Annotated in this window: 54 protein-coding genes, 1 tRNA gene and 1 pseudogene (1 of these 56 cut by a window edge); 25 read left to right on the top strand and 31 right to left on the bottom strand. The window is 62.8% G+C overall.

Going from position 1 to position 57213, the window contains the following annotated elements:
- Positions 1-24: 24 nt before the first annotated feature.
- The 10 genes and pseudogenes from SH412_RS27280 to SH412_RS27235 all read left to right on the top strand — a co-directional run bounded on the left by SH412_RS27280 (position 25) and on the right by SH412_RS27235 (position 11374).
- The gene (locus SH412_RS27280; RefSeq protein WP_336521199.1) at positions 25-1128 is read left to right on the top strand and encodes a TerC family protein; all 1104 of its coding nucleotides are present in this window, start codon (positions 25-27) and stop codon (positions 1126-1128) included.
- A 32-nt stretch (positions 1129-1160) separates the two neighbouring features.
- A complete protein-coding gene (locus SH412_RS27275; RefSeq protein WP_336521198.1) occupies positions 1161-1562 on the top strand; it encodes a hypothetical protein in 402 nt (133 codons plus the stop codon).
- Between the two features lie 50 nt (positions 1563-1612).
- A tRNA-Glu gene (locus SH412_RS27270) sits at positions 1613-1685 on the top strand.
- Positions 1686-1972: 287 nt separating this feature from the next.
- The gene (locus tag SH412_RS27265) at positions 1973-3715 is read left to right on the top strand and encodes a type I restriction-modification system subunit M (RefSeq protein ID WP_336521197.1); all 1743 of its coding nucleotides are present in this window, start codon (positions 1973-1975) and stop codon (positions 3713-3715) included.
- Positions 3712-5052 (top strand): restriction endonuclease subunit S, encoded by a 1341-nt coding sequence (locus tag SH412_RS27260; RefSeq protein ID WP_336521196.1) that lies wholly within the window; start codon positions 3712-3714, stop codon positions 5050-5052. The genes SH412_RS27265 and SH412_RS27260 overlap by 4 nt, the downstream gene beginning before the upstream one ends.
- Positions 5049-5177 (top strand): annotated as a pseudogene (locus SH412_RS27255) (GIY-YIG nuclease family protein); the annotation flags it as partial. The gene SH412_RS27260 and the pseudogene SH412_RS27255, both read left to right, overlap by 4 nt.
- 31 nt (positions 5178-5208) lie before the next feature.
- The gene (locus SH412_RS27250) at positions 5209-6312 is read left to right on the top strand and encodes a Fic family protein (protein ID WP_336521194.1); all 1104 of its coding nucleotides are present in this window, start codon (positions 5209-5211) and stop codon (positions 6310-6312) included.
- A 231-nt stretch (positions 6313-6543) separates the two neighbouring features.
- A complete protein-coding gene (locus tag SH412_RS27245; RefSeq protein ID WP_336521193.1) occupies positions 6544-9675 on the top strand; it encodes a type I restriction endonuclease subunit R in 3132 nt (1043 codons plus the stop codon).
- Positions 9676-9760: 85 nt separating this feature from the next.
- A complete protein-coding gene (locus SH412_RS27240) occupies positions 9761-10309 on the top strand; it encodes a VOC family protein (RefSeq protein ID WP_336521192.1) in 549 nt (182 codons plus the stop codon).
- 156 nt (positions 10310-10465) lie between these two features.
- Positions 10466-11374: a hypothetical protein gene (locus SH412_RS27235; protein ID WP_336521191.1), complete on the top strand. Its 909-nt coding sequence runs from the start codon at positions 10466-10468 to the stop codon at positions 11372-11374.
- Positions 11375-11422: 48 nt separating this feature from the next.
- Here SH412_RS27235 and SH412_RS27230 read toward each other — a convergent pair whose 3' ends face one another.
- Positions 11423-12091 (bottom strand): GYF domain-containing protein, encoded by a 669-nt coding sequence (locus SH412_RS27230; RefSeq protein ID WP_336521190.1) that lies wholly within the window; start codon positions 12089-12091, stop codon positions 11423-11425.
- Between the two features lie 845 nt (positions 12092-12936).
- On the opposite strand from SH412_RS27230, the gene SH412_RS27225 reads away from it, so the two are divergent.
- From SH412_RS27225 to SH412_RS27210, 4 genes are read left to right on the top strand one after another with little or no spacing between them, the layout of a single operon-like run.
- On the top strand, positions 12937-14337 hold the full coding sequence (locus SH412_RS27225) for a sulfatase-like hydrolase/transferase (protein WP_419555832.1): 1401 nt from the start codon (positions 12937-12939) through the stop codon (positions 14335-14337).
- A gap of 8 nt (positions 14338-14345) precedes the next feature.
- Entirely contained in the window at positions 14346-15728 is a 1383-nt protein-coding gene (locus tag SH412_RS27220) for a sulfatase-like hydrolase/transferase (protein ID WP_336521189.1), read from the top strand.
- A gap of 57 nt (positions 15729-15785) precedes the next feature.
- Positions 15786-17237 carry a sulfatase family protein gene (locus SH412_RS27215; RefSeq protein WP_336521188.1) on the top strand — a complete coding sequence of 484 codons (1452 nt, stop codon included), beginning with the start codon at positions 15786-15788 and terminating at the stop codon, positions 17235-17237.
- A gap of 54 nt (positions 17238-17291) precedes the next feature.
- Positions 17292-18653: a sulfatase family protein gene (locus SH412_RS27210; protein ID WP_336521187.1), complete on the top strand. Its 1362-nt coding sequence runs from the start codon at positions 17292-17294 to the stop codon at positions 18651-18653.
- Between the two features lie 28 nt (positions 18654-18681).
- Here the strand turns inward: SH412_RS27210 and SH412_RS27205 are convergent, their stop codons facing one another.
- A complete protein-coding gene (locus SH412_RS27205; protein WP_336521186.1) occupies positions 18682-20658 on the bottom strand; it encodes an ATP-dependent DNA helicase in 1977 nt (658 codons plus the stop codon).
- A 286-nt stretch (positions 20659-20944) separates the two neighbouring features.
- Between SH412_RS27205 and SH412_RS27200 the strand changes: the two genes are divergently transcribed.
- From SH412_RS27200 to SH412_RS27185, 4 genes are all read left to right on the top strand, one after another.
- Complete coding sequence (locus SH412_RS27200; protein ID WP_336521185.1) at positions 20945-22369, top strand: bifunctional folylpolyglutamate synthase/dihydrofolate synthase; 1425 nt, start codon at positions 20945-20947, stop codon at positions 22367-22369.
- Positions 22366-24186 (top strand): gamma-glutamyltransferase, encoded by a 1821-nt coding sequence (gene ggt / locus SH412_RS27195; RefSeq protein ID WP_336521184.1) that lies wholly within the window; start codon positions 22366-22368, stop codon positions 24184-24186. Before SH412_RS27200 ends, ggt begins: the two co-directional genes overlap by 4 nt.
- A 93-nt stretch (positions 24187-24279) precedes the next feature.
- Positions 24280-25302, top strand: a complete 1023-nt coding sequence (locus SH412_RS27190; RefSeq protein WP_336521183.1) for a DNA-methyltransferase — start codon at positions 24280-24282, stop codon at positions 25300-25302.
- Positions 25303-25682: 380 nt separating this feature from the next.
- Complete coding sequence (locus SH412_RS27185; protein ID WP_336521182.1) at positions 25683-26546, top strand: hypothetical protein; 864 nt, start codon at positions 25683-25685, stop codon at positions 26544-26546.
- A 36-nt stretch (positions 26547-26582) separates the two neighbouring features.
- Here the strand turns inward: SH412_RS27185 and SH412_RS27180 are convergent, their stop codons facing one another.
- The 26 genes from SH412_RS27180 to SH412_RS27055 form a co-directional block, all read right to left on the bottom strand.
- Entirely contained in the window at positions 26583-27140 is a 558-nt protein-coding gene (locus SH412_RS27180; protein WP_336521181.1) for a hypothetical protein, read from the bottom strand.
- 170 nt (positions 27141-27310) lie between these two features.
- On the bottom strand, positions 27311-28543 hold the full coding sequence (locus tag SH412_RS27175; protein WP_336521180.1) for a hypothetical protein: 1233 nt from the start codon (positions 28541-28543) through the stop codon (positions 27311-27313).
- 232 nt (positions 28544-28775) lie between these two features.
- On the bottom strand, positions 28776-29177 hold the full coding sequence (locus tag SH412_RS27170) for a type II toxin-antitoxin system death-on-curing family toxin (RefSeq protein WP_336521179.1): 402 nt from the start codon (positions 29175-29177) through the stop codon (positions 28776-28778).
- Between the two features lie 5 nt (positions 29178-29182).
- A complete protein-coding gene (locus SH412_RS27165) occupies positions 29183-29407 on the bottom strand; it encodes a hypothetical protein (protein ID WP_336521178.1) in 225 nt (74 codons plus the stop codon).
- Between the two features lie 61 nt (positions 29408-29468).
- Entirely contained in the window at positions 29469-30392 is a 924-nt protein-coding gene (locus tag SH412_RS27160; protein WP_336521177.1) for a malate dehydrogenase, read from the bottom strand.
- A gap of 76 nt (positions 30393-30468) precedes the next feature.
- Positions 30469-31359: a class II aldolase/adducin family protein gene (locus SH412_RS27155; RefSeq protein WP_336521176.1), complete on the bottom strand. Its 891-nt coding sequence runs from the start codon at positions 31357-31359 to the stop codon at positions 30469-30471.
- Between the two features lie 49 nt (positions 31360-31408).
- A complete protein-coding gene (locus tag SH412_RS27150) occupies positions 31409-31690 on the bottom strand; it encodes a EutN/CcmL family microcompartment protein (RefSeq protein WP_336521175.1) in 282 nt (93 codons plus the stop codon).
- 34 nt (positions 31691-31724) lie between these two features.
- A complete protein-coding gene (locus tag SH412_RS27145; RefSeq protein WP_336521174.1) occupies positions 31725-32450 on the bottom strand; it encodes a hypothetical protein in 726 nt (241 codons plus the stop codon).
- A 100-nt stretch (positions 32451-32550) separates the two neighbouring features.
- The gene (locus tag SH412_RS27140; protein WP_336521173.1) at positions 32551-32805 is read right to left on the bottom strand and encodes a EutN/CcmL family microcompartment protein; all 255 of its coding nucleotides are present in this window, start codon (positions 32803-32805) and stop codon (positions 32551-32553) included.
- Between the two features lie 39 nt (positions 32806-32844).
- Positions 32845-33210 (bottom strand): four helix bundle protein, encoded by a 366-nt coding sequence (locus tag SH412_RS27135; RefSeq protein ID WP_336521172.1) that lies wholly within the window; start codon positions 33208-33210, stop codon positions 32845-32847.
- Positions 33211-33263: 53 nt separating this feature from the next.
- Positions 33264-34691, bottom strand: coding sequence for an aldehyde dehydrogenase family protein (locus tag SH412_RS27130; protein ID WP_336521171.1), 1428 nt, complete (start codon positions 34689-34691; stop codon positions 33264-33266).
- 88 nt (positions 34692-34779) lie between these two features.
- Positions 34780-35268, bottom strand: a complete 489-nt coding sequence (locus SH412_RS27125; RefSeq protein WP_336521170.1) for a hypothetical protein — start codon at positions 35266-35268, stop codon at positions 34780-34782.
- Positions 35265-35600: a EutN/CcmL family microcompartment protein gene (locus tag SH412_RS27120; RefSeq protein WP_336521169.1), complete on the bottom strand. Its 336-nt coding sequence runs from the start codon at positions 35598-35600 to the stop codon at positions 35265-35267. The genes SH412_RS27125 and SH412_RS27120 overlap by 4 nt, the downstream gene beginning before the upstream one ends.
- A 53-nt stretch (positions 35601-35653) precedes the next feature.
- Positions 35654-36025: a four helix bundle protein gene (locus SH412_RS27115; RefSeq protein WP_336521168.1), complete on the bottom strand. Its 372-nt coding sequence runs from the start codon at positions 36023-36025 to the stop codon at positions 35654-35656.
- 86 nt (positions 36026-36111) lie between these two features.
- Positions 36112-37299, bottom strand: a complete 1188-nt coding sequence (locus tag SH412_RS27110; RefSeq protein WP_336521167.1) for an acetate/propionate family kinase — start codon at positions 37297-37299, stop codon at positions 36112-36114.
- A 44-nt stretch (positions 37300-37343) separates the two neighbouring features.
- Positions 37344-37613: a BMC domain-containing protein gene (locus tag SH412_RS27105; RefSeq protein ID WP_336521166.1), complete on the bottom strand. Its 270-nt coding sequence runs from the start codon at positions 37611-37613 to the stop codon at positions 37344-37346.
- A gap of 104 nt (positions 37614-37717) precedes the next feature.
- Positions 37718-38023: a BMC domain-containing protein gene (locus SH412_RS27100; RefSeq protein WP_336521165.1), complete on the bottom strand. Its 306-nt coding sequence runs from the start codon at positions 38021-38023 to the stop codon at positions 37718-37720.
- Between the two features lie 146 nt (positions 38024-38169).
- The gene (gene pduL, locus SH412_RS27095; protein ID WP_336521164.1) at positions 38170-38880 is read right to left on the bottom strand and encodes a phosphate propanoyltransferase; all 711 of its coding nucleotides are present in this window, start codon (positions 38878-38880) and stop codon (positions 38170-38172) included.
- 34 nt (positions 38881-38914) lie between these two features.
- Positions 38915-39706, bottom strand: a complete 792-nt coding sequence (locus tag SH412_RS27090; RefSeq protein ID WP_336521163.1) for a DeoR/GlpR family DNA-binding transcription regulator — start codon at positions 39704-39706, stop codon at positions 38915-38917.
- A 340-nt stretch (positions 39707-40046) separates the two neighbouring features.
- A complete protein-coding gene (locus tag SH412_RS27085) occupies positions 40047-40760 on the bottom strand; it encodes an HAD-IA family hydrolase (protein WP_336521162.1) in 714 nt (237 codons plus the stop codon).
- A gap of 208 nt (positions 40761-40968) precedes the next feature.
- Complete coding sequence (locus tag SH412_RS27080; protein ID WP_336521161.1) at positions 40969-42156, bottom strand: enolase C-terminal domain-like protein; 1188 nt, start codon at positions 42154-42156, stop codon at positions 40969-40971.
- Positions 42157-42242: 86 nt separating this feature from the next.
- Positions 42243-42800: a hypothetical protein gene (locus SH412_RS27075; protein ID WP_336521160.1), complete on the bottom strand. Its 558-nt coding sequence runs from the start codon at positions 42798-42800 to the stop codon at positions 42243-42245.
- 68 nt (positions 42801-42868) lie between these two features.
- Positions 42869-44179 carry a coproporphyrinogen-III oxidase family protein gene (locus SH412_RS27070; protein WP_336521159.1) on the bottom strand — a complete coding sequence of 437 codons (1311 nt, stop codon included), beginning with the start codon at positions 44177-44179 and terminating at the stop codon, positions 42869-42871.
- Positions 44180-44315: 136 nt separating this feature from the next.
- Positions 44316-44801: a cyclic pyranopterin monophosphate synthase MoaC gene (moaC, locus tag SH412_RS27065; protein WP_336521158.1), complete on the bottom strand. Its 486-nt coding sequence runs from the start codon at positions 44799-44801 to the stop codon at positions 44316-44318.
- 88 nt (positions 44802-44889) lie between these two features.
- Positions 44890-45408, bottom strand: a complete 519-nt coding sequence (locus tag SH412_RS27060) for an anti-sigma factor family protein (RefSeq protein WP_336521157.1) — start codon at positions 45406-45408, stop codon at positions 44890-44892.
- Between the two features lie 78 nt (positions 45409-45486).
- Positions 45487-46095, bottom strand: a complete 609-nt coding sequence (locus SH412_RS27055; protein WP_336521156.1) for an RNA polymerase sigma factor — start codon at positions 46093-46095, stop codon at positions 45487-45489.
- A gap of 346 nt (positions 46096-46441) precedes the next feature.
- Between SH412_RS27055 and SH412_RS27050 the strand changes: the two genes are divergently transcribed.
- Positions 46442-48043, top strand: coding sequence for a serine/threonine protein kinase (locus SH412_RS27050; protein WP_336521155.1), 1602 nt, complete (start codon positions 46442-46444; stop codon positions 48041-48043).
- 21 nt (positions 48044-48064) lie between these two features.
- Here SH412_RS27050 and SH412_RS27045 read toward each other — a convergent pair whose 3' ends face one another.
- Positions 48065-49315 carry a tetratricopeptide repeat protein gene (locus SH412_RS27045; RefSeq protein WP_336521154.1) on the bottom strand — a complete coding sequence of 417 codons (1251 nt, stop codon included), beginning with the start codon at positions 49313-49315 and terminating at the stop codon, positions 48065-48067.
- Between the two features lie 356 nt (positions 49316-49671).
- Between SH412_RS27045 and SH412_RS27040 the strand changes: the two genes are divergently transcribed.
- Positions 49672-50844, top strand: coding sequence for a class I SAM-dependent methyltransferase (locus SH412_RS27040; RefSeq protein ID WP_336521153.1), 1173 nt, complete (start codon positions 49672-49674; stop codon positions 50842-50844).
- A gap of 141 nt (positions 50845-50985) precedes the next feature.
- Complete coding sequence (locus SH412_RS27035) at positions 50986-51288, top strand: hypothetical protein (RefSeq protein WP_336521152.1); 303 nt, start codon at positions 50986-50988, stop codon at positions 51286-51288.
- Between the two features lie 92 nt (positions 51289-51380).
- On the opposite strand, the gene SH412_RS27030 is transcribed toward SH412_RS27035, so the two are convergent.
- On the bottom strand, positions 51381-52994 hold the full coding sequence (locus SH412_RS27030) for a glucose-6-phosphate isomerase (protein ID WP_419555831.1): 1614 nt from the start codon (positions 52992-52994) through the stop codon (positions 51381-51383).
- A gap of 221 nt (positions 52995-53215) precedes the next feature.
- On the opposite strand from SH412_RS27030, the gene SH412_RS27025 reads away from it, so the two are divergent.
- The 4 genes from SH412_RS27025 (at position 53216) to SH412_RS27010 (ending at position 56806) form a co-directional block, all read left to right on the top strand.
- Entirely contained in the window at positions 53216-53458 is a 243-nt protein-coding gene (locus SH412_RS27025; RefSeq protein WP_336521150.1) for a hypothetical protein, read from the top strand.
- Positions 53459-53621: 163 nt separating this feature from the next.
- Complete coding sequence (locus SH412_RS27020; protein ID WP_336521149.1) at positions 53622-53867, top strand: hypothetical protein; 246 nt, start codon at positions 53622-53624, stop codon at positions 53865-53867.
- Positions 53868-54015: 148 nt separating this feature from the next.
- Complete coding sequence (locus SH412_RS27015) at positions 54016-56307, top strand: cyanophycin metabolism-associated ABC transporter (protein ID WP_336521148.1); 2292 nt, start codon at positions 54016-54018, stop codon at positions 56305-56307.
- A gap of 118 nt (positions 56308-56425) precedes the next feature.
- Positions 56426-56806: a hypothetical protein gene (locus SH412_RS27010; RefSeq protein ID WP_336521147.1), complete on the top strand. Its 381-nt coding sequence runs from the start codon at positions 56426-56428 to the stop codon at positions 56804-56806.
- Positions 56807-57044: 238 nt separating this feature from the next.
- Here SH412_RS27010 and SH412_RS27005 read toward each other — a convergent pair whose 3' ends face one another.
- On the bottom strand, positions 57045-57213 hold the final stretch of the coding sequence (locus tag SH412_RS27005; protein ID WP_336521146.1) for a hypothetical protein. It continues 302 nt past the right edge of the window; only the last 169 of its 471 coding nucleotides appear in the window; its start codon lies beyond the right edge, outside the window; its stop codon occupies positions 57045-57047.

Genomic DNA, 57213 nt, shown 5'->3' with positions numbered 1-57213 from the left:
TCAACATTTTCAAGGATCCTGCGGGTGGCCACAGTTCTCGTGTGGGCGGCGTTTGTCGTCCTGGTTCTGATCATCCTCGCGTTCGACCTGGGCTTCTTCAATCGCGAGGAAAAGGCCATCACTGCGCGGCAGGCGCTGCTGCGGACTCTGGCGTATTTCCTGCTGGCGTGTGGATTTACGGTTTTCGTCTACTACTCCTACGAGCACCACTGGTTCGATCTGGGGAGAGAGGGGAAAGCCGCTGCCGAAGCCAGCGCCAACGAGCACGCCGCCGTCCACCACGAACCCTGGTTCCGGCTGGCCTACCCGTTCGAAGCTCCCCGCAAAGGAGGGGCCGGCAAATCGCTCCCCCACAACGGTACGGACGCGGCGACGATGTTCTTCACGGGCTATCTCGTGGAACAGTCCCTCAGCATGGACAACATCTTTGTCATCGCGCTGATCCTCACCTATTTCCAGGTCCCCGCCATCCTGCAGCATCGGGTGCTGTTCTGGGGGATCATGGGCGCACTGATCATGCGCGGCGTGATGATCGGCCTCGGGGCCGTCGTCATCGAGAGCTTCCACTGGGTGATTTACATCTTCGGCCTGCTGCTGATCTACACGGCCTTCAAGATGCTGGTCTCGGGCGACGAAGAAGTGGACTTCGAAGAAGGCAAGATGGTCCGGCTGTTCCGTCGGTTCCTCCCCTATCACTCCGGTTTCGTCGGCGACCATTTCCTCACGCGCGTTCACGGCAAACTGCATCTGACCCCGCTGGCGCTGGCGCTGGTCGTCGTGGAAACCAGCGATCTGCTGTTCGCTGTCGACTCGATTCCCGCGGTCTTCGGCATCACTCACGACCCGTTCCTGGTCTTCACGTCCAACGTGTTCGCCATTCTCGGACTCCGATCGCTCTACTTCGCACTCGCCGACCTGCTCGACAAGTTCCGTTATCTCAAATACAGCCTGGTCGTCGTACTGGCGTTCGTCGGCGTCAAGATGCTGGCGCACTCCTACTTCGAGATTTCCCCTCTGTCGTCGCTGACGCTGATCGTCGTCGCCCTGGCCGCGGGGATCGGCGCGTCGTTTGTCTTCCCGGCTCCCGAACACGCGCCGCACGAGGATCACGTCGATCACGTGGCCTGAAGCGACGCCCCCTTGCAACGGGGGACCCGTTGATGCTGGTGCTCATCCGGTACGTCTGGGCCAGCCCCGGTACGCTGATCGGCCTGTCGCTGACCGCAGTGGCGCTGGCGACCGGCGGACGGGCTCGGGTCGTGTCCGGCGTTCTGGAGGCTCACGGCGGCTGGATTTCCCGTTTCTTGAACCGGGGAGTCTGGTTCGTCGGACCGGTCGCGGCAATCACATTTGGGCACGTTGTGCTGGGGGGCTCTCCGGCGTGGCTGGAAGCCTCGCGCACCCACGAGCGCGTCCACGTCCGCCAGTACGAACGCTGGGGCCCGGCATTTCTCCCAGCCTATCTGCTGTGCAGCGTCTGGCTCTGGACGCGGGGGAGAGACCCGTATCGGGAGAATCCGTTCGAGATTGAGGCGTATGCGAGCGAAGACGCCGACAGGTGAAACGCGAACCTTGACACGCGCCCGCGTGTCGCCATACTGGAAGCTCAGACGCCCCCATCGTCTAGAGGCCCAGGATAGCAGATTCTCAGTCTGCGGACAGGGGTTCGAATCCCCTTGGGGGTACTGGTCACACGGAGCCGCGAAGCCCATTGGACTTCGCGGCTCTGTTCGTTTTCCGGCTGCGCCTTTGACGGCGCGACGCCTTTGCCAGCCGCCCCCGCTGATCGCCGTCGCCTCAACATTCCGGCGGTCGAACGCCGTCGCGGCGGATTCCCCGACAGATCCGCCCCAGAAGGCTTTCGGATGCCCCGTTCCCCGTTTACCTTGGCTTCACTCGGGAACGGGCGGACAGACGACGGCGTTCCGACATCCCAACAAGACAGACCATCTGGAACCCGACTGAAAGCAGCATGGCCGACACCAACCTTTCGTCCTTTATCTGGTCCATCGCCGAACTGCTGCGGGGCGATTACAAGCAGTCCGAATACGGCAAGGTCATTCTGCCGTTCACGGTGCTCAGACGGCTCGACTGCGTTCTGGAACCGACCAAGGCCGCCGTGCTGAAGGAGCTGGAGAAGCGGACGAAGGCGGGGTTGAATCCCGATCAGTTCCTGCTGCAGAAGTCCGGGCAGCTCTTCTACAACACGTGGCCGAATACCCTGAAGGAACTGATGGGGGATCAGGACCACGTGCGGGAAAACCTGCTCGGCTACGTCCAGGCGTTCCCCCCCGCCGTGCGGGATATCTTTGTCTGCTTCGACTTTCCGACGCAAGTCGAACGGCTGGCCAAGGCCGGGCTGCTGTATCAGGTGGCCGAAAAGTTCGCCAACGTCGACCTGCATCCCGAGAAGGTCACGAATGCGGAAATGGGGCAGGTCTTCGAAGAGCTGATCCGCAAGTTCGCCGAACTCTCGAACGAGACCGCCGGGGAGCACTTCACGCCCCGTGAGGTCATCCGGCTGATGGTCAACCTGATCTTCATCGAGGACGACGACGCTCTCAACAAGCCGGGCGTGGTCCGGTCGCTGTACGATCCGACCGCCGGGACGGGCGGCATGCTGTCGGTCGCCGATGAGTACCTGCAGGCGTTCAATCCGGACGCCCGGCTCGTGATGTCCGGGCAGGAGTTGAACGGCGAGTCGTACGCCATCTGCAAGGCGGACATGCTCATCAAGGGGCAGGACGTCGGCAATATCGTCCTGGGGAACACCCTCTCGAACGACGGGCTGCTCGGGAAGCATTTTGATTACATGCTCTCCAATCCGCCGTTCGGCGTCGAATGGAAGAAGATCGAGAAGGAAGTCCGCAAGGAAGCCGAGACGCAGGGCTTCAACGGGCGGTTCGGTCCCGGCCTGCCCCGCGTCAGTGACGGCTCGTTGCTGTTCCTGCTGCACCTGATTTCCAAGATGCGGCCGGCCAAAGACGGCGGCAGCCGGTTCGGCATCGTGCTGAACGGCTCGCCCCTCTTCACCGGCGGAGCGGGTTCGGGCGAAAGTGAGATCCGCCGGTACGTGCTGGAAAACGATCTGGTCGAAGCGATCATCGGGCTGCCGACGGACATGTTCTACAACACGGGGATCAGCACGTACGTCTGGATTCTGAGCAACCGCAAGCCGACTCACCGCAAGGGGAAGGTGCAGCTCATCGACGCCAGCGGGTACTTCCAGAAGATGCGGAAGAGTCTGGGGAGCAAGCGGAAGGAACTGAGCGACGAGCACATTGCCGAGATCACCAAGCTGTTCGGCAAGGCCAAGAAGGTGACGAAGGACGGCGTGCCAATCAGCCTCATCTTCAAGAACGCGGACTTCGGCTACCACACGATTACTGTCGAACGCCCGGAACGGGACGCGGCCGGCCAGATTGTGAAGGCCACCAAGGGTAAGCTGAAGGGGCAGCCGCAGCCGGACGCCAATCTGCGGGATACCGAGAACGTCCCCCTGTCCGAAGACGTCCAGACGTACTTCGAGCGGGAAGTCCTGCCCCACGCTCCCGATGCCTGGATCGACCATGAGAAGACGAAAGTCGGGTACGAGATTCCATTCAACCGGCACTTCTACGTCTTCAAGCCGCCCCGTGAGCTGGCGGAGATCGATACCGAGCTGAAGGGGGTGACGGACCGCATCGTCCAGATGATCGGGGAGCTGTCGCAATGAGCTTCCCGAGGTATGACGACTACAAGCACAGTGGCCTCGATTGGCTGGGTATTTTGCCAAGCCATTGGCAAGCACTTCCGAACAAGGCCGTATTCCGTCTAGTCAAGACCGAGATTGGGGAGGAGTGGAGCGAGACGCAGCTGCTCTCACTGACTCTACGAGGTGTTGTAAATCGGGACATTGATTCCGGTGACGGAAAGTACCCCGCCGATTTTGGCAACTACCAAATAGTCGAACCTGACGACTTGGTGATGTGCTTGTTCGATATGGATGAAACGCCTCGAACAGTCGGGTTGAGCAGTAATCGCGGGATGATTACGAGTGCGTACGATGTGTTTCGATGTAATCCTAAAACCGACGCAGCTTTCGTCTACTATTTTTACCGCCACGTGGATTCCCACAAGGGCCTTCGACCGTTCTACACGGGACTGCGGAAGACCGTTCGCACGCCGACTTTTCTTTCGATCAAGATGCCCGTTCCACCTCTCGACGAGCAAAAGGCGATCTCGTCGTTCCTCGATGTCGAAACTCAGAAGATCGACGCTCTCGTCTCAGAGCAGCAACGGCTGATTGAGCTGCTGCAGGAGAAGCGGCAGGCCGTCATCTCCCATGCCGTCACCAAGGGGCTGAATCCTGACGTGCCGATGAAGGCTTCCGGCGTCGAGTGGTTGGGAGATGTGCCGGAGCACTGGGAGGTTCAAAGAGTTAAGCATGCGATCAGTTCGATTGAACAAGGTTGGAGTCCCCAATGCGAGAACGATCCAGTTCAGAGTGCTGACCAATGGGGCGTCCTCAAAGTTGGCTGCGTCAATTACGGAAGGTTCAACGCCGAAGAGAACAAGGCCCTTCCTTCCACGCTCGAACCGCAGCCTGAGCTTGGAATACGAGAAGGGGACTTGCTGATTTCACGAGCCAACACGGTAGAGTTGGTCGGAAGTGCGGCAGTGGCCGAAAGCGATCACGAAAACTTGATGCTATGCGACAAGCTGTATCGTTTGCGAATGGATCGTTCGACACTCTTGCCGCAATTTCTGTGCTATTTCCTTGCTTGTGAAGCTGCTCGTGAGCCAATCGAATTGGGAGCGAGCGGGGCAAGTTCGTCAATGAAGAACATCGCACAGTCGGTGATCCTGGAACTGTGGTTCGCGGCACCGGACGTCGACGAACAACAAGAGATTGTCAACGCGATTCGGAAAAGATGGAACGCGATAACGCGGCTCATCGCAGAAGCCGAGCGAGCCATCCAGCTTCTGCAGGAACGGCGAACCGCCCTGATTTCAGCCGCCGTGACCGGCAAGATTGATGTGCGGAGCTTGGCTCGAAAGGCATCGGCATGAACCAGACGCCGAAGACGATTCAGATCTTCCTGCCGGGCGGCGACCCGCAAGGCATCCGGATTGCCGACATTACGACCCGCATCCTGCAGGTGATCGAAGTCCCCCGCAGCCTGCTCGGCGACTTCTCCCAGATCGTCGGCAAAGGATCAGCCTGAAATGTCTCCCTACGTTCCCGAAACGCTGCCGCTGACGGGGCTCGATGCGGCCCGGCTGATTCGCCTCACCGGACCGGCGAATGCCGCTCTGGCCCGGTACGACGGGCTGCTGCAGAGCGTCATCAATCCCGACGTCATGCTCTCGCCGCTGACGAATCAGGAAGCCGTGCTGTCGTCGAAGATCGAAGGGACGCAGGCCACGGTCGACGAAGTGCTGGAGTACGAAGCGGGCATCGAGTTCGACCCGGAGAAGGTCCACGACATTCAGGAAGTCGTGAACTACCGCGAGACGCTGAAGCTGGCTCAGTCCGCGTTGAGCAAACAGCCGTTGACCCTGTCCTTGCTCCGGCAGATGCACGGCCTGCTGATGAACAGCGTGCGGGGAGCCGACAAAAGCCCCGGCCAGTTTCGGGTGCAGCAGAACTGGATCGGCTCGCCGGGCTGCACCATCGAGCAGGCCACGTTCGTGCCGCCGTCGCCGCTGCAGTTGCTCGACCATCTGGAAGCGTTCGAGCGGTATCTGTCGGCGGAGGATATCGACCCGCTGGTGCAGGTGGCGGTGGTTCACGCTCAGTTCGAGCTGCTGCACCCGTTCAACGACGGCAACGGACGCATCGGCCGGCTGCTGATTCCGCTGTTCCTCTACCAGAAGCGGACGCTGGCCAGTCCGATGTTCTACTTGAGCGAATACCTTGAAGCCCATCGGGAGGCGTACTACGCCGGGCTGCGGGGGATCAGCCAGCAGGGGGACTGGACGGGCTGGGTGGCGTTCTTTCTGGCGGCGATTCACGAGCAGGCGGAGACGAATACGGTTCGAGTTCGAGGCATCCTGAACCTTTACGCACGGATGAAACAGCAGGTGGTCGATCTGACCCGTTCGCAGCATGCCGTGAAGGTGCTGGACACGCTGTTTGACCGGCCTGTCTTTCGGTCGAACGACTTCATCGACCGTTCAGGGATTCCGAAGTACACGGCGATGCCGTTTTTGCGACAGCTTCGCGATGCCGGAATTCTCGTCACCCTACGTGAACAAAGTGGCCGCCGACCGGCGATTCTGGCGTTTCGGGAGCTGTTGAACTGTGCAGAGGGACGAAAAATCCTGTGAGCGGCTTGGGTGTGGCCGGGCACAGTCAAAACTCGTTGTGTGTGTCGAAATGGCGTTTCGTCATACACAACGCGTTTTGTGTATCTCCGACGAGACACAACGTAACAACGCGAATCGGCAGGTCTGAAGCTTGCCAAATACGGACGGAACTCCTTTCTGAGAATGTAGTTACAAACCACAAAGCCGGACGCCAGACAGGCCGCCTGAGCGGCATTCCGCCAAGGGAAGCGAATGGACGTACACAAGGAAATCGCCTTCGAGGTCGAAATCTGCCAGCATCTGGCGGCTCACGGCTGGCTGTACTCCGAAGGGGACGCGGCCGAGTACGACCGGACGAAGGCTCTGTTCCCGGCGGACGTGCTGGCGTGGGTTCAGGAGACTCAGCCCGCTGCCTGGGAGGCATTGACCAAGAGCCACGGCTCGCAGGCCGCCGAAGTGCTGCTGACTCGGTTACAGGAATCTGTGACGCAATCCGGAACTCTGGAAGTTCTGAGGCACGGCATCGACGTCATTGGGCTGAAGCAGAAGCTGAAGCTGGCTCAGTTCAAACCGGCTCTGGCGATGAATCCGGAGCTGCAGGCCCGGTATGCGGCCAACCGGCTGCGAGCCGTCCGGCAGGTGCGGTACTCTCTGAGCAACGAGAACAGTCTCGATCTGGTGCTGTTCCTCAACGGGCTGCCGGTCGCCACCGTCGAACTGAAAACCGATTTCACGCAGAGCATCAAGGACGCCGTCGACCAGTACCGGTTCGACCGCCTGCCCAAGCCTAAAGGGAAATCCGCCGAACCGCTGTTAGATTTTCCCGGCGGGGCACTGGTTCACTTTGCCGTGAGCAACTCGGAAGTCCGGATGACGACCCGGCTCAACGGTCCCGAGACGAAGTTCCTGCCGTTCAATCAGGGGAACGACGGAGCGGCGGGCAACCCGGTCAATCCGAACGGCGGCCATCGCACCGCCTACTTGTGGGAACAGATCTGGCAGCGGGAAAGCTGGCTGGAGATCCTGGGACGCTATCTGGTTCCCAAGAAGAACGAAAAGAAGCAGCTCGAAGCGGTGATCTTTCCGCGGTTCCATCAACTCGACGTCACCCGGAAACTCCAGGCGGCCGTGCTGGCGGAAGGGGCGGGCGGCAAGTACCTGATTCAGCATTCGGCCGGTTCCGGCAAGACGAACTCGATTGCCTGGACGGCTCACTTTCTGGCGGATCTGCACGACGCACACCACAAGAAAGTGTTCGATTCGGTGCTGGTCGTCTCGGACCGGAACGTCATTGATTCGCAGTTGCAGGATGCGATTTTCGCCTTCGAACGAACGACCGGCGTCGTGGCGACGATCAAGGGGGAGAGTTCCAGCAAGAGCGGCGAACTGGCCGCAGCCCTGTCGGGAGCCAAGAAGGTCGTGGTCTGCACGATTCAGACGTTCCCGTTTGCTCTGAAGGCGGTGCGGGAACTGGCGGCCACGCAAGGCAAGCGGTTTGCCGTCATCGCCGACGAAGCTCACAGCTCGCAGACTGGGGAGGCGGCGGCCAAGTTGAAGGCGGTGCTGTCGGCGGAAGAACTGCAGGAGCTGGCCGACGGGGGCGAAGTCAGTACCGAAGACCTGTTGGCCGCTCAGATGGCTCAGAAGGCGAGTGACACCGGGATTACGTACGTCGCCTTCACGGCCACGCCCAAGGCCAAGACGCTGGAACTGTTCGGCCGGCGTCCCAAACCGGACCAGCCCGCCAGCAAGGACAATCTGCCGGCCGCGTTCCACGTCTACTCGATGCGGCAGGCCATCGAAGAAGAGTTCATTCTCGACGTGCTGCAGAACTACACGCCGTACCGGCTGGCGTTCCGCCTGACGCACAACGGCAAGGAATGGGACGATAAGGAAGTCGAACGCAGTGAGGCGATGAAGGGGCTGATGGGCTGGGTGCGGCTGCATCCCTACAACATCTCCCAGAGGGTGAAGATCGTCGTCGAACATTTCCGGGAGTACGTCGCCCCGCTTCTGGGAGGGAAGGCCAAGGCGATGGTTGTCGTGGCCAGTCGAGTCGAAGCCGTCCGCTGGCAACTGGCGATCAACAAGTACATCAAGGACCGCGGCTACCCGATTCGCACGCTGGTGGCGTTTTCCGGGGAGGTGAAGGATACGGAATCCGGACCTGATCCGTTTACCGAGAACAGTCCGGAGCTGAACCCGAATCTCAAAGGCCGGGACATTGCGGAAGCCTTCAAGGCCGACGAGTATCAGATTCTGCTGGTCGCCAACAAGTTCCAGACGGGCTTCGATCAGCCGTTGCTGTGCGGGATGTACGTCGACAAACGGCTGGCCGGCATCCAGGCCGTCCAGACGCTGTCCCGCCTGAATCGAGCCTATCCCGGCAAGAGCACGACGTACGTCCTGGACTTCGTCAACGACACGCAGGAGATTCTCGACGCCTTCAAGACGTACCACACGACGGCGGAGCTGGCCGACGTCTCGAATCCGAATCTCGTCTACGATCTGCGAGCCAAACTGGACGGAGCCGGACATTATGACGACTTCGAAGTGGACCGCGTCGTCGAGATCCTTTTGAAGGAAAACGCCAAACAGAGCGAACTGGTGGCCGCCCTGGAACCGGTCGTCGACCGCCTGATGAAGCGGTACAAGGCCGCTCAAGAGGCCGTGAAGACGGCCAAGGCCGCCAAGAATGCGTCAGCTCTGGAGACGGCTCAGAACGAGCTGAATGCACTGCTGCTGTTCAAGGCGGACATGGGGGCGTACGTCCGGCTCTACACGTTCCTGTCGCAGATCTTCGACTACGGGAACACCGACATCGAGAAGCGGTTCCTCTTCTTCAAGAAGCTGCTGCCGCTCCTGGAATTCGGCCGAGAGCGTGAAGGCATTGACCTGTCGAAGGTGGTTCTGACGCACCACAACCTGAAGAGCAAGGGCGAGCAGACGCTGCCGCTCCATCAGGGAGAGACGCCGAAGCTCGAACCGGCAACCGAAGTTGGAACGGGAGCCATCCAGGAGAAGCAGAAGGCGTTGCTGTCCGAGATCATCGAGAAGGTGAATAACCTGTTTGACGGTGAACTGACCGATCAGGACATGCTCGTTTACGTCAACAACGTGATCAAGGGGAAGCTGCTGGAGTCCGACAAGCTCGGGCAGCAGGCCGCCAACAACACAAAGGAGCAGTTCGCGAATTCGCCGGACCTGAAGACGGAGCTGATGAACGCCATCATCGCCGCCCTGGACGCTCACACGGCGATGAGCACGCAGGCGTTGAACTCGGAAGCGATTCGGAGGGGGCTGAAGGAGATCCTGCTCGGTCCGGGGCAGCTCTATGAGGCGTTGAGGGATCGGGCGGCGGGAGGGACGGGGAGGCCGGCGTAGGACGTTTCTGGGGGGAGACGTGCCGCTTGTCGATGGGACACGTGCCGTAATCACCATTCAGCCGCCTTTCCAGGACTGGGACACGATGACCGCTGACCAGAACGTCCGTCCGATTGATCCACAGGTTCGCATCGGTCACGTTCATTTGAAGGTGGCTGACCTGGAACGGTCATTAACGTTTTACTCCGGTATCCTGGGATTCCAGCTTACGCAACGGTACGGGACGCAGGCCGCATTCGTTTCGGCGGGCGGCTATCACCATCACATCGGGCTGAATACCTGGGAAAGCCTGGGAGGTTCGCCACCACCACCGGGAACGACCGGCCTGTATCACGTCGCCATCGTTTACCCGACTCGGGCGGCTCTGGCCGACGCATTGCAGCGACTGATTACGGCCAACATCCCTCTGGAAGGGGCAAGCGATCACGGCGTCAGTGAGGCGATTTATCTGCGTGATCCAGACGGCAATGGTATTGAGCTGTACTGGGATCGACCGGCTGAGACTTGGCCGCGGACGCCAAACGGCGAACTGGCGATGTTCACTCGGCGTCTGGACCTGCATGACCTGCTGAAAGAAGCCAAATCAGGACCGACCGATTCCAGCCAGGCAAATGATGAGTCGGCGGCTGACTGACTGACTTCTGAAGCACGCTGCCCGATGCTCTGAGATGCTCGGATGGCTCGATACACATATCTCAGCCGAAAAACTGCTTCCATTTGGGGACGGACGATCACAATAATCGTTTGCTGCGGTATGCGTGACTTTGACTCGATGACAGGACTGACGGCCATGATTCAATGCGGCAAGCGTTTCGGGCTCTTGGTGCTCTGCTCGGTGGGATTTTTCGGCGTGATTGCCGTGGCAAATCTGAGAGCACAGGACGCACCGGAAAAGGCATCGCCTCCCGAGCAGATTGGCCGCTTTCTGAAGTGGAATGCCGAGTCGAAGGCCACCGTCGAAAGCTTTCTCCAGGATGAGATTGCCCGACAGGATGAACGCCTTAAGGCAGTGACAACCGAGCTTGCCGACAAGCGGAAATGGAAGATCTCGGAAAACGAACTCAAACGAACTTTTTTCTCTCTGGAAGAGAAACGGGAAGCATTGGCTCAGCTCGAAGCTGAAATCCAAGAGCTGAAGGCAGGTCGGAAAGAATCGACGGAACAATTGCAGGACTGGCAACAATCGGCGTTCGGTCCGATCTCTGAGTTCTCGGAACTGGAAGTTGGTCAGTTTGGAACGCTGGACGGCTGGGTATGCGAAATTGTTCAAATTGTCGACGGAGAGAACCTGATGGTTCGAACGGGCCATGCTCGGCTACCGCCAGCTCCGGTCAACCTGGGGATTCAGGTGGGGAGCTACGAAGACGCCTTGCTGCAGCAAAAAGTCCGAGGAGGTATTCCGACGCTCGGGCGAGCTGAGATATCCGGTCCAGGGCAAACCGTTTGGATCAGAGGATTGGCAACAAAGGGATTGGTCGATGGGAAACGCATCGAGCCCGAAGAAGTTTTCGAAGTAACCGGAACGAAGAAAATCGGCGGGACGCGGACCATTTTCGTTCTGGAACGTGTGGACTTGGAGGAAGTCGAGCGATTTGCTCCAAAACCCCCGGTCGTCGAAGCCAAGCCCGAAAAGTCCAAAGCATCACCGGTATCGAAACCGCGTTCAGGCACGAAGTCCAAGGCAAAATTGGCCAACTGACTGAGCCGCTTTCGGCGAAGCCTTGTGGGCGGCAGCAATGCTGCCCGTCTATCGGCGTGCCGATCCTGAATGCGGATTGCCGGAGTAGGCATCAAAAATCGTGAAGATGTGGATGGCCAAGCCGGGCAGAATCAGAGCCATGTAGCCAATCACCGTAATGACCAGCAACAGCAATCCCATGCCGATCTGGCCCTTGTACATTTGCCCGAGGCCGGGAAACAGGAATGACAGCACTGCGGCTGCACCGGGGCTCCACGCAGGTGCTGGCGGTGCGATTTGAACAACGCGAACGGGTTCGGGGCGATGAGTGACGGCTGACTTGCGGCCATCCAGGAATTCGCCGCAGTGCTTGCACTTGATGGCAGCCGATTGGATCAACTCCGCACAGAAAGGGCAGGCTTTCGTCCCCGCAGCGGCGGTCGTGGCCAGTGCGGTTCCTTGGCTCTGCCCTTGTCTCACTGTCGACTGCTTGGGCTGAGTTCCGAGCAACACTTCGTCGACGATCTCTTCGACTGCTGCGGCATGCTCAGCCGCGGACGGATCGACGGCCCCAAACAGCCCTTCGGTTTCCCCGGCCCGTTTCCAGACCTTGTTCGCAGCCGGTCGAATCGGCGTGTCTACATCCACACGACCGGATCTGACGAGCTGATGCAATTGCTCATCCGTGAACGGCCCGTGTATGCGGTTGCCGATTTTCACCTGCCATTCGTTCGCCATCGGTCGCCCTCCCCTCTCACGATGTTCTGAGGGAGTTTGAGACCAGACAGCACGTCAAGCAAGCGTTCAGTCTCACGTCGACGAAAGATCGGAGGTGATTGGCTGTTGCTCGGCAGGCACAACCGATCCATCCGATACGATCTCATCAACCATCCGCAGAATCAGCGTGCGGACTTCAGCCGGCAGCAGCGGCCAAGCGGCTGCGATGCGGTGCAGCTCGGGACATGACTCTGCTGCACCGGATTTTGCACCGTCTCCAGTCCCCGGAAACGCCGATTCCCTGACAGAATCAGCACTTACGTCGACCAGTTCGTCCCCCCTTGGGGGTACTGCGAAGGGCCGCGAAATTTCAATGATTTCGCGGCCCTTCGTGCTTTTTGAGAGCGGGTGTCTGCCGCGTTTTGTCTCCCCCGCGGCCCCGTCGAATCACCAAACGCGTTGAGCGACGGTTCAACTCTCTCCATCTGCGACGGGTGCTGGCGGCACACGGTGCGATTCGGTTTGCAAGCGGCACCGTCTGCTGCGGTTGCGTCCGGATTGTGAGCGGCTTCCTCCCCTCGCCCCCGATGGCGCAGGTCCGAAGTCTGCGCCGGCTTCTCGCTTGCGGCGGGAGCGTCGATCCGCCAGTTTGGATCGACCTTTCCGATCGACCGCGGCACAGCCCGAAAGGCCTGCAGATGCCACCGGCAGCACCAGTCTCTACGGACCTCATTGATTCTGACATTCCCAAGTGGCCTTTTCCTGATTACGCCGTCGCGCCGCTGCGTGAGATGTTCAGTCATTTCAGTAGCCTCTGCGCTCCTCGCCACATCTCTGCGGGACATCTTCTGTTTCTCTTGCACGTGTTGATCGCACCGCAGGCGATCAGCGCCGCCGAGTCGCCCCGGCCGAACATCCTGTTCCTCTTCGCTGACGATCAGTGCTACGAGACCATCCGCGAGTTCGGCCTGACCGATATCGACACGCCGAATCTCGACCGTCTCGTCCGGAGCGGGACTTCGTTTACGCAGGCTCACAACATGGGCTCCTGGAGCGGCGCCGTCTGCGTGGCCAGCCGGACGATGCTGATCACCGGGCGGAGCATTTGGGACGCCAACGCCGTCTACAAGACCACGGACAAGGAGCGCCAGGCGGGGGTGCTCTGGCCGCAACTGATGAACAAGGCCGGCTACCGCACGTACTTCACCGGCAAGTGGCATATTCAGACCGATGCAACGAAGTGCTTTGACGTTGCCCGCCACGTCCGGGCCGGCATGCCCGCGACCGTGCCGCAGGCCTACAACCGACCGCTCGCCGGCGAGCCTGACCCCTGGAGTCCGTTCGACACCTCGCTCGGCGGCTTCTGGGCGGGGGGCAAGCACTGGAGCGAAGTTGTCGCCGACGACGCAGTGAGCTATCTCGACGACGCGAAGCGGCATTCACAGCCGTTCTTCATGTATATCGCCTTCAACGCGCCGCACGACCCCCGACAGTCGCCGAAGGAATACGTCGACAGGTATCCCCTCGATCGCATCAAAGTGCCGCAGAATTTCCTGCCGGAGTATCCGTACAAGGACGCCATCGGCTGCCCGCACTCGCTCCGCGATGAGAACCTGGCCCCCATGCCCCGGACCGATCAGGCCGTGAAGGTGCATCGGCAGGAGTACTACGCGCTGATCACGCACATGGACGCCCAGATCGGCCGGATTCTCGATGCGCTGAAGGCGTCCGGGGAGGCCGACAACACGTGGATCTTCTTCACCGCCGATCACGGTCTGGCGGTCGGGCACCACGGCCTGTTCGGCAAGCAGAATATGTATGAGCACAGCACGCGGGTGCCGTTCCTGGTCGTCGGCCCCGGCGTCACGCCAGACAAGCGGCGGGATGACGCGATTTATCTGCAGGATGCGATGGCCACCTCGCTGGAGCTGGCCGGCGCCGACAAGCCGGACCACGTCTTCTTTCATAGTCTGCTGCCGCTGTTGCGGGACGAACGGAAATCGTCCGCCTACGAATCGACCTATGGCGCGTACCTGGACCTGCAGCGGTCGATCACGCACGACGGCTGGAAGCTGATCGCCTACCCGCAGGCCGGCGTGCTGCGACTCTACCATCTCGCCGAGGATCCACTGGAGCAGCACGACCTGGCCGCCATGCCCCGGCACCGCGAACACAGAGAACGACTCTTTGAGAGGCTCGTGGCGCTGCAGAAGGACCTGGGCGACGCGCTGGATCTGCAAGCTGCCTTCGCCTCCCGCTCAAAGTGAGACAGACCATGAATCGACTCGCGTGCCTGCTGCTCGGCCTGACAAACAGTCTGATCGCAGTCGATCGTCCTTCCGTCGCCGCCGACGGCAAGTCGCCGAACATCGTGCTGATCATGGCCGACGACTTCGGCTACGAATGCGTGACAGCCAACGGCGGGCAGTCGTACCAGACGCCGCACCTCGACCGGCTCGCTGCGGCGGGAATGCGCTTCGAGCACTGTCACGTTCAGCCTCTCTGCACGCCGACCCGCGTGCAGCTTATGACCGGCCTTTACAACGTGCGGAACTATCTGAACTTCGGCACGCTGCCGCGCAGCGAGACGACGTTCGGACAGCGGCTCAAGGAAGCGGGCTACGCGACCGGCATCTGCGGCAAATGGCAGCTCGGACACGAGGCCGATTCGCCTCAGCATTTCGGCTTCGACGAATCGTGCCTCTGGCAGCAGACCCGTCGCCCGCCGCGCTATGCCAATCCCGGCCTCGAATACAATGGGGTCGCGCGGGACTTCCAGAACGGCGAGTACGGCCCGACGCTCGTCAACGACTTCGCCCTCGAATTCATCGCCCGGCATAAAGGGGAACCGTTCTTTCTCTACTATCCGATGATCCTCACGCATGCCCCGTTCCAGCCGACGCCGGACAGTCCCGACTGGGATCCGGCGGCTCTCGGGGAGAACGTGAATCGAGACGTCCGGCACTTCGCCGAAATGACCGCGTACATGGACAAGCTGGTCGGCCGGGTGGATGCGAAACTGGCCGAACTGGGCATCCGCGACAACACGCTGCTGGTGTTCCTGGGGGACAACGGCACCCAGGGGAACGTGACCAGCCGCCTTCAGGGACGCGACTATCGCGGCGGGAAAGGGACGACGACACGCCGCGGCACGCACGTCCCGCTGATCGCGAGCTGGCCCGCTGTGATGACGCGGGGACGCGTGAATCACGATCTCGTCAGCAGCGTCGATCTGTTTCCCACGCTCTGCGAAGCGGCTGGAGTGCCGGCGCCCGCGACGACGGATGGCGTCAGCTTTCTGCCGCAGCTTCGCGGCGAGGCCGGTCGGCCGCGCGGGTGGCTCTACTGCTGGTACTCGCCCCGCCAGCAACTGGATCTGACGGTCCGCGAATTCGCCTTCGATCGCGAACACAAACTGTATCGCGACGGACGATTCTTCGACCTGACCGCCGACCCGGACGAAAAGTCGCCGCTCGCCGTCGCGCAGCTCGCCGGCCCGGCGATCGAAGGAGCCAGGAAACTGCAGAGCGTCCTCGATCGCTTCGCCAACGCGCGTCCCGAGCAGCTCGATCGTGACTTCGAAGCTTCGATGAAGCAGAATGGCGGGACTCCAAAGGCAAAGGGCAAGAAGAAAAAGGCCGTCGACAAGAGCAAGTAGGACAAGTCGAGTCTTCGCGGCTCGCCTCGCCGATCCAGACACAATTGAGGTAACTCCATGCGCTTCCCGCTCGTCATTGTGACTCTGTGCTCACTGTTCGCGGTCCCCGGGAGCGCTGCGGATACCCCCCGCCCCAATATCATCTTCGTGATGGCGGACGACATGGGCTGGGGCGAAACCGGGTACCGCCATCATCCGGTCCTCAAGACGCCGAACCTCGACGCGATGGCCGCCGCCGGGCTGCGCTTTGAACGTTTCTACGCCGGCGGACCGGTCTGCTCGCCGACGCGGGCGAGCGTCCTCACCGGACGGACTCATGATCGCTGCGGCGTCCTCAGTCACGGCTATGCCTTGCGGCTGCAGGAGAAAACGATCTCGCGGGCGTTGCAGACAGCGGGCTATGTGACCGGTCACTTCGGCAAATGGCACCTCAACGGCTACATGGGCCCCGGCGCGCCGATCCTGGAATCCGATTCGCGCCACCCCGGTCACTTCGGCTTCGACCGGTGGACCTCGGTGACCAATTTCTTCGACCTCAACCCCCTCATGTCCCGCCAGGGAAAGATTGAAGAGTTCGCCGGCGACTCTTCGGAAATTGCGGTGAATGAAGCGCTCACGTTCCTCGACCAGCACCGCGCCGGCGACAAACCGATGTTCGCCGTCATCTGGTACGGCTCGCCCCACAGCCCGTTCCGCGCGCTGCCGGAAGATCGCGCCCCCTTCGCAGAACTTAACGATGCCTCCGCGAATCACTATGGCGAGCTCGTCGCGATGGACCGCAGCATCGGCACGCTCCGCCGTCGCCTGCGCGAGCTGGGAATCGCCGACAACACCCTCCTCGTCTTCTGCAGCGACAACGGCGGACTTCCGAACATCACTCCCGAAACCGTCGGCGGACTGCGCGGCAACAAGGGCTCCGTCTTCGAAGGAGGCCTCCGCGTCCCTGGGATATTCGAGTGGCCCGCCGTGATCCAGTCGCCGCGGATCACCGAGTACCCCGCCTGCGTGACGGATCTCTTTCCCACCGTGGCCGACATCCTCGGACTGCCGGCGGACACACTCACGCAACCCGTCGACGGCGTCAGCCTGAAGCCGCTGCTGACCGCCGAACTCCCCCGCCGCGAGAAGCCGCTGCCGTTTCGCTTTCAGGGCCGGCTGGCCCTCGTCGACAATCGCTACAAACTGTTGAGCAACGCTCCGCAGAAAGGGGACTTTCAGTTGTACGATCTCGAAGCCGATCCTGCCGAATCGCGCGACATCAGTTCCGAACAGCCCGCCATTGCTGCGAGTATGAAGCAGCAATTGCTCGATTGGAACAAGTCGGTCGACGACAGTTTTGCCGGGACGGACTATCCCGAGGGAAAGGTCTCCCCTCCCGATCCGAAACCAATCCAGTGGACCGAGCACCCCAGCTATGCACCGTACCTGGCCGAATGGCAGAAGCGCGTCGAGTACCGCCCCAACCCGCGCGCCACGAAGGCGAAGAAGAAAGCGGCCGCCAGGCCGTAGTATGAGTCTTCGTGGCTCGCCATCGTTCACTCAACCACTTCCGGGATCCCCCTCATGCGTTCCCTGTTCTTCGCCCTGGTTCTGAGCATCTTCGCCACCAGTTCCCAGGCCGCCGGGCGGCCCAACGTCGTCGTCATCTTCGCCGACGACCTCGGCTATGGAGATCTCGGCTGCTACGGCTCACCGACGATCCGCACGCCCCACCTCGACCGCATGGCGGCGGAAGGGCTGCGGTTCACTGACTTCTACGTTGCAGCGGAAGTCTGCACCCCCAGCCGGGCCGCCCTGCTGACGGGGCGCTACCCCATCCGCAGCGGCATGTGCGGCGTGCGGCGAGTGTTGTTTCCGAATTCGAAAGGTGGGCTTCCCGTCGGCGAAGTCACGATCGCCGACGCCCTCCGCGTCCGGGGCTACAAGACCGCTCATGTCGGCAAGTGGCACCTCGGCATTCACGCAGGCTCCCGCCCGCTCGATCAGGGCTTCGATCAGAGTCTCGGCCTCCCCTACTCCAACGACATGGACGCCCGCCCCGGCTTGCCCAAAGGCTCTACCGGTTCCCCCAACCCACCCCGCGACGGCTGGAACGTGCCGCTCATCCGCAACGGCAAGATCATCGAGCAGCCGACCGACCAGACCACGCTGACGAAGCGCTACACGGAAGAGGCCGTCGCGTTCATTCGCGAACAGAAGACTTCGCCGTTCTTTCTGTACTTCGCGCACACCTTCCCCCACGTCCCATTGTTCGCCTCACCCGAGTTCTCCGGTCGGAGCCGGGCCGGGATCTATGGCGACGCCGTCGAGGAGCTCGACTGGAGCGTCGGCCAGGTCCTGGAGACCCTCCGCTCCGAAGGTCTGGCGGAGAACACGCTGGTCTTCTTCACCAGCGACAATGGCCCCTGGCTGATCATGGGCGACCAGGGCGGGAGCGCGGGGCTCCTTCGCGACGGCAAAGGAAGCACCTGGGAAGGAGGCATGCGCGTCCCCGGTATCGCCTGGATGCCCGGCCGCATTTCGCCCGGCGTCACAACCGAGCTGGCTCACGCGATGGACCTGCTGCCGACCGCGCTGGCCCTCGCGGGCGCCCCCCTCCCCTCCGACGTCACGCTCGACGGAATCGACCTGGCGCCGCTCCTCTTTCAGAATCAGTCGCCGCCGGATCGACCGTTCTTCTACTATCGCGGCGACCAGCTTTTCGCCTGTCGGCTCGGGCCGTGGAAAGCCCACTTCAAGACACAGACCGGCTATGGGCAGCCGAAACCAGAAGCTTTCGAGGCGCCCCTGCTGTTCCATCTCGGCCGTGATCCGTCGGAGAAGCGCAACGTGGCGGCCGATCATCCGGACGTTCTCAGCGCGATTCAAAACGCAGTGACGGCGCATCAAGCGGGCGTGGTCCCCGGACCTCCACAGCTCGACTGAACGACATGTTCCCGGGCGATGACGACGATCACCGCCCGTCGCGGATGACTTCACACTGCGGCAGACTCTCCAGAAACGTCCGGCCGTAGGGCTTGGTCTTAATTCGCGGATCGAGGATCGCCACCATCCCCGTGTCGGTCTTCGTCCGGATCAGCCGGCCGAAGCCCTGCTTGAGCTTGATCACCGCTTCCGGGAGCTGGTAGTCGACGAAGGGGTTACCCCCCCGCGCGCGAATTGCTTCCACGCGGGCTTCCAGCAGCGGATGGTCGGGGACGCTGAAGGGGAGCTTGGTGATGATCACGTTCTGCAGGGCGTCCCCCGGCACGTCGACCCCCTGCCAGAAGCTGTCGGTCCCGAACAACACCCCCGCCGGGTCGTTGCGGAATTTCTCCAGCATCTGCGTGCGGGGCATGTCGTTTCCCTGCGTATACAGGCCGTAGTTGCGGCTCGTCAGCCACGGCGTCAGCCGTCGGACGCAGTTCTGCAGCATCTTGTAACTGGTGAAGAGGACAAACGCCCGCCCGTGGGTCATGTCGACGTAACGCTCAATACAGTCGCAGACCGACGACTCGTACGCCTGCGGCGCCTCGGTCGGATCGGGCATACCCTCCGGCAGATACAGCTTCATTTGCTCGCGGTAGTTGAACGGGCTGCCGAGCATCAGCTCATTGGCCTTCGTCAGCCCCAGTCGCTGGCGCACGAAGTCGAAACTCTGCTTCCCCACCGCCAGCGTGGCGCTGGTCAGGACGACGGTACTGACCTTATTGAACAGCTCGTCGCGAAGGACGGGGCCCACGTCGACCGGGGCGCAGACCAGCTTCATCCGCTGCTGCTGCGGGCCGCTCGATTCCATCCAGTAGACGCAGCCTTCTTGCGACTGTTGCAGCCACGCGTTGAGGCTGTCGGCAAGATTCATGCAGCGGTCGGCGGCGGAAACGAACTCGACGCGGTCCTCCTCGGCGGGGATCCGCTGCGCAATGGCGCTGATCTGCACCGCCAGCGTCTTGAGGAGCGGGCTCAAGTTGTTGCGAATCTCGGGCGCCTTGCGGACGCGGCCGTTCTGCAGTCCCCGTTCGCGCTGCCACTCGCGCAGCTCGTCGAAGAGCTCGCGGGCTTCAAACCGGGCCTCGGACGCGGCCCGCTGAGCCTCTTGACCGTCCGGTCGCATCAGCAGACCCTTCTGCGACCGGTCGTTGTAGAGCCGGCCCATCAGGTACTCGACCTGCCCGCTGGAAACCGTCAACCCGAGGTGATCCCCCGCCACCTGCTCCACCGTGTGGGCTTCGTCGAGAATCACCACGTCGTAGTCCGGCAGCACCGAAGCCCCTTCCCGTCGCAGCGCTAGGTCGGAGAAGAAGAGTGCGTGGTTCACGACCAGCAGATCGGCATTCCAGACCCGCCGACGGGCGCGGTAGTAAAAGCACTCATTGTACGTCGGGCACTTTTTGCCCAGGCAGTTGCCGTGTTCGCTCTGGACTTCGTCCCAGAGCTGGGGCGTCGGCCGGAACGGGATGTCCGACAGGCTGCCGTCCCCCGTCTTCCGGGTCCATTCGACGATCCCCTGCAACTGCTCGATCTCTTCCGGGCGGGCGAACAGATTGCTGGCCCGCTCGATCGCCCCCTTCATCCGGCGGAGGCTGATGTAGTTCGAGCGCCCCTTGACCAGCACCGCGGAGAATTCGACCGGCAGGACCGAGTTCAGGAACGGGATGTCCCGGCTGATGAGCTGTTCCTGCAGACTGATCGTGTGAGTGGAGATCACGATTCGCTTGCGGGGGCCGCCGTCCCCCTGGGAGGCCGTCGCCGCGAGAATCGCCGGTACCAGGTACGCAAAGCTTTTGCCGGTGCCAGTTCCCGCCTCGACGACGAGGTGTTTTCCCTCGGCGATCGCCTGTTCGACCGCGTCGGCCATTTGGATCTGCTGCGGCCGGCTCTCGTAGTTCTTGAGCCGCTGGGCGACTCGCCCCTCCTGGCCGAGAACATCCTCCACCTGCAACTGTGCCACCGCGCGCCGCCGATCCGTCCGAACAGAGTAGCAGCCGGACACTTCTCCGACTGCGCGACCATTGTGCGTCACGGAAGGTGAACGGTCAAACGGGTGGCCGCGTTGAGGGTTGAGCGTCGATCGTTGAGGGAGGAGAAATGCGTCGACTCCGATATGTCGAGACTTGGCCTCGCTCGCTGGGGGGACCGGGAGCGGGATATACTTTCGCAGTTCCTGCCCCCGCTCACTCCGGGAGAGGGGACCGGACCCGCCGCGAATTTTTCAGCCAGGAATTGTCGAACCCCGTATGCCCCGCCTCGAAACCTACGAACAGGTGATCGAATTCCTGTTCGGCCGCATCAACTATGAGCGGGCGACGACCGACAGCTATTCGACGGCCGACTTCAAGCTCGATCGCATGCGGCGGCTGCTGGAGCGGATTGGCTCGCCCCACGAGCGGATTCCCGCGGTCCATGTCGCCGGGACGAAGGGCAAGGGGAGCACCTGCGCCATGCTCGCCTCGGTCCTCAGCACGGCGGGACTGCGCACCGGGCTCTATATCTCGCCCCACATCACCGCCTTCGAAGAGCGCATGACGGTCGACGGCGTCCAGCCGACTCCCGAGCAGCTCGTCGAACTGGTGAACCGCATTCGACCCATCGTCGAGGAAATGGATGCCCTGCCGGGGCAGATGGAGCCGACCTATTTCGAACTCGCGACGGCCCTGGCCTGGATGACCTTCGACGACGCCCGCTGCGACGTGGTGGTCCTCGAAGTCGGACTGGGCGGCCGGCTCGACTGCACCAATCTCTGCAACCCCGCAGTCACCGTGATCACCAACGTCAGCCGGGACCACACGCAGATTCTCGGCAGCACCGTCCGTCTGATCGCCCGCGAGAAAGCCGGCATCATCAAGTCGGGCGTGCCAGTGATCACCGGAGTTTCGCACCTCGACGCCATCGACGCCGTCCGCGAAACCGCCGAACGGAATCACGCCCCCGTCTGGTGGCTGCCGCACGATGTCGAACTGCTCCGCCGCGAAACGACAACGACAGGCACCTTCGTCGATATTCGCACGCCTGAATCGACACACGCTGGACTGTCGGTGCCGCTGGTCGGCGAGCATCAGGCAACTAACGCGGCCCTCGCCGTCGCAGCGATCGATCTGCTGCGCCGGCAGGGCTGGAACATTTCCGAAGAAGCTTTGCGGGAAGGACTGGCCAAAGTGAGCTGGCCGGCCCGCGTGGAAGTCGTCAGTCGGCAGCCGACAGTCGTGATCGACGCGGCTCACAACTGGGAATCCGCCAAGGCGCTGGTCCGGGCCGTGGAATCCGAATTCCCGGCCCGCAGACGGATTCTGCTCTTCGCCGCGACGAAGGACAAAGACGTCGCTGGCGTCCTGCGCCTGGTGATCCCGGCGTTCGACACGGTGATCTTCACGCAGTATGTCGATAACCCGCGGGGCGTGCCGCCGGGCGAATTGCGTTCGCTGCTGGCCGCCATGAGCGACCGGCCGGCTCATCTCGCCGGCGATCCGCCGACCGCCTGGAAACTGGCCCGCCGGCTGGCGGAGCCCGACGATCTGATCGTCGTCACGGGTTCTTTTTTCCTGGTCGCCGAACTGCGGGACCTGATTCTGGAAGAGTGCCGGCAGACTCAACCGTCGGCTGGTCCAGGCAAAATCGAACCTGTCGAAGAGCCGCGCCAATCGGATGAAGTGGAGACCGTATGACCCAGATCGTTGATTGGATGGCGCATCGTCAACGGGTGGCACGCCCTGAGCCCTCGAAGGGCGTGGTCCGGGAGATCAACACGCCCATCGCAAAGCCTCTGGGCGTGCCACCCCTGCTCCTGGCCGTACTGTGTCTGGCTGCCCTGCTGCAGTCAGCTCCCGCCCGCGCCCAGGACGACGTCACCTACCGCAAAGCCGTCGTCGCCGCCGATCATCCCCTCGCTAGCGCCGCCGGCCTTGAGATGCTCCAGCGCGGCGGCAACGTCGTCGACGCCGCCGTCGCAACGTCGTTCGCCCTGTCGGTCCTCCGCCCGGAAAGCTCCGGCCTCGGCGGCGGCGGGTTCATGGTCATCTGGGACGCCAAGACTCAAACGGCCGTCGCCATCGACTTCCGCGAACGCGCCCCCTCCCGCTCCACCGCCGATATGTTCGACAAAGCCGCCGCTGCAAACCCCGGCCCCAATCCCAGCGAGTTCGGCGGCCTGGCGGCCGGCATCCCCCTGTTTGTTCCCGGCCTCGCCCTGGCCCTGGAGAAATACGGCACTCTCGACCTCAAGACCGTCCTGGGACCGGCGATCCGACTCGCCCGCGACGGCGCCCCTGCCGACGAGTACGACATCTCCACGCAACGCAACGTCCTCAAACGAATCGACGGCAATGCCAAACTTGCGAGTCGCTTCAAATTGCTGCGAGAGCGCTATCTCAACGACGGAAAGCCGCTGCAACCCGGCGACCTCGTCCGCTCGCCACAGTTGCCTGCCCTCGAACGCCTCGCCGCCGAAGGGCCACAATCCTTCACCCACGGACCGATCGCGCAGGCGATGCTGGAGGCCGTTAACCAGGATGGCGGCGTCTGGACAGCCGAGGATCTGCAGACGATGCAACCAACCATCCGCGAACCGCTCCAGGCGCAGTGGGACGGTTTTGATCTCGTCACAATGCCGCCTCCCTCCAGCGGCGGCATTGCCCTGATCGAGTCACTGCAGATTCTCGCTGTGTGGGAGAATCGCTCCGGGAAACGGCTGGAATCACTCGGCCACAACAGCCCGGAGTACGTCCACCTGGTCACCGAAGCCCTCAAGCACGCCTTCGCAGACCGGGCCGAATCGCTCGGCGATGCCGACTTCGTCGACGTTCCCGTCGCGAAACTCCTCTCCATGCAACGAGCCGAGCGACTGGCCGCCGGGATCGATCTCCAGCGAACCGGGCCGCCCGAAGAGTACGGTCGTTCGCTGACCGCCGACGATGGCGGCACGACCCACTTCTCTGTCATCGACGCCGCAGGGAACGCCGTCGCCTGCACGGAGACGATCAACACCGCCTATGGCTCGTGGCTCGTCGAACCGAAGTTCGGCATCGTCCTCAACAACGAAATGGACGACTTCACTGCCCATCCCGGCAAGCCCAACGCCTTCGGCCTTGTCCAAAGCGCCGCCAATGCCGTCGCCCCCGGCAAGCGGCCCCTGTCGAGCATGACCCCCACGATCCTCATCAAAGATGGCAAAGCCGAGTTCGCCGCCGGCGCCAGCGGCGGCCCCCGCATCATCACCGCCACGCTGCAGGTGCTCCTCAACCGCACCCGCTTCGACCTCTCCCCGGCGGCCGCCGTCGCCAGCCCCAGGTTCCATCACCAGTGGATGCCGGACGAACTGCTGCTGGAGCCGGCGCTGAAGGCCGCCGAAGCGGGGCTGAAAGAGCGAGGACATGCAGTGAAGCTGCGCGGCAATCTGGCAGCGAGCCAGGCGGCAGCCCGCACCCCCGAAGGCCTGACTGGCGGAAGCGATCCCCGGAAGCGTGGGCGGCCGGCGGGGGAGTGATTCCGCTCCACTGGCGCTGGCGCTCCGCCTCGCTACACTGTACTCTGCAGTCTCTTGTCTCCAGCCTTCTCCCCCCGCACGGATGCCGCGCCCATGTCGCTGCCCCTCGCCGAAAATGCCATCCACAACATCGACTGCCTCGACGCCCTCCGCTCACTCCCCGCGGGCGCCGTCGACCTGGCCTTCGCCGATCCGCCGTTCAATATCGGCTACGACTACGACATCTACGACGACGGCAAAGACCCCGAAACGTACCTCGGCTGGTGCAAGCAGTGGATCGCCGAGGTCCACCGCGTCCTCAAGTCCGACGGCGGATTCTGGCTGGCCATCGGCGACGAATACGCCGCCGAGCTGAAAGTCATCGCCCAGCGCGAAGTCGGCTTCCACTGCCGGAGCTGGGTCGTCTGGTACTACACGTTCGGCGTGAACTGCAAAACCAAGTTCACCCGCTCGCACGCCCACCTGTTCCACTTCGTCAAGGACAAGGAGAAGTTCACCTTCCGGGCCGACGCCCTCGAAAACCGCGTTCCCTCCGCCCGCGCCCTGGTCTACGGCGACCGACGGGCCAACCCGAACGGCCGGCTCCCCGACGACACCTGGGTCATCCCGCCGGCGCAGTCGGAGCACGCCGACAGCACCGCCGCCACGTGGGTCCTCCGCCCGCAGGACCTGAGCCACTGCTTCACGGCCCAGGAAGACATGTGGTACTTCCCGCGCGTGGCGGGGACGTTCAAGGAACGGGCCGGCTTCCACGGCTGCCAGATGCCCGAACAGCTCCTCGGCCGGATCATCCGCACCTGCTCGCACGAAGGAGAACTGGTCCTCGACCCGTTCAGCGGCAGCGCGACGACGCTGGCGGTCGCCAAGAAACTCGGCCGCCGCTACCTCGGCTTCGACCTCTCGCCGCAGTACATCACGCTGGGCCTGGAACGGCTGGCGGGGATTACGCCGGGCGACCCGCTGGACGGGAGCGCGGAACCAACAATGAGCGCGCCGACGACGAAGGCGGGGAGGCGGGTGGAGGACGTGCCGACACGACGAAAGCTGGTCAAGAAACGACCCGATGCGGAGAAAGCGACCGTGCGGCTGAAGGCGTTGCCGGGGTTGGAGACATAGTCCGGACTTCGGACGCTGCGTAGACTGCTTCGGACGACCCAAACTGTCCCGCGTAAGCAACGCAACCTGAAGTTGAGGACGTATCAGAACCAGTTGCCTGGAACAAGTTGATGAGCGAGTACCAGTGGATCGCGTTCCGGGCCATCGACGCGCCGGTGAGTCCCGCCAATCTGGAGTACATGCATAAACAGTCGTCTCGGGCGGAGATCACCCCGTGGTCGTTTGAGAACACGTATACCTACAGCGATTTCCGCGGTAACGTTCTCGAAATGCTTCGGCGGGGATACGACTTTCATCTGCACTACGCCGACTTCGGCATTCGCAAACTGGCGATTCGCCTGCCCTGGGGGTTGCCCGATCCTGCCGCAGCGAAGCCGTATGTGAACAAACGCGAAATCACATTTGTCAAAGACCCCGCGGGACCGGGAGGCATACTCGAGATCCAGCCGTTCTATGAGCCCGATAGTTTCGAACTCGACATGAACTGCGAAGACCTGCTGGAGGAACTGCTTCCGCTACGGGATGAACTGCAGGGCGGCGACCTGCGTCCGCTTTACTTGATGTCTCTGGCGGTGGCGTGCGACGCGGAGCACGATCCGGAGGAAGCAGTCGAAGGCCCCGTGCCGGCAGGACTGGACGAACTCACCGACGCCCAGGAGGCGCTGGCCGAATTCTACGGCTTGAGCGACTCACTGCTCAAAGCGGCTGCGGAAGGGTGCCCTCCGAAAAGTGCAATCGGAAAATTGGGGCAGTCTCATGCGGCATGGCTCGGCCAGCAGACGGATGCTGCAAAGAATGCCTGGCTGCTCAAGCTCATGTTGGACGACGGAGCCGCCGTCAGAAGTGAGCTGTTATTCAAGTATCGATCAGACCAGCCAGCCACAACATGGCCCGTCGCTGCGCTGGGTCGGACAATTGCGAAGCTGGAGGCTGTTGCCGAGTTGCACAGTCAGGCCGCCAGACGCGAGGCAGACGCCAAGGCGGCGCGTGTGCGCGCCGAGCGACTGACGGCGATCGCGAAGAATCCCGAAAAGTTTCTGCGTGAGACTGAACGACTGGTTGCGGTGCGTTCATCCCATGAATACGCAGAAGCTGCTAAGTTGTTGGCGGATCTGCGCGATGCCCTCAGTGGAACCGATCGAGAAGGTCTTGCCGAGCAACAAGCCCGCAAACTGAAGGAAATGAATCCGACGCTCCGCTTGCTCGCGGCGGCACTTCGCAAAGAGGGCTTCGCACTCAAATGAGGTCGTCGGCTTCGGCTGGCGCGACGTCTCGTTCCGTCACCGATAGTCCTCGCGCCGCCCCTCGTGCTCCTCCCCTTCAAAATACTCCGCCCCCATCTCCTCCTGCTCGGCAAGCTGCCGCGCATACGGCGCCAGGCTCGCCAGCACGACCTGCCGCAATGCGGGCGACGGGTTCCCCGCGGCCGGGCTCGAGAACAGCCCGAACACATTCCGGCCGATTTGAATCGGCGTCACCAGCATCCCCCACGGAAAGCCCCACCAGCCCAGCGCGGCGCAGTAGACCGTCGAGAACAGGTGGTTCCGCACCTTGCATGACCGACAGCAGAGGACGCCGGGACTCGACCAGCTCGTCATCAGCAGGGCCGACCAGACGCGGTGCGAGTGGTGGACGTCCACCGGTCCTTCGCCGCCGCACTGCGGACAGGCGCCGTGATGAGTCTGCAGGAGGGCCGCTTCGATCACTTCCTGCGGAATCATTTCGAGGGCTGCAGAAATACCCGCCTTCCGCTGGCAGGCCGCGTTGCAGAACCGCAGCCCGCCTTCAGTCACGCCGCCGAAGAGAATCATGGTCCCGCAACCAGCGCACGTCGCCATCGCCGCTCCTCCGGTCAGCCACCGACCCGTGGAGTCCCACTCGACCGAGGGTGTACAGATTGAGCAGCCAGCGGCCGAAATGCAACGTTTTTTCGGGCAACCCGCCAAGGTGCAGCGTTTGGGGAAAGGTCAGAACGATCCTCTCGCGATGGACTCCATCCCCAGCCAATCTACCCCAGAATCCGCTTCAGCCGCGCCTGGTGATACGCCAGGCGTTCGGCGGGGGTCATCTTCGCGAAGTCAGGCTTGGCCGGCGGCTCGGCTGGGCTCTTTGCAGGCGCGGGTTTCGCGGGAGCGGCTGCCGTTGATGATGCGGGCTTGTTGGGCTCGTCCTTGGCGATCGCGGCGGGCACGCTGACCGCGCCGGCGCCGCCGTAGCTCATCACCGCCGTCTGCAGCACCATGTCGTCCGCCAGCGACCGGTGCGGCTGCACCCCCAGCTTTTCCAGCACGCCGTGATAGGCGCGGACGGCCTCTTCCGGTTCCAGTACGCCGTCGGCGATGAGGCGGAGGAACTCGATGAAGGCAAGCTGATTCTCGGCGTTGTTGATCTTGCGGCCGAACAGCGCCGCTCGGGCGCCGTACTTCTTCGCTTCACCCAGCAGCTTGAAGGCGTCGTAAGTGGTTCCCGCAGCGCCGCCGAGAATGCCGACGACCAGGTGCGGGTCGTAGCGGACCAGCTCTTCCATCGCCTTCGGGCCGTGGTAGACGATCTTCAGAAAGACCGGCCGCCCGGCTTCGGCGACGCCGGCCAGCGTCCGCGCGATGAGGTCGTTGATGTAGCTCGGGAGGATCTCGGGCGTCACGGCCCCGGCGACGTTGGGGTCGAAGACTTCCAGGAAGTGGCGGAAGCCCTTGCGCTCGGCCTCTTCACGGAACTCCTTGTAGCGGTGCAGCGTATCGAGATCGCGGTCGATGTCGTTGACGAAGGTGACCGAGTAGAGCCCCAGGTTGGCCCCGCGGGTGCGGGCTTCGGGGGCGCAATCGAGCTGGCCGCACTGCATGTGATCGATGGCCGCCGAGCGAAACGGACGTGCCGGTTCCAGGTGGGTCCGCCCGCCGCGGGGGAGGTGGACGTCGCTGGCATCGTTGGCGCGGGCCGCGGGTGTGACGTGGGAGTTCTCGAACAGCCTCTCTTCGATGGCGAGCTGATCGCAGGTGCTGGCGGACATCAGGACGATATCGGCAAGGCCCTGGTGGATGACCTGGCGGATCTGCTCGCGGTACTCGGCGAGGGTCTTGAACCGCATCTCGCCGTCGTGCCGTTCGGGGGAGTTCCCGGGCGCGCCGACGCCGAACGCCATATCGGCGTCTTTGGCGTCTGCCAGAATGAAGTCCTTCGCGCCGGAAGGATCGGCGTGAATGGCGGAGAGTTTCTGATCGAGGGATTTTTGCGGAGGCAAAGTTCAGGCACCTGGAAAGAGGCGGGCCGAGGTCACGGGTTTGGCTGATGAATTCTTGCTCGCAGCTCGGCGAACACTGTCCGATGGTCGATGAGCGGTCCACGTTCGGCGGATTCAATCCCCTCGCGGACGGCCGCGAGAAGCTCTTCGGCCGTCGAAACCGTTGGCAAAGATCGTCGATTGGAGGTCGGCCGTTGGTCGGAATTATCCTGGTGCTGCAAGTTTGACTCACTCACTGCGCGTCTCCAGCGGGAACTACATGTCGACGAAAAAACTCCGCGGCCTCGTCCTTGGAGATCGAACTGTCGGCGACGCCCAATGTCAGATTGTAATACTCGTCCTGCGTGCAATTCAGTCGCAGGTCGTTCAAGTGCAGGAACACGACTGCTGTCGCTGCTCCAGCCCGTTTATTGCCATCGACGAACGGATGATTCTTCACCAGATGGTACAGATACGCCGCGGCCATTGCCGGGAGATCCCGGTGGAGAAACTGACCGTCGAAAGACTGCTCGGGCATCGCCCGAGCAGCTTCCAGCAGACCAGCATCGCGCAACTCCAGACCGCCCCCGTAGCGGACAATCTGATCGCGATGGATCTCCAGTATCTCCGCCAGCGTGAGGAAGTTCGGCGTCATGCCCGTCACTCCGCCAGCCGCCGCAGCGTCTCTCCAAACTGCTGATTCGTCGCCTCCAGAGCGGTCTCGAAACGCTGCCGACGCGAGGGATCTTCCTGGACGACAACCAAGGACTGCCCCACAGCGCTGGCCTGCAGCTCAGCGCCTTCGGCAAATCCCAGTTCTTCAACCAAGCGGGCGTCGAGCACGATCGACCAGGTGTCGCCTTCCCGTCGCAGCGTTGTGACCATTTGTCTCGTCCTCCATGCCTATCGTAGCGCGCACCACGACCGCCGGAAAGAGCAACGTCCCCTACAGCACCTTCTCAATCGTTTCACGCAGCACCTGCCCGGACTTCTGCAGGGCGATCTTCTCCTTGGGCCACAGATCGATTTCGATCGTTCCGAGCACTCCGGCCCGGCCGACGACCGTCGGCACGCTGATCGCCACGTCGCGCAGGCCGTAGGCGCCGGTCTGCAGCGACGAGACCGGCAGGATGCGGCGCTGGTCGAGGGCAATGGCGTGGACCACGTCGGCGATGGAGACGCCGACCGCGAAACCCGCGCCCCCCTTCTTCTTAATCACTTCCGCGCCGCTGCCGCGGGTCTTCTTCTCGACCTCGGCGACGAGCTGCGTGTTCACGCCGGGGAACTTGTCGAGGGGCAGGCCGGCGATCTGGGCGTTGGACCAGATGGGGACCATGCTGTCGCCGTGCTCACCCAGGATCGTGACCTGGACCTGCGTGGGCGGGACGTCGAGCCGCTGGGCCAGCATGCTGCGGAGCCGGGTCGTATCGAGGACGGTGCCGAGGCCGATGACCTGGGCCGGGGGCAGACCGAGTTCCTTGATCGCCAGGTAAGTCAGCACGTCGACCGGGTTCGACACGACGAAGACGATCAGGTCCTTGCGGTACCCGTGTTTCTTGATGTCCGCCAGGATGCCGCGGAACAGCGTCACGTTGCGATTGATGAGATCCAGCCGGCTTTCGTCGGGCTTGCGACGGAGTCCGGCGGTGATGACCACCACGTCGGCGTCCTTCACTCCCTCGGTGCCCGTCGCGGTGATTTTCTGGTCGGACAGAATGCTCGCGCCGTGGAGCAGGTCGAGCGCCTGACCTTCGCAGAGATCCTGGTTCACGTCGACCAGGTTGATTTCGCGCACGATCTTCCCGGCCTGCAGTGCAAAGCCCGCGCAGGAACCGACCAGACCGCCGCCGCCGATGATGCTGACTTTCATGGAGATATCCAGAGTCGTGAGAGTTTCAAAAGTTCTGCGGCCCTGTCCGCAACTGCGGCGGGCTCGGCAACGGTGTCTATTTCGCCAGCGAAGCCACCACCTGCTCGGTGATCAGCCGGACCAGCGTTTCCATGTCCGGCTCGGCGGCGGCCTTCGGAGCCGCCGACGACTTCTGGCGTTCCAGATAACCGGGATAGGAAGGAGCGGGCTCGAAGGCCTGCGGCTGAGGCTGCCCCTCTTTGTAGCCGTCGCGGAAAGCGCTGTTGCCGCACAGATCGCAGTCTTCGACGTGGAAGCGGGGATCGTCGAAGCCCAGCTTCTTCTTGAGGTCCAGCAGTTCGACCGACTTCTGCTCGTTGAGGTACTCGACCCGGCCGAGCTGCTTGGCCAGCAGCAGAATCCGGCAGTAGGCGTCGAGGATCTCCGTCTTCCAGTAAGCCTCTTCGAGGTTCGCTCCGAAGCTGACCGTCCCGTGGTTGGTCAGGATGATCGTGTTGGTGCCCTTGAGGAACGGCACCACCGTGTTCGCGAACGGATGCCCGCCCGGCGTCTCGTACGGAGCGATCGGAACTTCGCCCATGAAGACTTCGATCTCCGGCAGAATACATTGCGGGATCGGTTCGCGGGCGACGGCGAAGGCCGTGGCGTGGGGCGGATGGCAGTGGACGACCGCCTTCACATCCGGACGGTTCTTCATGATCGCCAGGTGCAGCAGGACTTCGCTGGTCCGCTTCCGCTTACCGGCGATCTGGCCCCCTTCCATATCGACCGCACAGATGTCGTCCGGGGTCATGAACCCCTTGCAGATCATCGTCGGAGAGCAGAGGACTTCGTTCTCGCCGACGCGGATCGAGATGTTCCCGTCGTTAGCGGCAGCGAAGCCCTTGTTGTAGACCCGCCGGCCGATCTCGCAGATCAGTTCTTTCAGCTTGCGGTCATTGATGCCGGAGTTCCATTGCGCTGACATGACTCAATCCTCTCGCGAAATCCCCGGCCGCAGCCGGGAGGTGAAAGCGTTATTCGACTTCGATCGTGTCCAGAATGCAGGCGTTATAAGCGTCGAGCGGTTTGTGGTTTGGAGCGAATGGATTGGCGGCCTCGCCTCCCTCGCTGAAGCCGATCCGGGCGCCAAGACCGGCGCCGAGCTCGTCGTAGACCACCAGCGGCTCTTCCCGACCCAGCGGATCTCCCTTCAGTCCGGCAACCGTGAGCGGCGCGACGACCAGCCAAGTCCCCCCCGAGACGCTCGGGTGGCACTTCGCCAGAATCACCTTGCCGATCACTTCGCCGACCCGCATGGGGGCCTCCACTGTCGTCCGATCCGTATCGGAGTTACTTGTCCCAGCCAGAGGGAATCGTCGGCGACGACTCCCCGATATCCTTCAGCAGATTCCTCAGTTCCATGAATGCCAGACCCGACGGCCTGACGCAGACGATGTTGGGGCTCAATTGACTGCGGATCGAGGTCCACGAACTTCGACCGGCGACCGCCGTCGCGCGGATCGCCCCATTGCGATTGGCCCGGCAGGCGGCGACCTCGGGGGCCTCGGTGATGATCACCGCCCCCTGGACCTCCGCCTTGGCGACGAGCCCCACGGCCTGCTCGACGGCCTCGCCGACAGTCCCGGAGAGCTCGGCCCGCCACCCGGCCGACTGCTTGAGCAGCCAGTCTTTCACCCCGGAGACGACCGGCGTGACCGACTGCAGGATCAGGCACCAGCGGGCGGAACCGGGAGTCTCGATTGCCGACGCCGCACAGGACCGGCCGCGCGACCAGGTGATCCGTTTGGCCTTCAGCCAGTCAGTGGCCGCAGGCGTCAGAATGCTCTTCTCGCCAATGCGAATTTCCCGGACCCCCGCCACCTGCTTCGCGAGCAGATCGGCGGTAATCACCGCCGCGCTCACTTCGACGGGAGTTGCAACCGCAGGGGCCGCGGCCTGAGCAACATGTCCTGCAGGCGCGAGTGTGGCGACTTCAGGCGCAGAAGGGATCGCGGGCGCAGGCTGCAATTGAGCCAGCACGCTGTTCACGATCTCATCAATCAAACCTGCGTTCATCGCCTGCAATCTCGCGCCGGTGGAACCGGCGTTTCGTAGGGCCGGTTCTACCGGCCATCCTGTTTGTGCTGTCGTGGCGGCCGGCACAGCCGACCCCGCTTCAATCCACAATTCCCATCACGTGCCAGCGGGCCGGCGTCGTCTCCGCCCCGACCATTTCCTTCGCCGCTCGACCATCCGAACAAATGATGACCCTGTCGCCCCGTCCCCCGCCCAACCGATCGATCACCAGTTGTGGCGGCCCATCCGCTTTGTCCTCCGGCCCCAGCGGCTGGACGAGCAATAACCGCCACCCGTGAAGCGTGGAATGCTTCACGGTCGAAGTCGCTCGGCCGATGACGGTGGCAAATTGCATAGGAGTTGAGAGTTGAGAGTCGAGAGTTGAGAGGAAGAGTCAACCTTGGCTCTTCAAACTGGCTCCCAAGCCGCTCAGCATTCGCGCCAGCTCATCAGCCAGCACGTAAATTCGTTCGTGATCGCTCTCTGTCAGGAATCCTCTTCGTTTCGCAATTTGAATCTGTGAGACAGTTTCGAGCAGCGAGCCATATGCGATTTCAATGAAACGACGAAAGTCGGTTCGAGATGACCTGCTTGAGCCCTCCGCAATGTTTGACGATATCGACACGGATGCTCTGCGCAACTGATTGGTCAGTCCGAAGCGTTCATCGCGAGGAAAGTGCGATGTTGCTTCGTAGATCAATTCCGCGTATTCGATCGCCTTCTGCCAGACCGTCAGCTTCTCAAAGTTGAACCCGGTCATCGGGGGGCTCCTTTGCAGAATCTGACTCTCAACTCTCATCTCTCCGCTCTCAACTAAATCACTCTCAAATCATCCGCCATCACGCACCGTCGCACCCGCGTGAACGTCAGTGGATTCGTCACCCCTTCGCCCGTTGGCGTGGCGATGCTGAAACTCAGGTAGCCCTCGCCCCGCAGGCCCAGACCCGCGCCGCAGGGGCCGTTCTTGATGAACAGCGTCGTATCCATCGCCCGGCCCATCTTGGTCATGGTCCGCACGTTGCGCGAGTGGATCAGGCTGGTGTGGCGGAAGCCGTGTTCGTGTTCCAGAGCCATGTCGATCGCATGATTGACGTTCTTCGCCCGCACGAACGGGACGAACGGCATCATCTGCTCTTCAGGGACAAACGGATTGGATTCGTCGGTCTCGCCGTAGAGCAGTTCGGTCCCGGCGGGGACGCGCACGCCGATCAACTCGGCCAGCACGGCGGCGTCTTTGCCGACCAGTTCCTTATTAACGTGATAATGATCCTTGGCGTCCTTGGGAGGCGTGAAGGCGATCTTCGTCAGGGCGGCGATCTCGGTGTCGCTCAGGCGATAAGCCTTGTGCTTCTCCATCGTGTCGAGCAGTTCGTCGAAGATGCTCTCGACGGCGAACACTTCCTTCTCGCCGATACACAGCAGGTTGTTGTCGTACGCGGCCCCCGTCACGATCGATCGGGCCGCAGTCTCCAGGCAGGCGGTTTCGTCAACGACGACTGGCGGATTGCCGGGACCGCCGACGACGGCCTTCTTGCTGCTGGCCATCGCGGCCCGGGCCACCGCCGGGCCGCCGGTGACGCAGACGAGACGCACGCCCCGGTGACCGAAGATCGCGGCGGCCGTTTCGAGCGTCGGCGTCTGGATGATCGTAATCAGGTTCTCGAGGCCGGTCGCCTTGTAGATCGCCTGGTTGAACCGCCGGACACCCTCGCAGGCGATCCGCGCCCCGCTCGGGTGCGGATTGACGACGATCGTGTTCCCGCCGGCGATCATGTTGATCGCGTTGCAGGCCAGCGTCGGCAGCGAATGAGTGACGGGCGTAATCGCCGCGATCACGCCAAACGGAGCGTATTCCACGATCGTCAGGCCGTGGTCGCCGCTGTAAGCCTCGGTGCGGAGGAATTCGACGCCGGGCACAAGTTTGATAATCTTCAGCTTCTCGATCTTGTGATCGAGCCGGCCGATCTTCGTTTCTTCCAGTTCGGCCCGCCCGAGTTCTTCGGCCTGCGTGTCGCAGAGCTGCTTGATGCATTCGATCGCTTTGACGCGATGCGCGACCGGCGAATCGCTCAGCTTGCGGAACCCTTCGGTCGCGGCGGCGACGGCTTCGTCGACGGATTGGAAGACGCCCCAGTCGCCCGACTTGTGCGACTTGCCGGCCGGATAGCTCTTGCCGAGCTGCGCCAAAACTTCCTGCACGACCTGACGAATCGTCTGCTCATTGGGAGTTGCGGTTGCCATCTCGATCTCTCACAAGTCCGCTCGGGCCGGACGTTCTGAAATTGGAAGTATGTCCCGCGGCCGTTGCCGCCTGTCTGAAACTGCTCTGCTATTCCTGACTCCGGCGAGTCTGATCAACCCACTGTTCGAATTGCCCCTGCGACGGAAACGTGGCCGCCATCACGACCAGCATTGCTCCCGCCGCGCAGAGGCTGATCCAATTGTGTTCGATCAGATAGCTGACCAGCCCGAAAAACGCAGCTCCTTCGAGCATTGCATTCCCGATGATGGTCTTTGTCTGGTAGACCGGAGCCAGCGACTCGCGGAGGTCGCCACCGCTGGCGAGCGCCTGTTTGGTTGCGACGGAGGCAATGACGCCGGGCACAACCGCTCGCGTGCCAAGCATCACGGCCGCCATGCCGGCAGCCATCCACGTCAGAATCGGCTGTTCGGGCGGTTTCGCCCCTCCCGCCGCGCCGGGGTTGATAACGACCAGAACCACCACGCCGAACATCACGACGCCCATCATGAGCGCGCCGACGATGATCTGCGACATCCGGCCGACCTGATCTGCACCCACCTGCGGCTGAGCCGTCACGACGCACCTCCGCCACTGGTCGCGTGCTTGGCGTCGAAGATGCCCAGGGCGCCGACCTGGACGAGATCGACGATCCCGATGATTGCGCAGTCGATCGGCAGCGGCTTCGTCTGAGGCGTGAAGCGGGCGCTGGACCCCTGAACGATCAGCACGACCTCGCCCTCGCCGGCGCCGACCGTGTCGACGCAGACAAACGTTCTCCCGGTCCCTGTGAGCGACTTCCTGTCCTGCTCGTTCACGCGCAGCGGCTCCACGATGAGCAGCTTCTGCCCAATCATGGAGTCGACCTTCTGAGTCGACACAACGCTGCCGGTGACGCGGGCTAAGAACATGGGGCACAAAGCTCCAAATCACAAACACCAAATCTCAAAACAAGCGCCCGAAATCATTCCTGGTTCTGATTGCGGTTTAACATAGCCGAGAGTATCCGTAACAGCTCCGTTGATTCCTGGATCAGCTGCAGGCGCTCCCGATCGACATCGGGATCCGAACCTGTATCGATCAATTTCAGCCAATATCGGCTCTCTTTGGCTTCTTTGCGAGCAATCCGAAGACGGTGACGAAAGTCCTTTGCTCCGAGTGATTCATTTGCTTCGATGTAGTTCGCTCCGACTGATCCCGAAGCCCTGACGAGTTGTTTTGCATCTTCAAAGTTTGCGATTGTGCGTGGCAATCGCTTCAGGAACTTCCGGATCCACTGTGCATACTGCAGCGACCGTTCTTCGAAGTCGAAGGGCTTTGCTGGAGGTTCCGACATGATCGTCGCCCCACACACCAGAATTCCGAAGAACGAACCGCCTGACGTTGATCTTAGTTGGAACTTGGTGTTTGGCCTTTGGAGCTTTAGCTCTGACGGAGCGCTTCCGCCGTTTGCCGCGCCACCACAATCTCTTCATTCGTCGGCACAGTCCAGATCTGCACCGCGCTGTCGGCGGCCGAGAGCTTCACTTCTCCCTTGACCGTTGCGTTCAACGTTGGATCGAGCTTGATTCCCGCCCATTCCAGGCCCGACAGCGAGTCCTGTCGGACGCGGATGCTGTTCTCGCCGATGCCTCCGGTGAAAACGATGACGTCCGCTCCGCCGAGCACGGCCAGATAGGCGCCGAGATACTGCTTGATCGATTGCGTAAAGACCTTGAGCGCCAGGTCCGCCCGCGCGTTGCCGGTTGCGGCCGCCTGCTCCAGATCCCGCACGTCGCCGCTCAGGCCGCTGATTCCCAGCAGTCCGCTCCGGTTGGCCAGGTCGACCAGCAGTTCCGGCAGGGATTTCCCGGTGGCCCGCATCAGCACCGGGAGCGCGAACGGATCGAAGTCACCCACGCGGTTGTTGTGCGGCAGGCCGGTCTGGGGACTCATCCCCAGCGTGTTGGCCTGCGACACGCCCCCCTTCAGAGCGCACAGCGAATTACTGCCCCCCAGATGGCATGAGATTACGCGCAGATCATCGCGCCCGAGCAGCGTCGCAATCCGCTGGCCGATGTAGCGATGGCTGGCGCCGTGGAACCCCCAGCGCTGGATTCCGTACTCCTCCTGCCACTGCCAGGGAATGGCATACGCCCGGTTCTCTGCGGGAATCGTTTCGTGAAAGGCGGTCTCCAGCGCCGCCACGAGAGGAATCTGCGGAAACGCCTGCCGCAACTGCCGCATCGCTTTCGCGTACGGCGGATTGTGGGCCGGTGCGATGTCCGACAGGTTCTCCATCGCGGTCAGCAGTTCATCGTCGACGATGCGGATGCCGCTCAGCTTGCCCGCAAAGACAGCCTTGAAGCCGATCCCCTGCACCTCGTCCACGGACTTGAGGCAGCCCCATTCGGGATGCATCAGGTGTTCGAGGCAGAGGCGAACCGCCGCCGCATGATCCGGCACATTGCGGGTATCTTCAGCCCGATGACCGCCGATCTCCACGAAGCACTGACTCTGCGGTTGTCCGATCCGGTCGATGCCGCCCCGCGCCAGTTGCCGCTCGTCCGACAGGTCGAACAGACGGTACTTGAAGCTGGTCGAACCCAGATTCGCAACGAGAACTTTCATAGGCGCAGCTTTCCGCGTTCCGTGCCTGACGACTGCGGGACCGTTCAGACGAAATGATCGAGCAGGCTCTTGTCCGGGCGAGCGATGATGTGCGAGCTGACGAGCTCGCCAATCTGGCTGGCCGCCGCGGAGCCGGCGTCGACCGCAGCGCGGACCGAGCCGACGTCGCCGCGAACGATCGTGGTAATATAGGCGCCGCCGATCTGGACCTGCTTGACCAGAGTGACGTTGGCCGCTTTCAGCATGGCGTCCGCGGCTTCGATCTGGGCGACCAGACCGCGGGTTTCGATGAGACCGATCGCTTCACCGCTCATTGCGTGGCTTTCAGGAGAGGCCGGTGCTTCCGGCTTGGGTTGTCGTTTGGGCATGATGCTTTACCTGGGCGCAACCGGCTGCAAGCCGGTCAACCGGAACGGTTTCAGGCGGCGGAGCCGCTGCCCCCCTTGGCCTTCGGCAGGACAGACGAAAGCTCTTCGTGCGGGCGGGGAATCACCTGCACGCTGACGACTTCGCCGATCTTGCTGGCGGCGCCGGCGCCGGCGTCGATCGCAGCCTTCACCGCGGCGACGTCGCCGCGGACGAACGCCGTGACGATCCCGCTGCCCACTTTTTCCCAGCCGATAAACTGGACGTTGGCAGCCTTCAACATGGCGTCCACGCCTTCAATCAGGCAGACCAGTCCCTTGGTCTCCAGCATTCCGAGAGCTTCCATCGCGTTAGCCATTGAGTGAGACTTTCAGTCTAGAGTCGAGTGACCAGTGTCGAGTGCCAGAGAAGAAACGCCTTCGCCTGAATGACCACTCGACGGAATTTGTCGCTTTCCTGTGACATCACCACGAAGTGGTGCTGCATCCGCGGTCGAATTGATGCTCAATGAGGGACTTTACAGGCACAGGGTTCCTGCTTGATGAGTTCCACGCTGGAGGCATGCTCAAGATCGACGGCGTTTCCCTCGTCCGTGTCGAGATGGACTTCCAGCTTCACCTTCGGATCAGCCCGCACCACGACGTCTTCCAACGTCGTCGTGCAGAACTGGCTGACCACCCGCAGATTCAGCTTGTCGCCGTTCTTCACGCCGTAGTATTCGAGATCGGACGGCCCCATGTGAACGTGCCGCATGGCGCGAATCACGCCGGCTTTGAGCTCGACCACACCCTTCGGCCCCATCAGCACGCAGCCCGGCGTCTCGCGATGGTCGCCGCTGATCCGTACCGGCAGATCAATCCCCAGCGAAATTCCATCCGTGAAGGCCAGCTCCACCTGCGAGGCGTCGCGGCACGGGCCGAGGACGCGAACATCCGGCAGCACGCGTCGACGAGGCCCCAGAACCGCCACGGTCTGCTTGGCGGCATAGTAGCCGTCCTGGTAGAGCCACTTCGTCGGTTCGAGCTCCGAACCCTTGCCGAACAGGATCTCCACGTGTTCCTGAGTCAGATGGACGTGCCGGGCCGAAATGTTGACCACCAGCGGATTGCGGGCCGCCGGGGCAGGAGCCACGCCGCCCCCCATCTGCTTCTGCAGAACCGTGCGGACGATCCGCTCGATGTCTTGCCGACTGTAGTTGCCCAGCACTTGCGTCATTGCGACTTTCCCGACAGTCATCGGCCCCGGCGACTTAGCGCTGGGAGACCGGGTGTGTTTCCTGGCTGGCTCGCTCTTCGACCAGATCCATCTGCACGCCGGCGTCCCGCACGACCGTGCGCCAGGACTCCGGCAGCTCGTCATCCACAATCAGACGGGTCGCAGCCGACAACGGGCAGAGATGCACGAGCGCCGAGCGCCCGAACTTGCTGCTGTCCGCCACCACCCACACTTCGTCCGCCGCCTCCAGCATCTGCCGCTCGCATTCGACGAGCAGCGTGTTGCTGTTGAACAGCCCTCGTTCCGTAATCCCCCCCGCGCTGAGGATCAGCCGGGAGACATGCAGTCCCTGCAGCGCTGCCGCAGCCAGCGGCCCCAGCGCCACGCCCGTCCGGGGATACAGGTACCCCCCGATCAGGATCAATTCGATGTTCGGTTGATTGACCAGCAGATTCGCGATGGGGAGCGAGTTCGTCACCACCTGCAGCGACTTGCCATTCAGGCAGCGAGCCACCTCCAGGGTCGTGGTTCCGCCGTCGAGCAAAATCGTCTGCCCGGACTCGATCAGCCCCGCCGTGTACCTCCCGATTCTCTGTTTCTCAGTCAGCGCCCGCTCGTGTCGTTCTTCGAACGGCATCAGCGACTCGCCCGTATAGGCCGCCCCACCCCGCGTGCGACGAACCTGCCCGATTCCGTCAAGATACTCCAAATCCCTTCGCACCGTCGACTCACTGGCCCCGAGTCGTTCGACCAGCTCGTGAAGAGACACAAACCCTTTGTTTTCAATGACCTGCAAGATTTCCGTGCGTCGTTGATCCAGCAACATCGGCGGAAACCATTTCCTGCTTGACCTGGAGCGAGATCCGGAAACTTACTGCACTCTCTTCAGATTACCATATCAAAGCTGAATATCAAGCAAAAACTGCCAAACGAATCTGAAAGAATCTGACGTATTGTGACAGATTCCGCCCATTTCCTGCCGGCGGCAGCCCCAAACTGACGAATTGCGGTTTGTCAAATACCGCGGAGACTCCGCATTCCCCATCGACCCCCAGCCACGCAGGTCTTGACGACCTTCCCGAAGAACCCAACGACCGGATTCGAGTGGACGGCCCAAACAACCGCAAACGGTCACCCAGATTGCGCATACCCCCAGGACGTCCGATCTATCGTGGCGGCAGCAGCGGGAGCAGCTCGGCCAGAGATGACAACCCGAGCCCGGGAGTTCGGCCCCTCCGGTCGATCAGCACCGCCTGCCAGCCGGCGTCCCGGGCCCCGGCGACGTCCATGTTCGGATCGTCACCGACCATCAGCAATTCCCCGGGAGCGCAGTCGCACTTTGCGGCGACGGCCGCAAAGAATTCCGGCGCCGGCTTGCGGAAGCCGATTTCCGCCGAGATGCAGCGAGGCTGCAACCGGGCCAGCTCCGGCGTCGCCTCGCACACCGCATGCAATCGGTGGTCAAAGTTGCTGGCCAGCGCCAGCGGCCACCCGTCCTCCAGCAACCGGGAGAGGACCGGCAGAACATCCGGATAACAGGCCCACGCCTCCGGCCGGGCAAACCACGCGAACAGTTCCACATAGCAGGCTTCGAAGTCGGGAAAGTCTCCCAGCGACTCGCGGACAATCCACCGCCAGCGTTCGGCCTCAACCGCCTCGCTCGTCCGCAACCGATTGCCCGGGTCCGTCAGTCCGGGCAATTCCGCGGATTCGCTCCGCCGGAACGCATCCCGGAACTTCCCCTCCAGCTCCGCCACGTCGCACGCAACGCCATACTTCGCCGCCACGCTCGCATAGATCACCGGGACCGGAGGATCCGGATGCAGCAGCGTCCCGCCGGCATCGAACACGATCACTCGCACTGCGTCGCGACGAAACATGAAAGGATTCTCTGAAGGCGAGTGCCAGCCGACAGAATGTCGAAGGCGGAGTGTCGACATGCAGAAAGGCGATTACCGTTGGTTCATCGCCCGATTCCGACCTGCGAGCTGAGACCCTAATCTCTGGCATTCAATTGAGAACTGGCGTCGCTCGTCCATCTTCACAATTCGACATTTCCTCGACTTTTCTTCGCGGTGAATTCGGTCTTCACGGATTCGCGACCGGCAAACAAAGCTCGGCCTGAGTCACCCGTTGCAGCGCGGGGCGATCGATCGAAATCCCCAATCCAGGGCCGGCAAGGGCCGGTGCGTACCCGCCTCGACCAAAGGTCAGATCTTCCCGTGTCAGCGTCTCGCGCACCAGAAATCGATCAAAGCTCCCTTCCAGGGAACGCAGTCCGCTGACCGACGACGCAAAGTGACGCCCGGCCGCCGACAGGATCCCCGTCTCCCCCACCTGGCACCCGAGCTGACAGGCGAGACCCGCCCGGTGCGCCGCAGCCGCCAGCAGCAACGACGACAAAAAGCCGCCGCACTTCGACAGGCGGAGATTGAACAAGTCACACGTCCCGGCCTCAATCGCCCGGCGGGCATCGACCAGGCTGCAGAGGGATTCATCGAGCATGATCGGCACACCCAGTCGAGGCCGCAGAGCCGCCAACCCGCCTACCTGCGCATGTGGCACTGGCTGCTCGACGGACTTAATGCCGAAGGGGGTCAATTCACGCAATCGCTCTTCAAGATTGGCACAGGACCAGGCCTCGTTGGCGTCGATGCGGAGATCGAACGACGAACCGAGCAGCCGCCGCAATCGCTGGAGCAGCCGACGATCGTCGACGCCGGGAACGCCGACCTTCACCTTCACTTGATGAAATCCGAACACGCGCAGCTTGATCGCCCGGACATACTGTCCCCACAGGCTCATCGCGGTAAAGACGCCGCTGTAACGCACGCGATCGACCGACTGCCGGAACGGATCCGCCTCGGGAACCAGCGTCGTCACGTACGACAGCGGAACGCCGGACGATCGGCACGCCGCATCCAGTACGCTCAGCTCGATGGCGCAGCGGACCGAATTGCCGAAACACTCACGATCGTCGCCCGGAACGGCTGGAAGTCGGAAGTGGCGCAGACGTTCCACGACGTCCGGCAGACCCGAATACCTTCCGCTCAACGACCCGACGAGCCCCGGTTCCCCGAGTTGCTGCCAGGCGGAATCGATGGTTTCTCCGGTCACGTACGCTCGAGGCAGCCCCTCGCCCCAGCCTTCCGTCCCGTCCTCCAGCCGGCAGCAGACCACCAGCGAATCGGTGTCAGTCCGGGAATGGGACGCGTGCGTAATCGCCTTCCGCAGCGGGATGCGGACGTGGTACGCGGTCAGTTCCTGGATGCGCATGACGGGAATCGTTGAGGGTTGAGCGTTGAGAGTCGAGAAAAATGCAGAAACCCGGCGGTTTCATTCTGCGGCTCAACGCTGAACGCTCAACCCTCAACGCATCCATCGGCCGTCAGCGGGGCGGAAATCTCCAGCAGGTCGACCGCCGGCTGACGATTGCAGAAAATCGTCGCCATCCTGCCATACGTCACGTCCCCGACGGGCATCGCCAGGTAACGGGACAGGGGCGGCCCCGCCGTGATCTCCAGAATCGCTCCCAGGTCGATATGCCGCAGCACGTTATGCTCAATCAGGACGCGTCCCAGCGGAATCTGCTCGGAGAGAATCTGCTGTCGGACAGCCTCGGTCACGTATTGCAGATGGAATCGGACGAGACCGAACTGCACCGGAATCTCAGTGCCGTGTTTGTAAAGCACGATCTTCCGCACGTACAGATCGCCGTCCAGTCGACGATCGAGGACGCGGACGTCGACGCTGGTCCGGTGATACGTTTCCATCGCCACCGTCATGTGGTGGTCATGAACCAGCATCGACTTATACGGTTCGGGCGTCGTCGCCGACGGAATGTGAACCGCGCTGGCAAACAGAGGTTCAGACTCGGGAAACAAGTCCGTCAGCGCGCGAAGTTCATCCAGCGGATTCATGCGGCAGGTATCCACTCACGAGGCCGGGCGACGCCGTCGAAAGACTCTGAGGCACACTCAGAGGCCGTTCAGGTATAGCGGACGGACCGGTGCTCGGGTTCGAAGTATTCCGTCAGCAGGGTGTCGACCTGCAACAGCCCCTTTCGCGTCAGGACGATCTCGTCCCCCTCGACGTTGAGGTAGCCCTTGGCCTGCTGGTTCGCCAGCGGCTCGGCGAACTCCTCCAGAACGTCCACGCCAAACTTCTCGCGGAACTGCCCCGCCGAAACGTGGCCTTCCTTCATCAGCAGAACGAACTCGCGGATCAGCATCTGGTGCGGCGTCGGCCGCAGCGCGCGGTTCACGGGCAGTTCGCCTCCTTCGACCGTCGTCAGGTACTCTTCGATCTGATCCAGGTTCTGGTAATGCACGCCCTGAAAATGGCCGAACGACGAAACCCCCGCCGCCAGCAGATCGCAGCCGCGCCAGACATTGTCCCGGTAGACAAAGTGGTCAGTCGCCGGATTCTTGATCAGTTCGTTGCCGCTCGACGCCCGATAGCCGTCCAGGGCCAGCGTGTCGTAGGCTTCGTTGACCCAGCGCCGCTTGGTATCCCAGTTCGCGATCGGCGACGTGACGCCCAGCTCCTTCATTTCCTTCGAAATGAGCGTGTTGTGCGGCAGCTCCATCTGGTAGATGGTGATGTTGTCCGGAGCGAGCTTGCGCGCCTCGGCGACGCACTTCGTCCAGTTCTCGTCGGTCTCGCCGATCATTCCCGCAATCAGGTCGATGTTGACCTGCGGAAAACCGGCGCTCTGGATCCAGTCGTACGCCTTGTAAACTTCCGGCGCATGATGCGCCCGCCCGTTGGCTTCCAGAATCGCGTCATCGAAGTTCTCGACGCCCAGCGAAATCCGCGTCACGCCGATATCCCGGAGCGTCTTGACCTTCTCTTCGTTGAGCGTCCCCGGTTCGCATTCGAAAGTCACTTCGTCGGCGTTGTCCCAGGTCACCGACCGGCTCAGCTCCTCCCGCAGAAACCGGAGCTGTCGCGAACTGAGGTACGATGGCGTGCCGCCGCCGAAGTAAACGAACTTCAGCGATCGCCCTTTGACTCCGCGCAGCTCGCTCAGCAACTGCACCTCGCGGGCGAGCGCCTCGACGTATCGCTCGATCGCCTTGGCGTTCTGGTTCGTGTAGACCCGGAAGTAGCAGAACTTGCAGCGCTTCCGGCAGAACGGAATGTGAATGTAGAGCCCCAGCGGCACGGTTCGATCCGGCTCGGCCTCAAACGCCGAATGAATCTCCGAAACGTACTCCCGCTGCCAGAGCGAGAAAGGCGGATAATTCGACACGAAGTAGCTGCCGACTTCGGTGGCTGCTGAAGTGTCGGTGCTCATCAGGCGAGTCTCCGGGGCGGGACGGCGGGCGGGGTCGACCTCCCCAGAATAGTCTGACCGGCCGACACGATGCCACGCCGACGGACAATTCGGCGGGGCGCCGCTCCGCCAAACTCTACGCGCCGGCAACCGGACTTCACACCGCCGGCGCCACGAAATGACCGGAGCGTCCCCCCTGCTTCTCCAGCAGTCGAGTCGGTCCCAGGACCATCGCCCGGTCAACGGCCTTGCACATGTCGTAGACCGTCAGTCCCGCAACCGTCACCGCCGTCAGGGCTTCCATCTCGACTCCGGTCCGGCCATGCACCGTCGCCGTCGCCTCGATCCTCAGCGTCCGGTCGTCGACCGGCGCCAGCGCGACAGTCACTCCATCCAGGCCTAGCGGATGGCAAAGCGGAATGAGGTCGGCCGTCCGTTTCGTGGCCATGATTCCTGCCAGCCGGGCGACCTCGAGTACATCCCCCTTGGCGAGCTGCTTGTTCAGAATCAGCGACAAGGTCGCCGGCTGCATGCGGACGTGGCTTTCCGCGCGCGCCATCCGCAGCGAAACGTCCTTGCCGGCGACGTCGACCATGCGCGAGCCGCCCTGGTCGTCAAAATGCGTGAGCTGTGGTGCGTTCATGAATTCCGCTGACGTACACCGACGACCGACACTTCCGAGCACGGGCGGCCGATGTCGCAGCCGCGACCCGCACCAATGTGTCGCCCGCCTACCATTCAGAGTGCGGCTGCGCGCTCGCAGGAAGAATCCCGGAATCCGACTTTCGAGAAAGCCCCGGACGCTCGCCGACAGCCCGAAACTCCGGATCCGTCTTGAACAGGTTTCGCGGCGTATTGAACACGCCCTTCGACAATCCCGAAAGCTGTCCCCCGCCCTGCCATGCATCTGGCGGATTCCCCAACTGGGGACCAAACGACACGCCAACAATCATCAACACCGCAGCCGCCATCGCCACGGCGGGAATCCAACCGTTGAACCGATCGTGCCGCTTCTGCTTCTCGTGCCGGACAATCTCCGACTTCACCTGCGGCCAGATGCTCGTCACAAACGCCGGCGGCCCCGACTGAGCCACTCGCAAGGCGTCCTGCGACGCCTGCAGTTGCGTCAGATATCGGGCGCACGATGCGCACCGCGACACATGCCGCCGCAGCGCCGCAGCCTCCGTAGCGTCCGGCAAGTCTTCGCCGACCCACAACGCCAAACCAGTTTTCGCCCGACGGCAATCCATGACTCTTCCAACCCCCCTCAACGCCGTACTCTGCAAGCGAGAAACGCTCACCGGCAAAATCGTCCCGAAATCCCAGCCCTATTCGTCCGATTTCCGCCGTCGAGAATCTCGATGGGATTCGACCGGAGTCGCCGGCGCACCAGATTCCAAGCCCTTGGGCGAACTCTCCTGACGGCGCTGCCAGATTTCCTGAAACTTGGCGCGTGCCTCCGACAGCCGCCAGCGAATCGTCGACTCGGTCCGCTTCAAAATCGCCGCAATTTCCGACGTCGAGAAATTCTCCAGGTCCCTCAGAATCAAAACCGTCCGATAACTCTCGGGCAACTGCTGCAGGACCGCGTTGACCTCCTGCTTGGTATCCATGGCCTCGCGGGGATCGTCCATCCCCGGATCCACAGACCGCTCGGCATCCCGCTCACTGAACAAAAGCCACCATCCCCGCCGCTTCTGGCGGCGGAGATGATCCAGCGTCAGGTTCACGCCGATCTGAAACAGCCACGGGCCAAACCGACGCGCCGGATCGAACTGATCCAGACGCTGATAGGCTCGCAGGAAAGTTTCCTGAGCCAGATCCTCGGCGACATCCCGACGGTGGACGAGTTGCAGAATGACCCGCAACAGCCGGCGCTCATAGCGCAACACCAACTGGCCAAAGGACTCCCGGTTCCCCAGGCGCGCCTCTTCCACCAGCCGGGCTTCACAAGGTTGTGGCCCGCTCAGAGGCTCTTTCGAGTCAGTCGCTTTCTGCGAACTCATAGTCTGTGGCATGTTTCACCCGTGTATCACTACGCACACACGGGCTCAGTCGCTGGGCCGGAATCTGCAAATTCCGGAATTGCGGGGGTCCGCGCAGAACCTCCCCCTCTCAAATCCTACCTTTCTCCACACCTCGCGCCGATAGCGTTTGTAACGCCCGCCCCGAAATTGCCGACCGCCGCTTTCCCCCATTCGCGTCGGTCGCGGTTGCGGCGACAGCGCTCCAACGTCCAGAATGTCCGCTGGTCGCGCCGACTTTCGACTTCTGGACCCCTGCATGGCTGCGCGTAAGATCGGACCGTTCGAACTGGGAGATCGCCTCGGCGTGGGCGGGATGGGGATCGTGTACCGCGCGGTCTACACGAAAACCGGCACGCCGGTCGCCATCAAAGTTCTATCACCCGACCTCTCCGACGACGCGCAGCTTCAGGCCCGCTTCGAACGTGAAATCGCGATCCTCAAAAAGCTGCAGCATCCGAACATCGTCAAGTACTACGGCGGCGGAAAGTTCGGGGCTCAACGATTCTACGCGATGGAGCTTGTTCAGGGGGGCGCCCTCGAACGACTTCTGAAAGAAAAACGGCAGCTCCCCTGGGAGCAAGTCGTCGAGTTTGGCATGCAGATCGCCAAAGCTCTCGAACACGCCCATGCCGCCGGAGTCGTCCACCGCGACCTCAAGCCGGCCAATCTGCTGCTGACACCAGAGGGGACGCTCAAGCTCACCGACTTCGGCATCGCCCGCGACACGCAGGCCACCGCCCTCACCGCCGCCGGACGAACCGTCGGGACTTACGCCTATATGGCCCCCGAGCAAATTCGCGGCAAGCCCCCGGTCGACCGCAAGACCGATCTCTACGCCCTGGGCTGCGTGCTGTTCGAAATGCTCGCCGGCGAAACCCCGTTCAGCGGAAGCCAGCAGGGCGAAGTCCTGATGGCCCACCTGCAGGAGGAGCCCCCCCGCGTCACCTCGCTCGCCCGAACCTGTCCGCAGTGGCTGGAAGACCTGATCTTCAATCTGCTGGAGAAGAACCCGGACGACCGCCCCTACGACGCCCTGCAGGTGCAGGTCGCTCTGGAAGACGGGCTCAAGAGCACCACGCAGGCTACTGTGCTGCAGCCGACGATCGACGGCGGTCCGCAACCCGGAACGGCCGCGCAGACCGGCGAGAAGCCCAGGAAAAAGAAGAGAAAGAAAGGCTCGAAAGCCAGCCTCGAGACCCCGTTCTACGAGCGCGCCTGGTTCCTGGGGCTTTGCCTGTTGCTGCTGGTCGGCGGCGTCTTCTGGCTGATGCAGCCCCTCAGCGAAGCGCAGCTCATCGCCAGAGCCGAACCCCTCATGGCGTCCGCGGACGAGTCAAATTGGATCACCGCCCGCGACTCGTATCTCAACCCGCTCCTGAAACGGTTCCCGGACGGGGACGCGGCCCGGAAGGCGCGGGACCATCTCGACAAGCTGGAAATGGCCCAGGCCGAACGACGGGCCGGCATCAAGGCCAAGTCGCTCGACGAAGCCGACAACGAAGCCCAGCGACTCTACATCGAAGCCAGCCGCTATGAGGTCAACGGCGACCGGATCAGCCAGCTCGAAAAATACCGCAGCATGCTCGAACTGCTGAAGGACAAGGTCAACGATTCCGGCAGCCGCCCCTATCTGCTCCTCGCCCAGCGCAAGATCCAGCAGATCGAAGCCGCCGGAACCGACTCCGTCGACCGGCTGGCCATCGTCAAAGGAATGCTCGACAAAGCCGAAGAAAAGCTCGCCGCCAGCGACAAACTCGGCGCTCAGGCCATCTGGCGGAGTATCGAAAAACTCTACTCCGGCAACCAGGAACTAGAAGCGGAAGTCGAGCAGGCCCGCGCCCGCCTGCAAGGCAAGTAGCCGGAACCGGCCGAGCGGCCGTTAATCCTGCCACCAGGGCTTGCTCGCCCCCGTCTTCCGCGGGGCATCCGTCCGCTTCGGAGCTGGTTCGTCCGCGGAATCTCCGCGGTCTTCTTCTTCATCGTCCGGATCGCTGAAGCCTCCCAGACCACTCTCCGCGCTGAAGTCGACGGGGCGGATGATGTTCTTCTTCGTCTCCGACTTCCACGACGCGGTCTCAGCCGTTGATGTTTCCCGAGCTTCCGCGCGCGACTTCGTCGCTGCCGGTCGGGGCCTGGACGCGGTTTCCACGCGATCCGGCATCTCCCATTCGCGCTGCAGCTCGGGAATCTTCTTCACCGATGCCCGACCAGGGGCCTCGTCCGCCTCTTCGACATCTTCCACTTCAAAGTTCAATTCGGGCGTCTCCTCGACGGCCGGACGCACTGGAACGGACGGCCCGCGGTTCGGCCGCGTCCGCGACACCGGCGGATTTTTCTCCTCCGCGGAAACCGGGACGACCTCCCGACTGGCACGCGGAGCGGGAGATGGAGCCGTCGCACGCTCCGGAAGAGGCGCCGCCTTGCCGCGACCGGCAACCTGCTGGGCGGATTCCATCCGCTGACGGGCTTCGGCAAGCTGTGTCAATCCGTTCGCCGCCACCTTCAGGTTGGGATCGATCGACAGCGCCTGGTTGTAACGCCGCATCGCCTGATCCCCTTCGCCGCGCTGCACGTGCACGTACGCCAGGTTGCACAGCGCTTCAGCCTCCGAAGTCGACCGGCGGAAATAACGCAACGCTTCGTCGGACTGCCCCTGAAACGCCAGCACCATCCCCATATTGTTCGCGGCCCGCGTATCGTTCGGCTTCCGGTCGAGAGCCTCCTTCAGCAATTTCTCGGCCTTAGTGTAGTCCCCCTCCAGCAGCGCCGCGTAACCCCGGTCGGTATAGATGTCGACGTTGTTCGGATTCAGCTTCTGAGCGATGACGTAGAACTTCTCGGCCTCGACGAAGTTGTCCGTCCGCGCATAGACGTTCGCCAGACGATGGGCATACTCGGGCTTCTTGGGATACTTCTGGTGCAGTTCGAGAAGCAGCTCCTCCGCCTGCCGCACGTTGGAATTCCGCTCGTGCAGCCGGGCCATGCTGTACTTGGTCTCTTCCTCGCGTTTCGGCTTCTCGATCACGCTCGTGACTTTGTTGGTCACTGCGCTCGTAATGCCACAGCCGGACAACAGCACCACACAGAGCCCCGCTGCCGACACACCGCTGAAAGTCGCGCGCTGACGCATGGACGTTCCTTCGTCCGGGAGGCCGTGTCTCAGCGTTGAACGCCCCGGAGCAGGCTCCGGAAAATGGCGCACGCCGGCCCTCACGGTCCGCATTCCCTTACGGAATCTATCGACGCACCGAATCCAGACAGTTCAGCTCAATCTGCGGGTCGCAGCGGGTCTGCAGAATGCCCGTGCGTGAAACGAGCGGTTTCACGCACAGGCGGCAATGTCCGTCGGCCGCCGGTGCCCGGCCAAGTCCGCTCTCGACTGTACACAGACGTTCTACGATCCGTCCGACTCTGTCGCGTTTCCGCTCTTTTCACGGTACAAATGGACGATTCCGCCCGAATTCCGTCAACCCTGGAGCCCTCCGCGTGCGTCCGTCTCAGTTCACGTCCGAAATTGAAGATGCCCTCAAGTCCGAAACGTTCCTCATGCTGGTCCTCAGCCAGCCCCGCCGGAACAACGAGACGGCGAAAGTCACGGTCCGCCCCGTCGAACTGAAGAACGGACTCCACTACCAGTGGGCCGAACGCGTCGGCTCCAAGGAAAAGCATCGCAATCTGACGGCCTCGGAACTGCTCCAGTCGACCCGGGAAGCCTTCCCCAACGGCTTCGGCGACGCCCATTTGTATACCGAACTGGTCGATATCACCGCCCGGACGAAGGGAGGCTCCCTGCAGCTCAAGCGCAAGCCCCCCTCGAAAAAGCCCGCACTCACCAGCCACAACCGCGAAAAGCAATACATCATCCCGGTCGGCGAGCCCTGCCCGTTCCTCGCCGAGATCGGCGTCATGACCCCCGCGGGCGACGTCCGCCCCGCGATGTACCACAAATTCCGCCAGATCAACCGCTACCTCGAGTTCCTCCAGGACGTCCTCCCGGCTCTCCCCAAAGACGGCACACTGCAAATCGTCGACTTCGGCTGCGGCAAGAGCTATCTCACCTTCGCCATGCATCACTTCCTGACGAAAATCCACGGCCGCGCCGTCGAGATCGTCGGCCTCGATCGCAAGTCGGACGTCCTGACCCACTGCACCGGCATCGCCGAACGTCTGCAATGCAACGGGCTCCGTTTTGCCGAGGGCGATATCGCCACCTACCAGCCGACCGGAGAAGTCCATCTCGCCGTCTCGCTGCACGCCTGCGATACCGCCACCGACGACGCCATCGCCGCCGCCTTGAGCTGGGGCTGCCAGGTAATCCTCGCCGTCCCCTGCTGCCAGCACGAGCTCAACGCCAAACTCGATCGCGGCGTCCTCCCCGGCCTGACCGAATACGGCCTGCTCAAGGAACGCTTCGCGTCGATGGCGACCGACGCCCTGCGGGCGCAGTTCCTCGAAGTCCACGGCTACCGCACACAGATCGTCGAATTCATCGAACTGGAGCACACGCCCAAAAACCTGCTGATTCGCGCCGTCCGCCGCGCCGAACCCCACCCCGCCGACAGCGAATCCCGCCGGGAAATCTACGACCAGCTCAAGTCGCAACTGCGACTCGAAACGTGGCACCTCGAAGAGGCGTGGCAGAGGGTGCAGCCCTCGTAAACTCGAAATCCAAAGCACGAAATCCGAAACAAAGCCGATAGAACCACCAAAGCAGAAACGGGTTGATCACAACCCCGTTTCTGCGTTTTTGAATTTGGTGCTTGTTTCGGATTTCGAGATTCGGATTTCGGATTTTTCCCCTTGGACGTTGTCGCCCTCTTCAACGCGTTCGAAGCCGCCTGGTGGCTGATCGTCGCGGTGCTGATTGGCGTCGAAAGTCAGCGTTCCCGGCGACCACGCAACCTGACCATCGGTCTCTGCACGGCTCTCGTCGTCTTCGCCGTCAGCGATGCCATCGAATACCACACCGGCGCCTGGTGGCGCCCGTGGTGGCTCGCCGTCCTGAAGGTCGCCTGCGGAACAACAATCGGACTGCTGGCACTGCGGATCTACCGCAAAGGAAGCGAAACGACGCGAAACGAGCCGACCTCCCGGCGACCCTGACAGTACAAAAGAATCCCAACCACGGTGCCCCGGTCGGAACTCCCCCCACACTCTCTCCGGCCATCAACGCTCAACGATCGACGCTCAACGATTTACCCCACCTTGAACGTCTCTTCCGCCGGCGACACCATCCACGTCCGCTTCACGCCCCGCCCCGGATTCGCCGACAGGTGCTCCAGGATCTTGTAGACCCACTCCACCTGTCCCGGCTCGCCGATCGCCGCGGCCACCTGCTCGGCGGTCTGCCACTCCTGCACCTTCTGCAGATGTGCGACAGCCTTCGACTGCACCTCCAGCACCCGGGCCGCCGCCTTCTTACCCGCCTCCACGCCCGGCTGATGGTAGGCGTTGATGTCGATCACTTCGGCATACAGCCCCACCGCTCGTTCGTAGAGCGCAATCAACGCCCCGATGCTTTCGCCGCTGACATCGTTGACGGTAATCGTGATCGAATCCCGCCCCTTCTCCGCCAGCGCCTCCCGAGTCCCCAGCAGCAGCCCGGTCAGGTAATCGCCCGACGTAATCCCCGGCTCCACTTCGAGGCTGGTGCGGATTCCATCCACCGCAAGCTGCGGACTCGTCCGGTCGGCGAGAACCTCGATGAACGTCACAAAGAAGTTTGCGATCCCGTCGCGGAGCTGCTGCACATAAGCGTGCTGATCGGTCGAGCCTTTGTTCCCGTAGACCGCAATCCCCTGCTGCACAGTGTTGCCCTGCCGATCGAATTCCTTCCCCAGCGACTCCATCACAAGCTGCTGCAAGTACCGGCTGAACAGCAGCAGCCGGTCCTTGTAGGGCAGCACCACCATGTCCTTCAGACCGCAGCCCCCAGTGATGTGATACCACATCATCGCGAGCAACGCAGCGGGGTTCTGCAGCACATCCGTGCGACGCGTCAGCTCATCCATCCGCGCCGCACCGCGGAGCAGGTCTTCAACCGGCAGTCCCTGCAGCGCCGCCGGCAGCAGCCCCACTGCCGACAGCACCGACGTCCGACCACCGACCCAGTCCCACATCGGAAACGTCGCCAGCCAGCGCCCGGCGACCGCCGTCTTGTGCAGCTTGCTCCCTTCCTGCGTGACCGCCACGGCATGGCGGCTGAAATCGATCCCCGCGTGCCGATACGCCGACTCGATCTCCAGTTGCCCGTTCCGCGTTTCCGGCGTCCCGCCCGACTTGCTGACGACGACCACCAGCGTTTCGCCGAGCTTTCCCCGCAAGCTGGCCAGCACCTGGTCGATCCCGTCCGGATCGGTATTGTCCACGAACGATAGCGTCAGAGGATCGTCGGCGGAACCGAGCGCCTGAGCCACAAACTGCGGACCCAGCGCCGAGCCGCCAATCCCCACCTGCAACACGTGCCGGAAGGTCCCGCCCGATCCGCGCAGCTCGCCGGAATGCACTCGCTTTGCAAAGTCCAGAATGTCCGCCAGCGTCGCCTCAATCTCCGCCGTGATCTCGAGCGTCGGGGCCTTGTCCGGCGATCGCAGCCAGTAGTGCCCGACCATCCGGTTCTCGTCGGCGTTGGCGATTGCCCCCCCTTCCAGCCGCTCCATCGCCTGCAACGCACTCTGCATCCGCGGCAGCAACGGCGCCAGATCCGCATCCGTAAACCGGACCCGGCTCACATCCAGCGTGAACCCCAGCTCGCGGTCCACAATCAGCGAACCCAAATATCGCTGCCAGCCGGTCGCCCCGTCGCCCATGTTGACCGCCTTCCTGCCGTAATCGCCTGAAGCCCATGACACTGGCCGTATCCTATCGACATCCCCCGGACCGCGCCCATCGGGGAATCGCCCCTGCAACCCGCAAAGCCTTCACAATCATCCCCGCAACCCTCTCGCCGCTCTCCGATTCCCGCGGCCTCCGATCCGGGATCGTCACAGACTTCCTGACGAGACTTTCCACAAACTCTCGGCAGACAGACATGTCCCCGATTTCAGGCGTCGGACAGGGATACAGCATCCTCGTGGAGTCCCTCCGCCAGATCGGCGACCGAGTCTCCGATGTGGCCGCAGTCGTCGCCGATCCCTCGGTCGACCCCGCCGAGCAAACCCTGGCCGCCGCCGTCGATCTCACGAAACTCAAAGTCCAGGCACATGCCGCGGCGACGGTCCTCGAAACGTTGGAAGATCTCTCTTCCCCCCTGCTTCGCGCACCGCGCAAGTAGCGCCATCCGGTGAGATCGCTTCCGCCGCCGCGTTCTCCCGCCCCTTTTGCGGACGGCCCCACTTTCCCGCAACCAGTCCGCTGCTCCCGCTCGAAACACCACACACAGGACTTGCTTCCTTCGGCATGGACGCCCCGGCAGCCCTCTGCGGTGGCAATTCCTCATGTGCAGCATTTCCGGCTCCGGCGGCCTGGCGGCCAGCCTCGCCGCCAACGTCTCAAAAGCCAGTCCCCAGGCGGATGCCGCCCTCTCCGCCATCGCCGACCCCGAATCGGGCGGCTCCACCACCGACCTCGCCGCCGCGCTGGTCGCCGTCAAGCAGTCCAGCCTCCAGGTCGCGGCCACGACAATGGTCCTTCAGACTGCTCAACAGCTCTCCGAGAGCCTCCTCTCGATGCCACGCCAGTAGTTCGGGACCCGACCTCTCCAAACCACTCCCATCGAATTCCCCCCGCAGTCGGACGACGCTGGACTGCGGGATTCGTACAATGCCCGCCGGTTCCGGGCCGGCTTCCACCGGCCGCCACACCTCCGCACCGTCGGCCAGAAGACGTCCCTTGAGCAGTGTTTCCACGGCGAATCCCCCCGGCTGGGCCAGTCTCCCCGAGTCCCTGCAGGCCCCGGCCCAAAGTCTGCTCCAGCCCGGCGAACAGCCGTTGGCCTGCCTCGTCGTCGACGTCGATCCGACCCGCCACTTCCGCGAGACCATCCTCCTCCTGACCGATCGCCGGCTCCTCAGCACGCCAGTCTCTCCGTCGGGCGTCCTGGAATTGTCCGCCGCCGATTGGCCCCTTGCCGACATCGTCCGTTTGAAAACATTTGACCGCGGCGGCCTCGGAACCCTCGAACTCCTCGGCGAGTCCTCCCAACTGGCCGTCTGGCACTACACCATCGGCCACGGCCCTCAAGTCCTGGCCCTCATCGAACAGCTCGAACAGCTCAAGCACCCCGCCGACGAACAGTCCGCCCCGGGCGATTCCACAGAACCCCCGGAGGCGGAGACGTTCGAATCCCCGCCGGACACGCGGGCCTTGTTCCGCCTCGCACAGTTCGCCTGGCCCCACGGCCAATGGATCCTCGTCGGCCTGCTCCTGTCGATCGGCGGCACGATCGCCAGCCTCGTCCCTCCGGCGCTCGTGAAGCCGTTGATGGACGACATCCTCGCCCCCGCCCAGACCGTCATCGAAGCCCGTCAGGCCGCCCAGGCGGCCGGCCTGCCCGCCCCCGACGCGCCGGCCATCCCCTTTGGCTCGGCCGGCTGGTATCTCTCGGGGCTGTTCCTCGCCGCCGCCGCCGCATGGATCCTCAACTGGGCTCAAGCCGCCGTCCTCGCCGCGGTCAGCGAGCGCGTCACCGCCGACATGCGCAATCGCACCTACTCGCATCTGCAGAAGCTGTCGCTCGAATACTTCGGCGGCAAGCGGACCGGCGATCTCATGTCCCGCGTCAGCACTGACACCGACCGCCTCTGCTCGTTCATGGGTGACAGCCTCGTCGACTTCATCGCCGACGCCCTCCTCGTCGTCGGCACCGCCGTCGTGCTCCTCTGGTGGGACCCCCGTCTGGCCATCGTCTCGCTGCTGCCGTTCCCCTTCATCTCGTGGCTGATGTACAAGTCCCGCCAGCACCTGCAGCACGGCTTTCAGTCCAGCAGCCGGGCCTGGGGCCAGATGACCAGCGTTCTCGCCGACACCATCCCCGGCATCCGCGTCGTCAAAGCCTTCGCCCAGGAAGGCCGCGAAATCGACCGCTTCGCCCAGGCCAACGAAGTCGTCGTCCAGGCCAACATGCGCGTCAACGCCGTCTGGACGTTCTTCTGGCCCATGATCGGCTTCTTCAACCGGATGGGCGTCCTCGTCGTCTGGGCCTGCGGCGTCTGGCTCGTCTATCGCAACTTCCTCGCCGGCGGGACCGACAACATGACCGTCGGCGACCTGGTCGCCTTCGTCGCCTACATCACCCAGTTCTACGGCCGGCTGGAGATGATGAGCCGGTTCGTCAATTCCTCCGAACGGGCCGCCGCCAGCGCCCAACGGATTTTCGAAGTCCTCGACCGCGTCTCCAGCGTCCCCGAGCCCGCCCGCCCCATCCCACTCGCGCGGCTCAACGGCGAACTCGAATTCCGCGGCGTCGGATTCCGCTACGGCAACCGCAAGGTCATGCACGACCTCACGCTCAAAATCGCCCCGGGGGAAATGATCGGCCTCGTCGGCCACACCGGCGCCGGCAAGAGCACCCTCATCAACCTCGTCTGCCGCTTCTTCGACGTCGCCGAAGGCGCCATCCTCGCCGATGGCGTCGATATCCGCTCCTACCGCATTCAGGACTTCCGCCGGAATGTCGGCATCGTCCTCCAGGAGCCCTTCCTGTTCTTCGGCACGATCGCCGAGAACATCGCCTACGGTCGTCCCGACGCCACCCGCGCCGAGATCATCGCCGCCGCCCAGGCCGCCCGCGCGCACCAGTTCATCCTGCAACTCCCCGACGGCTACGATTCCCTCGTCGGCGAACGGGGCCAGTCCCTTTCGGGGGGCGAACGTCAGCGGATCAGCATCGCCCGCGCGTTGCTGATCGACCCGCGGATTCTGATTCTCGACGAAGCCACCTCCGCTGTCGATACGCAGACCGAGCGGGAGATTCAGGAAGCGCTGCAGAACCTGATTCACGGCCGGACCACGATCGCCATCGCCCACCGCCTGAGCACGCTCCGCCAGGCCGACCGCATCGTCGTCCTCGACCGCGGCCGGATCGTCGAAGTCGGCACGCACGAAGAGCTGCTGGCCCACGCCGGCGTCTATGCCGGCCTGCACCGCGCCCAGCAGGAACTGACGCGGGACATCGGGTTGTAAGCAACCAATCTTGGCGCCCCCTCGACCGCCGTTGAGATTGACAATCGCCCTGGGGTCCCAGATTCTCGATTCGGATCGTTTGCAATAGAAGAAGCTCAGTTTCGGGAGGGTGTCGTCCGTGCGAGTCGTCTTGCGAAACCCGCACGCGGCCGATGGGCGGGACTTCCGGCACTCGCTCACCATCGGCGGCGAGTACGAAGTACTCGGCATCGAGTGCGATTCACTTCGCCTGCTGACGGACCGCGGCGAACCGGTCCTCTTCGACCCGGAATGTTTCGAAGTCACCGACCCTTCCGTGCCGTCGTTCTGGGTGCTCGTATTCGGCGATGAGGGCGAGCAGTACGCCTACCCACCGGGGTGGAGTGAACCGGGGTTCTTCGAGGATTGGCACGACGGAGTCGCAGTCGTTCGGCGGCGGTTCGCGGAGCAACTCGCGACGTGGTATCCCGCGGTGCAACGGCAGGCCACGCCGGGCGCTGCAGCAGGCGACGAGGCATGATCGCAACAGTTTTCTGCCGTCCGAGGAACTGAGCCCCCACGTCCCCAACGGCTACGCGACTCGCCGGAGCCCTCCTCCGAACCGTCGGCGGGCCAGCAATGTTCCCGCCAGGAGTCAGCGTCTGATCCGCCCGGCGGGAACCGACGATCGCCAGAAGCCACTGTTGCAGTACGCCGACACATTCTGCTGCGGCCTCAAGTTCTCATTCCTTCGATGGAGTTTGACACGTCCGAGCCGTTCAACCCAACTCGACCCTGACGTGCGGATGGCTCGTCGATAGAAACTCGGTCAGCCGATCGGACAGCTCGACCATTTCGGCTGGAGCGAGGCTTCGTGTCGGAACATACACCAGCGGTCTCATCCGCTTCTGCGATCGGAGCCGAGCGATCAGTTGGTGGCCGACGAAA

Origin of the sequence: Planctellipticum variicoloris, assembly GCF_030622045.1 — a bacterium.
GTDB lineage: Bacteria > Planctomycetota > Planctomycetia > Planctomycetales > Planctomycetaceae > Planctellipticum > Planctellipticum variicoloris.
This window is presented reverse-complemented; position numbering and strand designations above follow the sequence as displayed.

What these genes read in the sequence shown, in the direction of transcription:
- SH412_RS27275 (WP_336521198.1), top strand. Translation starts at nt 1,161, where the DNA reads ATGCTGGTGCTCATCCGGTACGTCTGGGCCAGCCCCGGTACGCTGATC.
- SH412_RS27265 (WP_336521197.1), top strand. Translation starts at nt 1,973, where the DNA reads ATGGCCGACACCAACCTTTCGTCCTTTATCTGGTCCATCGCCGAACTG.
- SH412_RS27260 (WP_336521196.1), top strand. Translation starts at nt 3,712, where the DNA reads ATGAGCTTCCCGAGGTATGACGACTACAAGCACAGTGGCCTCGATTGG.
- SH412_RS27250 (WP_336521194.1), top strand. Translation starts at nt 5,209, where the DNA reads ATGTCTCCCTACGTTCCCGAAACGCTGCCGCTGACGGGGCTCGATGCG.
- SH412_RS27245 (WP_336521193.1), top strand. Translation starts at nt 6,544, where the DNA reads ATGGACGTACACAAGGAAATCGCCTTCGAGGTCGAAATCTGCCAGCAT.
- SH412_RS27240 (WP_336521192.1), top strand. Translation starts at nt 9,761, where the DNA reads ATGACCGCTGACCAGAACGTCCGTCCGATTGATCCACAGGTTCGCATC.
- SH412_RS27235 (WP_336521191.1), top strand. Translation starts at nt 10,466, where the DNA reads ATGATTCAATGCGGCAAGCGTTTCGGGCTCTTGGTGCTCTGCTCGGTG.
- SH412_RS27230 (WP_336521190.1), bottom strand. Translation starts at nt 12,091, where the DNA reads ATGGCGAACGAATGGCAGGTGAAAATCGGCAACCGCATACACGGGCCG.
- SH412_RS27220 (WP_336521189.1), top strand. Translation starts at nt 14,346, where the DNA reads ATGAATCGACTCGCGTGCCTGCTGCTCGGCCTGACAAACAGTCTGATC.
- SH412_RS27215 (WP_336521188.1), top strand. Translation starts at nt 15,786, where the DNA reads ATGCGCTTCCCGCTCGTCATTGTGACTCTGTGCTCACTGTTCGCGGTC.
- SH412_RS27210 (WP_336521187.1), top strand. Translation starts at nt 17,292, where the DNA reads ATGCGTTCCCTGTTCTTCGCCCTGGTTCTGAGCATCTTCGCCACCAGT.
- SH412_RS27200 (WP_336521185.1), top strand. Translation starts at nt 20,945, where the DNA reads ATGCCCCGCCTCGAAACCTACGAACAGGTGATCGAATTCCTGTTCGGC.
- ggt (WP_336521184.1), top strand. Translation starts at nt 22,366, where the DNA reads ATGACCCAGATCGTTGATTGGATGGCGCATCGTCAACGGGTGGCACGC.
- SH412_RS27190 (WP_336521183.1), top strand. Translation starts at nt 24,280, where the DNA reads ATGTCGCTGCCCCTCGCCGAAAATGCCATCCACAACATCGACTGCCTC.
- SH412_RS27180 (WP_336521181.1), bottom strand. Translation starts at nt 27,140, where the DNA reads ATGGCGACGTGCGCTGGTTGCGGGACCATGATTCTCTTCGGCGGCGTG.
- SH412_RS27170 (WP_336521179.1), bottom strand. Translation starts at nt 29,177, where the DNA reads ATGACGCCGAACTTCCTCACGCTGGCGGAGATACTGGAGATCCATCGC.
- SH412_RS27165 (WP_336521178.1), bottom strand. Translation starts at nt 29,407, where the DNA reads ATGGTCACAACGCTGCGACGGGAAGGCGACACCTGGTCGATCGTGCTC.
- SH412_RS27160 (WP_336521177.1), bottom strand. Translation starts at nt 30,392, where the DNA reads ATGAAAGTCAGCATCATCGGCGGCGGCGGTCTGGTCGGTTCCTGCGCG.
- SH412_RS27155 (WP_336521176.1), bottom strand. Translation starts at nt 31,359, where the DNA reads ATGTCAGCGCAATGGAACTCCGGCATCAATGACCGCAAGCTGAAAGAA.
- SH412_RS27150 (WP_336521175.1), bottom strand. Translation starts at nt 31,690, where the DNA reads ATGCGGGTCGGCGAAGTGATCGGCAAGGTGATTCTGGCGAAGTGCCAC.
- SH412_RS27145 (WP_336521174.1), bottom strand. Translation starts at nt 32,450, where the DNA reads ATGAACGCAGGTTTGATTGATGAGATCGTGAACAGCGTGCTGGCTCAA.
- SH412_RS27140 (WP_336521173.1), bottom strand. Translation starts at nt 32,805, where the DNA reads ATGCAATTTGCCACCGTCATCGGCCGAGCGACTTCGACCGTGAAGCAT.
- SH412_RS27135 (WP_336521172.1), bottom strand. Translation starts at nt 33,210, where the DNA reads ATGACCGGGTTCAACTTTGAGAAGCTGACGGTCTGGCAGAAGGCGATC.
- SH412_RS27130 (WP_336521171.1), bottom strand. Translation starts at nt 34,691, where the DNA reads ATGGCAACCGCAACTCCCAATGAGCAGACGATTCGTCAGGTCGTGCAG.
- SH412_RS27120 (WP_336521169.1), bottom strand. Translation starts at nt 35,600, where the DNA reads ATGTTCTTAGCCCGCGTCACCGGCAGCGTTGTGTCGACTCAGAAGGTC.
- SH412_RS27115 (WP_336521168.1), bottom strand. Translation starts at nt 36,025, where the DNA reads ATGTCGGAACCTCCAGCAAAGCCCTTCGACTTCGAAGAACGGTCGCTG.
- SH412_RS27110 (WP_336521167.1), bottom strand. Translation starts at nt 37,299, where the DNA reads ATGAAAGTTCTCGTTGCGAATCTGGGTTCGACCAGCTTCAAGTACCGT.
- SH412_RS27105 (WP_336521166.1), bottom strand. Translation starts at nt 37,613, where the DNA reads ATGAGCGGTGAAGCGATCGGTCTCATCGAAACCCGCGGTCTGGTCGCC.
- SH412_RS27100 (WP_336521165.1), bottom strand. Translation starts at nt 38,023, where the DNA reads ATGGCTAACGCGATGGAAGCTCTCGGAATGCTGGAGACCAAGGGACTG.
- pduL (WP_336521164.1), bottom strand. Translation starts at nt 38,880, where the DNA reads ATGACGCAAGTGCTGGGCAACTACAGTCGGCAAGACATCGAGCGGATC.
- SH412_RS27090 (WP_336521163.1), bottom strand. Translation starts at nt 39,706, where the DNA reads ATGTTGCTGGATCAACGACGCACGGAAATCTTGCAGGTCATTGAAAAC.
- SH412_RS27085 (WP_336521162.1), bottom strand. Translation starts at nt 40,760, where the DNA reads ATGTTTCGTCGCGACGCAGTGCGAGTGATCGTGTTCGATGCCGGCGGG.
- SH412_RS27080 (WP_336521161.1), bottom strand. Translation starts at nt 42,156, where the DNA reads ATGCGCATCCAGGAACTGACCGCGTACCACGTCCGCATCCCGCTGCGG.
- SH412_RS27075 (WP_336521160.1), bottom strand. Translation starts at nt 42,800, where the DNA reads ATGAATCCGCTGGATGAACTTCGCGCGCTGACGGACTTGTTTCCCGAG.
- SH412_RS27070 (WP_336521159.1), bottom strand. Translation starts at nt 44,179, where the DNA reads ATGAGCACCGACACTTCAGCAGCCACCGAAGTCGGCAGCTACTTCGTG.
- moaC (WP_336521158.1), bottom strand. Translation starts at nt 44,801, where the DNA reads ATGAACGCACCACAGCTCACGCATTTTGACGACCAGGGCGGCTCGCGC.
- SH412_RS27060 (WP_336521157.1), bottom strand. Translation starts at nt 45,408, where the DNA reads ATGGATTGCCGTCGGGCGAAAACTGGTTTGGCGTTGTGGGTCGGCGAA.
- SH412_RS27050 (WP_336521155.1), top strand. Translation starts at nt 46,442, where the DNA reads ATGGCTGCGCGTAAGATCGGACCGTTCGAACTGGGAGATCGCCTCGGC.
- SH412_RS27045 (WP_336521154.1), bottom strand. Translation starts at nt 49,315, where the DNA reads ATGCGTCAGCGCGCGACTTTCAGCGGTGTGTCGGCAGCGGGGCTCTGT.
- SH412_RS27030 (WP_419555831.1), bottom strand. Translation starts at nt 52,994, where the DNA reads ATGGGCGACGGGGCGACCGGCTGGCAGCGATATTTGGGTTCGCTGATT.
- SH412_RS27025 (WP_336521150.1), top strand. Translation starts at nt 53,216, where the DNA reads ATGTCCCCGATTTCAGGCGTCGGACAGGGATACAGCATCCTCGTGGAG.
- SH412_RS27020 (WP_336521149.1), top strand. Translation starts at nt 53,622, where the DNA reads ATGTGCAGCATTTCCGGCTCCGGCGGCCTGGCGGCCAGCCTCGCCGCC.